Source organism: Myroides odoratimimus (assembly GCF_001485415.1).
Classification (GTDB): Bacteria; Bacteroidota; Bacteroidia; order Flavobacteriales; family Flavobacteriaceae; genus Flavobacterium; species Flavobacterium odoratimimum.
Map to the genome: position 1 here is coordinate 1 of NZ_BCMQ01000027.1, position 44,913 is coordinate 44,913.

Below are 44,913 nucleotides of genomic sequence, written 5' to 3' on the forward strand. Positions count from 1 at the left end.
TTTATTTCTTGATCTTTCTTTCTATTAAAAGGACTATACCTTCTTATCTCAGTAATAATCTCTTGTTTAAAAATCTCAAGGTCTTCTTTTGTTATAAATTCTACTTTCATAATTAATAGTATTTAGGGTTAGTTTTGATTTGTTTTAAGCTGCTATAAGCTTAGTTCTAACCCTAAATAACAATTTGTATGTCTTGGTTTAGTTCTGTTGTCTTTGGGAGGTTTAATTTGACTCTTCAAAGTTGTATTTGTGATTTTCCTGAATAAGTCTTCTTTCTCTTAGGTTGTCCATATCTTCACCCAGTTTATGTTCTAATACCTTCGCATATATCTGGGTTGTTCGAATAGCGGTATGTCCAAGCATCTTACTCACTGACTCAATTGGCACACCATTGTTTAGTGTAACGGTTGTGGCAAAGGTATGTCTGGCTAAGTGAAAAGATAGATTCTTATCTATTTCACATATGGTAGCAATTTCTTTTAAGTAACCATTCATTCGTTGGTTACTAATAACTGGAAACAGTTTACCTTTGGCAAAAGCAATAGGATGGTCTTTGTATTTTTCAATTAGTTCTAAAGCTTCAGGTAATAGCGGAACCCTTACAGGTATTTTAGTTTTCTCTCTGCTTGATATAATCCAATCTTTTCCATCGCTTCCTTTAGCTATATTTTGAGGTGCTAAGTGAAAGATGTCTATATAGGCTAAACCAGTATAACAACTAAACAAAAACATATCAAGAACGGATTGTAATCGTTCAATAGCGAAATTCTTGTTGACAAGGATTTCAAGTTCTGATTTAGTTAGGTGTCCTCTTTCTGTCTTCTCAAATTGAAGTTTATATTTGGTAAAGGGATCTTTCTCCATCCATTCCATTGTAATAGCTAAGTTGATTAACTTTTTAAATCTTTCAATGTGTTTCATAATACCATTGTTATTTAATGGTTGATGCTTGTGAATCGGTTTACAGTTTCTCAAGAAGTTTTCAAAGTCGAAGATAAATTTGTAGTTAATCTCACTTAAATAGATGTCAGTTCGATTGTGTACTTTACGCAAATAGCTTTTAAGGTACTTTTCCGTAGAGAAGTAGTTCTTTAGCGTACCATAAGCTAATTTACTTGTAGCAATCTCTCTGTGATAGTCTATAAGCTTTAAAAGTGATGATTCTGTATCATCATGTCCGAGAAAGATGTTTTTAACTGCTCCTATAGAGACAACTCTTTTTTGTTGAACTAATTGATGATAGGCATCTGTAATGAGGGAACGTACTCGCTCAATATGTGCGTTGATTCGAACCGTGTCCTCACTTTTTCCTTTTGCTTTTCCTTTAATACTATCCCAAGAAGTAGGGGATATTTTTAGTTTTAAAGAAATTTCTGTTCGTTGCCCGTTTACTGTAACCCTAGCGTATATAAGGGATGGGGCTGTTTTGTTTGAATTAGAAACACGTATAATGAAGTGTATTCCAAATGTGTTTTTTGTTTTCATATCAATCTATTTTAATGTTAACCGAACTGTTTTGATATGGTTTTAAAAAACTACTCACCTGAATAGTATTCAAACAAGACCAAAAAGCACTGAATTAAACTAAAATAAATTGTATTTAATTTGTTGAAATACAATTAGTTAAACTCGATTCGGTGAGCTAATTTACCTTTTAAAAATAGCTCACCTAATAGCTCACATTTAGATTGATTTACAATGGATTATTATGATATATTTAAAAATAAAAAAATCCGTAAGTAATTGATACTTACGGATTTAGGCACATTCTGATGCCGAAAAAGTCGGGGTGGCAGGATTCGAACCTGCGACCTCCTGCTCCCAAAGCAGGCGCGATGACCGGGCTACGCTACACCCCGCTAGACTTATTTTGTCATTGCGAGTGCAAAGGTAGTATAATTTTTTTTGTATGCAAGAAAAAAAAGGAATAAATAAAAATTATTTGACTATTTGTTTTTTCTCTTGTTTGTTGTTTTGAAACGAGGATAAAAAAACTATTTTTGTTACGCTAACAATAAAACAAATCATTATGTCTGATATAGAAAGAGTAAAGTGTTTAATTATAGGTTCTGGACCTGCTGGTTATACAGCAGCGATATATGCAGCGCGTGCTAATATGGCACCTGTACTTTATCAAGGTCTACAACCGGGAGGACAATTAACAACAACAAATGAAGTAGAGAACTTCCCTGGATATCCAGAAGGAGTTACAGGACCTGAAATGATGATGCAATTACAGGCACAAGCACAACGCTTCGGTGCTGATATCCGTGATGGATGGGTAACTAAGGCTGAACTAAAAGGAGATGTAAAGAAAGTATGGGTAAATGAAACAACGGAGATTCATGCTGATACTGTTATTATCTCTACTGGTGCTACAGCGATGTATTTAGGATTACCATCAGAGCAACACTATTTATCATTAGGAGGAGGAGTATCTGCATGTGCAGTTTGTGACGGATTCTTTTATAGAAACCAAGAAGTAGTAATCGTAGGAGCTGGAGATTCAGCTTGTGAGGAAGCTCATTACTTATCTAAATTATGTAAAAAAGTTACTATGCTAGTGCGTAGTGATAAGTTCCGTTCATCTCGTATTATGGAGGAACGTGTACGTAATACTGAAAACATCGAAATCCTAATGAATACGTCTACAGTAGATATATTAGGTGATGGTAATGTAGTAACAGGTGTTCGTGTGAAAAATAATATCACAGGTGAAGAGAAAGATATTGAAGCTACAGGTTTCTTCGTGGCTATAGGTCATAAACCTAATACGGATATCTTTAAAGAAGAATTAGAGATGGATGAAACAGGATACTTAATCACTCAAGGAAAGACTAGTAAAACGAATGTAGAAGGAGTTTTTGCTTGTGGAGATGTACAGGATAAAGATTATAGACAAGCTATTACAGCTGCAGGTTCAGGATGTATTGCAGCATTAGATGCTGAGCGTTATTTAGCTGCTAAGTAATTTGTATTGAATACAGTATATAAGGGAACCCAATAGTGGTTCCCTTTTTTATTATTAAAAGTTAATATTATATAGTGCTTAAAGGGATATTATTATATTTGTTTTTCAAAAAAAATAGAAATGCTTTTACTTAAAAATATATCATTTAGTTACTTAGAAGAAAAAACAGTTATTAATAACCTTAGCTTGGTTGTCGAAAAAGGACAGCATGTTGCTCTGTTGGGAGAAAGTGGATGTGGCAAGAGTACTTTGTTAAAATTGATTTATGGTTTACAAGATTTAGATCAAGGAGAGATTCACTGGAATAACAAGCAAGTTTTAGGGCCTGCATATCATTTGGTTCCTGGAATAGATGAAATGAGGTACCTAGCTCAAGATTTCGATTTAATGCCTTTTACTTCTGTAAAAGAAAATATAGGTAAGTATCTTTCTAACTTTTATATGGAAGAGAAAGAGCATCGTATAAAAGAGCTTTTGACATTAGTAGATTTAGATGAATATGCAGATGTAAAAGTAAAACACTTAAGTGGTGGACAACAACAACGTGTTGCTATAGCTCGTGTACTTGCATTAGAGCCAGAGATTCTATTATTAGATGAACCATTTAGTCATATTGATTATTCGAGAAGAAGTCTGCTTAGACGTAATCTATTTGCTTATTTAAAAGAAAAAGGAATTACGTGTATAGTAGCTACTCATGATAGTATAGATGCATTGAGTTTTGCTGACGAGACAATTGTATTAAAAGATGGTGAGTTAGTGGATATGGGAGAAACGAAGGATGTATATGAGTTCCCCTTGAATAAGTATGTAGCATCTTTATTCGGAGAGGTGAATGAATTATATATCTCGGACTTTACAACTTCTTTTGAAGAAGATGAATTATTGCTAATATATCCTCACCAGTTAATGCTTTCAAAACAAAAAGGACAAATAGAGGTAGAGGTACTTGATTCTTATTTTAAAGGAGATGGTTATATGATAAAAACTTTCTTTAATGAGGATAGAGTAGTATTCTTTGATCATCCTTTTAATATCGAAAAAAGGACTAAGATTAAACTAGCTTTAAAGAAATTTCAATAATAAAAAACGCCACTTTAATTAAGTGGCGTTTTTTGTATAAATCAAAAAAAGCTCAGCAATTGCTGAGCTTTTAAAATATACTATTTTTTGTTTTTTACATTTTTCTCTAAGAATTGATCTTGTTCCCATAATAGGTGGAAGATGTTTTCTTTAGCAGCATATCCATGACTTTCTTTAGGAAGGATAACCATTCTTACAGGTGCTCCTAGTCCTTTTAAAGCTTGGAAGTAACGCTCTGTTTGTAATGTAAATGTTCCAGGGTTATTATCTGCTTCACCGTGTACTAATAACATTGGAGTTTTCATTTTACTAGCATTCATGAATGGAGACATTGTATTGTATACTTCAGGAACTTCCCAATAGTTTCTTTGTTCTGTTTGGAAACCAAATGGAGTTAATGTTCTGTTGTAAGCTCCACTACGTGCAATACCAGCTGCAAATAAGTCTGAATGTGTAAGTAAGTTAGCAGTCATAAATGCTCCATAAGAGTGTCCTCCTACAGCTACTCTCTTTCTATCGATATATCCTAATGCATCTACAGCATCAATAGCTGCTTTACCATTTGCTACTAATTGTTCTACATAAGTATCATTAGGCTCTTCTTTACCTTCTCCTACGATAGGGAATGCAGCATCATCTAATACCGCGTATCCTTTCGTCACCCAGTAGATAAATGATCCATAAGAAGGGAATGTAAACTCATTAGGGTTATGTGTTACTTGTGCAGCACTATTTTTGTCTTTGTACTCAGCAGGGTAAGCCCAGATTAATAGAGGTAATTTCTCCTTCTTAGCTTTGATATCATATCCTGCAGGTAAATATAAAGTACCAGATAATTCTAAACCATCTTCTCTCTTATATTTAATCACCTCTTTGTGTACTCCGTTTAAAGAGCTGAAAGGATTTTTAAATGAAGTGATTGCTTTTAAGTCATTCTTCTTATTGATATTTCTGAAGTAGTAGTTAGGATATTCAGTAGCTGACTGAATAGCAACTAATACTAGTCCTTTCTTAACATCTTCTATAGATTGAATAGTCTCTTTTTTATCTGTGTAATTAGACTGGTACAATCTTTTTGTTTTTAATGTTTTTAAATCGAACTCATCAATGAAAGGGAATTGTCCTTTAGCAGTATAACCTTGTCCTATTAAGAAAAGTTTATTGTTTTCTTTTGCTAGTACATAACGATCAAACTCATTTCTTTTTAATTCGAATGTACCTGGATCACTGTATACGTCTTGTGAGTTTCTATCTTCTATTTTTACTGGCGCATCATTAAATTTAGAAGGATCGATAATGAACGTTCTAGTATTTCTAGTGTCATACCATTGGTCACCTACTAAAGCTAAGTTGTCGTCTCCCCAAGTGATACCACCATAACGTTGAGATAGCTTAACGATAGATTTAGGAGCATCAGTAAATGGAGCGTCCCAAGTGAATACTTCGTCTCTGAAAGGTACATCTTTAGCAGGATCACCACCATCTAGAGCTTCTACATAATAAATAGTAGCAGCTTTATCAGCTCTCCATCCCATACTTCTTTTTCCTTCACGTGTAGCCATAAAACCTTTAGGCATAATTTCATTTAAAGGAATATCATTTACTTCTTTTACTAAGTTACCCGCTTTGTCATAAACTACAGTTTTCATAGGAAAACGGTTTAGTGATACTAAGTAAGAGAATGGTTTCTGTAATGTAGTAACCATTAAATATTCTCCATCAGGAGAGAAACTAGAACCAACAAATAAATCTCCTTTTTTGAAAAGTGTTTTATTTCCTTTTAGGTCTATTTTATATAATTCAGACGTAACTAAAGTTTCGAAGTTAGCCTCGTCAGTTTTATTCTTTAATAAATCTTGGTATGTTCTGTTTTGAGAAACAACACCTTCACTTACAGATACGATAGGGCCTGTTGGTAGGTTTTTAGAAGTATCGATTAATGCAGGTCTATTAGCAGGGATTTGGTTAATCAATAAAGATTGGCTATCCTTAAACCAAGTAATAGGGTTACCGATGTTTGCATTTAAATTTGCCTCAGTAAGTTTAGTTGCTTGAGCAGTTTTTACGTCTAAGATCCAAAGTTCCACACCGTTTTCAGCAGTGTTAGTGAATGCTAATTTTGATTGATCAGGAGACCAAGTAATATTAGTAATTCTAGGATTAGCTGGTAATCCTTTTACTTGTATTTCTTGAGTATCTTTTATTTTTCTAACTTTTAGGTTAGTAATATAAGTTACTGTGCTTGAAATATTAGTGTTTACATCGATACGTAAACCAGCAAGTCTCATTTCATTTACATTCAAATCCATTAATGTTTTATATGTACTTCTATAGCTTAGAAGCATATATTCCATTTTGTTGTCCATAGATATAGCAGGTGCTCTTTCGAAGTCAGCTAATTCTAGAATTTCTTGAGATGGCTTTTGATATGTAACATTTTCTTGTGCGTACATAGAACTAATCAAAAATAGGGATAATAAGGTTGTTTTGATGATTCTCATTATGGTTAGTTTTAACGTTAGGTTGGCTAATATAAATGAAATTATTGAGTGTTCTGTTAGTGTATAGCCTTTTTGTGGCAAAAATGTTTAAGTTTTTAGTTATTAGTGTATTTTTGTAGCTCGTAAACCAATTTTTTTAAAAATGTTTAGATCAAAAATAAGCGGATTAGGATATTACGTTCCTGAGAATGTAGTGACCAATGACGACCTGGCAAAGATAATGGACACTAACCATGAATGGATTGTAGAGAGAACAGGTATACATGAAAGAAGACACAAAGCATTAGAAGAAGATACAACTTCTGGAATGGGAGTAAAGGCTGCTCGTATAGCGATGGAAAGAGCAGGAGTAGAGGCTGAGGATATTGACTTTGTCGTATTTGCTACTTTGAGCCCTGATTATTATTTCCCAGGACCAGGGGTAATGTTACAACGTGAATTAGGATTAAATACTGTTGCAGCATTAGATATTCGTGCGCAGTGTTCAGGTTTTATCTATGCTTTGTCTATAGCAGATCAGTATATTAAAACAGGGATGTATAAAAATGTACTTGTCGTAGGGTCAGAAGTACACTCTACAGGTTTAGATATGACCACTAGAGGTAGAGGTGTGTCTGTTATTTTTGGTGATGGAGCTGGAGCAGCAGTATTGACTCGCTCTGAGAATGAAGAACAAGGATTATTATCTACACATATCCACTCACAGGGAGAGCATGCAGAAGAATTAGCTTTATTAGCACCAGGAATGGGAGGTAGATGGGTAACAGATATCTTAAAAGATAATGACCCAGACGATGTTAGTTACACTCCGCATATGAATGGACAGTTTGTGTTTAAAAATGCAGTAGTTCGTTTTAGCGAGGTGATTAATGAAGGATTAGAAGCAAATGGTCTACAGATATCAGATATTAATATGTTAATCCCGCATCAAGCTAATTTAAGAATCTCTCAATTTATTCAACAGAAGTTTGGTTTATCAGATGACCAAGTATTTAATAATATCCAAAAATACGGAAACACAACCGCTGCTTCTGTGCCAATAGCTTTAACAGAAGCTTGGGAAGCGGGTAAGATTAAAGAAGGTGATTTAGTTGTATTAGCAGCTTTTGGAAGTGGATTTACTTGGGGAAGTGTTATTATTAAGTGGTAAAAAATAATTATATTAGCTTTAATTAAGTTAATGTAGTTATGAAATTTGATAAAATCCACAATAAGGGTCAGGCTAGATTATTTAAGAATCCTTATTTAGAAATGCTTACTAAGGGACATCCTGCAGTTATTTGGGGGATGTATATTCCTGTATTATCATATATAGTATATCTTGGGTATACAGATTACAACTTTTCAGTCCAGAATCTTGTTCTTCTATTCTTTGGAGGAATGATATTCTGGACTTTTTTTGAATATCTAGCACATCGTTATATTTTTCATTTAATAAGTGATAAACCGAATGCGCAGAGGTTTGCTTATATTATGCATGGCAATCATCACCATTATCCTCGAGATAGACAGCGATTGTTTATGCCTCCTGTGCCTAGTATTATATTAGCTTCTGTACTTTTTGGATTACATTATCTGATTATGGGTAGATATACATTTGGTTTTTATCCTGGTTTTATAATAGGGTATTTATTATATGCATCGATGCATTATGCTATTCATGCATTTGCACCACCCTTTAAGTTTATGAAGCCACTATGGCGTAACCATCATTTGCATCACTATAAAGATGAAGAAATGGGCTTCGGTGTAAGTAATACTTTTTGGGATCGAGTATTCGGAACAATGTTCGATTTAGATAAGGAGAAAGAAGATAAAGAGAAGGTAAAAGAACTTATGTTTGAAAAGAAAAATAAATAAAAAAACGACTATCAATCTGATAGTCGTTTTTTTTATAAAGAGTATTATTTTTTAGCCCATTTGTTTTCTGATAACTTAAGTTTACCATTATCATTTCCCCATATTAGATTTGCTAAATAAGGGTTGTCAATAAAAGGATTTCTATTCCCTTGAGAATATTGGTTATTTGGGTTACCGTGATATTCATTACGTTTTCTCTCTATTTCAGACACAGGATCTTCTTCATTCCATTTTAAGAATAAGTCAATCATGCCATCTCTTTCACCTCTATTAAAGAACAGAATAGATCCTTCTCCAATAGCTCCTGGATGACATTGCTGTTCATATCGCACAAACATATACATCATCATTCTAGCCACATCACCTTTCCACTCTTCACCAGGGTACCAGTAGTTTCCTCTTTTACCTGAATTACCTTTACCATCTACAAATTTTAGATTACTTCTAGTATTATTCCACTCACCATTAATAGGACGAAGGTTGTGGACATCGGTTCCTGCAATCAGACCTATTTCTGTATAACCAGAATACTTATCTGTAACTAGTTTTGGATTAGCAAGTGACTTTGCATATACGTGTTCACGTTCCCATAGTTTATCTCTCAGATTAGGATTGTTTGTTCCACTTGTATTTCTGCGTTCTTTATCTAAAGATCGTGAATGTACATCTTTATTACTTTCTCCATGAGGCCAACCATAGATTAATAAAACGTTGTTTGGGTTATCTGGATCTTCATCGGTTATTTTTGAAGCATTCCATACATCAGGTGTGTACTTTAAGTGTCGATGAGTCTGAGTAACTAGTTTGTTTAAAGAAGCTTTTAATTTTAATCCTCTTAAATTTAGATCAATATCTTTATAGTAAGCTATTTCTTCCTTTGTTACTGGAATATAATTATTTGAATCATATAGATTGTTGTCTATGATCGGAGGATTTGGATCTTCAGGGATAGGTTTGTCTATTATAGCATTATCTTCTTTTGAGCAAGAAAAAGATAATATAGCAAGACATAGTATTATACTAAATCTTTTAATCATTGGTAATTATGTTTTATTGTTTCTGTTATGACAAAATTACTTAATTAAAAATGATAATGACGGAAAGTGTCCAAAATAAACCAAATAAAAAAAGGACATCTTTATATAGATGTCCTTTTGCCTTGTAGCGAAGACGGGAGTTGAACCCGTGACCTCAGGGTTATGAATCCTGCGCTCTAACCGACTGAGCTACCTCGCCATTTTTGGTCTGCATTACTTCCGTATTGCGAGTGCAAATATAGTAGTATTTATGGGTTCTCCAAACTGTTTTTACGAGTTATTTTTAAAATAAATGACACGATTAGTTTAACCTATTTAGAATGAAAAGTTTACTGAGTAAATATTTTTTTATTTTTTTTGAAATATTTTTATTCTAATCTATTTTCTATAATAAAACACCGTTTTTACGAAGTAGAATAAGGATAGATGAAATTTCTTACACTATTTTTTGTATTTTAAATAAAGTATAGGGCTATGTTTTTACATAGATTCTCAAAAGGGTACACATTGTTATAATTTTGTGAAATTTCTTTTAGAAATTGTTTTGATATATATCTTTGAGGGCATGGAACTATTAGATTATCTTTTTCACATTGATAAGTATTTGCACATCTTTATAGAGCAATACGGAACGTGGTTATACGTTATTTTGTTTTTAATCATTTTTGTTGAGACAGGCTTAGTGGTTATGCCTTTTTTACCTGGTGACTCGCTTCTCTTCGCAACAGGAATGTTAGTAGCTCAGTCAGATGAACTGAATATAGTATTAACCATTGCGATTCTTCTAGTAGCAGCCATTACAGGAGACTCTTTAAACTACTATCTTGGGCGAAAAGTAGGGATGCGTCTTACGGAGTTTAAATTGTTTGGTAAACAAGTAGTGAAACAAGAGCACCTAGATAAGACACAGTCTTTTTATGAGAAGTATGGAGAGCGCACCATCGTTATTGCTCGATTTGTCCCTATAGTTCGTACGTTAGCTCCTTTTGTAGCAGGTATTGGAAAGATGAGATACGGAATATTTATGACTTATAATGTAGTAGGAGGGATAGTATGGGTATTAGGGCTTACTTTAGCGGGATATTTCTTAGGGAATATACCTTTTGTAAAAGATAATTTCTCTAAAATTGTGCTTCTGATTATAGTAGTGTCTGTATTGCCTATTGTATATGAGTTTATAAAGGCTAAAGTACAAAGCAAAAAAGCAATTGAATAGAATATTAATTTAAATAATAAACGATAGAACCAATGTGATAAGCATTGGTTTTTTTATGTCTTTATCCAAAAAATATGTGATAGTGATGTATAAAAGAAACAATACAATACAAGATAGTCCATATTAAGACTTAAGTGCACTCTAGTATAGTTTTAGAGCTAATGAAAGAATTGTGAAGTAGAGTTGTTTTGTAGTACTGAGTTAATGTGATAGTGTAGACACTAGATATAATAAAAAAAAGCTAGAAATCATGTACTGACTTCTAGCTTTTATTTATAATAGGGTTATGCTATTTACTCCATTTGTTTTCTGCCTTAGGACCACCCCAGATACGAGTAGCTAATTCAGGGTTGTCAATGAATGGGTTACGGTTACCTTGAGAATATTTATAGTTAGGATTATTCGGGTTACCGTGGTATTCATTACGTCTTCTCTCTATTTCATCTACAGGATCTTCTGCATTCCATTTTAAGAATAAGTCAATCATTTCATCGCTTAATACACCAGCTTTAGCATCTCTAGGTATTCCTACTTTAGTAGCTTTAGTATATCCTCCTCCATTTTCGTTTTCATAGCGGATATGCATATACATCATCATACGAGCTACATCTCCTTTCCATTCATCACCAGGGAAATAGTATTCTTTACCTACTTTTTTTGAATTTCCACTACCATCTACAAATTTGTTATTACTTCTAGATGAGTTCGTAGATCTATTGATTGCACGTAAGTGATGTGCATCATGTCCAGCGATATCTTCTATTGCAGTTGGTTTATCATCAGAATATGTAGTTGTTAAGGCTTTTTGATTTTTAGCTTTATCTACAGCTAATGCTTTAGCGAATACATGTTCTCTTTCCCATTTAGAAGTAACTGGCATTGAAGGATTAGTACCATTATTCTTATGTTCTTTAGGGACAGATCTCATTTTAGTGATATCACCCTTAGTATCTTTATCTGGCCAACCATAAATCTGAAGAACATTATCTTTATTCTCTGGATCTTGATCAGTGAATTCTGTAGCTTCCCAGATACCAGGTGTATAACTCTGTGGGATATGAGTATCTTTCACTAGTTTTGCTAACTGTTGTTTTAGCTGTGTTCCCTCTTTAGTGAAGTCTAGCTTGCTGTAATACTGTTGGTATTGAGCAGGGATGATGTAGTCTCCAGGATTAGGAGTGATACTTCCTCCTTCGTCAGGTTTTTCTTCGCCACCGTTACCTGGCTTTTCTGTCGATTCAGTAGGTTCGGTAATAATAGGGTCTTTCGTACAAGAAGTAGCGAAGACGGCTAATCCTGCTAATACAAGTAATGTTTTTTTCATGTTTGGTAAGTGATTTATTATTCTGTTTTTTACAATAGAATGAATAATTATTGCGCTATTCTATTAGCTTGCAAGTTACTTATTCTATTCTCTAAGTTTAGGTGATGAAGAGGGTTTGTGAATATTCTTGTATATACGCAAAAATTGGAAGTATGATATTGTTATTTATTGGCAGTACGAGAAGAAATTTATTTTTTTAGGTCTTTTAGTATTAATTACTGAGGCGTTTTTAGAGGAATAAGGAAGAGATAAGACTAAAAAAAAGGACAATCCGTCAGATTGTCCTTTTTGTGTATCTAAAATTGTACAGTTATTCTTTTGTCCAGTTGTTTTTTGCTTCTGGGCCGCCCCAGATTTGAGTAGCTAGATAAGGGTTGTCTATAAAGGGATTTCTGTTTCCTTGAGCATATTTATTCTTCGTGTTAGCATGATACTCATTTCTGTATCTCTCGATTTCAGAGACAGGATCTTCAGCATTCCATTCTAGCAATAGATTAATCATATTTGGATCTATCTTATTAGTAGTACCGACTACCACACCAGCATTTCTTCCATTATTTCCTTTAGGAGTATACTTAGGGATGCATCTATTCTCATAACGGATATACATATACATCATCATACGCGCCACATCTCCTTTCCACTCATCGCCAGGATACCAATAATCTCCTACTAGTTTAGAAGTACCACTACCTTGTACGAATGGTTTATTTCCTCTAATACTATTCCATTTGACATCTGCAGCTCTTAGATGATGTGCATCTGCCCCTGGACCAGCTTCATTTAGATTAGGTGTGCCTAGAGATTTAGCATAAGTGTGTTCTCTGTTCCATTGTCCTTGACCACCACCATTACTCTGCTTACCTCTGGTATACGCTGTGGTGCCTGTGCGTACTCCTTTATGACCATATAATAGATATACCTCATTACCTTCAGGTGTTAGGTCAGTTGCTTTGGTAGCTTCCCATATTTCTTTATAGCTTAATTCTCTTACGTGTTTACGAGTGCTTAGTTCTGTTAGCTCTTGTTTTAGCGCTAGACCTGTTTTAGTGAAATCTACTCCTTGGTAATAATCTTGTTCAGACGTAGGGATAGAGAAAAAACCAGTGGTAGTAGCCTTACTGTTTTCAGTGGCTTTTACATCAGTAGTAGGTACTTCTCCAGTGGAATAAATAGGAGTAAAGTTTGTATTACTCTTTTTATCACATGCACCTAGCGTAAGTACTAAAAGAGATATTGAGGCTATAAGGAAGTTGGTTTTCATACGTCAGAAATATCAAAAGGAGTATATAAGTAAAAAGCCTGTTTTAAGGTAAAACAGGCTTTTGTTATCGGTAGGTTTATTTTTTCTCTAATAAAGCCATATAGAATCCATCAAAACCAGACTCACTAGATAGAATTTTATGATCTTCGATCAGTTTAAAGTCTTTACCAGCATCTGATTTTAAGAACTTTTCTATCTGTAGTTCATTTTCAGAAGGAAGAATAGAGCAGGTAGCATATACCATCTTACCACCAGCTTTAAGTATCTTAGAATAATCTTGTAATACTTGCTCTTGTACTTGCTTAATTTCTTCTACGAACTCAGGTCTAAGCTTCCATTTGCTATCAGGGTTTCTTTTTAATACTCCTAATCCACTACATGGTGCATCTATTAATAGACGATCAGCCTTGTCATGTAGTTTTTTAATCGTTTTAGTACCTTCTATGATTCTGTACTCGATATTAAAAGCTCCGTTTCGCTTCGCTCTGATCTTTAATTGCTTTTGTTTGCTCTCATAGATATCCATTGCTATGATTTGCCCTTTATTCTCCATAAGAGAAGCTAAGTGTAGCGTCTTACCGCCCGCACCCGCACATGTATCTACTACACGCATTCCAGGTTTTACATCTAACAGTCTAGCTACTAACTGAGAAGAAGCATCTTGTACTTCGAATAATCCTTCTTTAAAAGCATCTGTCATAAATACATTCGCTCTTTCTTTAAGGATTAATGCATCAGGATATTCTTCAGGCATAATAGTCTCTATATCTAGATCCATCAGAATACCATATAGTTTTTGTCTAGTTGTTTTTAAAGTATTCACACGTAAGATCACGCTAGCTTGTTTATTCTGAGCAGCAAGTTCTTTCGTCCATTTTTCTTCACCTAATTCTTTCACACCTAATTCATCCATCCAGTCAGGAATAGACTCTCTGAATTTACGTGTTTTGTTTAATTCGTCGAATCTACCTTTAATACGTCTTGCAGGTGTGTTTTCGAAGTATTTCCAGTCCGGTAATGTATAACCTCTAAGTACAGCCCAAACAGCGAATATTCTCCAAGCGTCATCTCTGTTTATAGGGTCTTTTACTTCTGCTATTTCAGCATATAGTCTTCTCCATCTTACGATTTCATAGATAGTCTCAGCTACGAATTTTCTATCAGCGCTTCCCCAGCGTTTATCTTTTTTCAAGGCTCTAGCTACCATTTTATCTGCATACTCACCATCGTTGAATATAGCTAAAATAGAGTCTATAACTGTAAATACAAGGTTTCTGTGTAATCTCATTATTATATTATATATAAAATAGCCCACAAATATACGTTGATTTGTGGGCTTTATAGGTATGGATTAATATTATTTTAAGTTAAATAGAATTACTTCTTGTCTTTATACTTTTTTAGGAGTTGACGGTTAAAGTCGTCTTCTGCTTTCTTTAGAATAAGAATTTTCTTTTCACCTATGATTTTTTTAGCATCTTCTACAAACTTGATTCGAGCAGAAGAATAAGATTCTTCGAAGTCTATTAGTTCCTGTACTTTTTTATTCGCTTCTTTATCACTTAGCTTGTTTAAGTCTTGTATATCTGCGTTTTTGATGTATTTAAATACATTAGTGTGTCGTAGTTCTGACATCTTCTTATCATAAGCGATGTAAATCGGTAAGAACTTTTCGGCTTGTTCGCTACTCAAGTTTAATTCGGCTGTAATATGAGCAACTTTTAATGATCTAATCTGATCATGTTTGTCTTGTGCATAAGTAGTTACACTAAACATAAGCACCATTAAAATACTTAATAATTGTTTCATTGTATTATTCATTTAAGTAATACTCGATATCAATATGTGATAACACATAATGATCTATTTGGGATTGTTTTATTTCTATATTATCTTTTAAATCGTTGAAGTCCTGTTCATCTAATGCATTGATAATGTCATTGTTTAAAGAGAAGCTTTGATTGTATTCTAAGTAACTCTCTATACTATCTTTATTTAAAGTATTAGAATCTGGAGTAAAGAAGAACGTAATACCAAACAGCAATGCAATAGCCGCTGCTGCAGCGGTCCAAATATAACGGTTTTTATACAGAGGTACTACCTTAGGAGTAGGAGTGATAGAAGAGTCAATATTAGCTAATACTCTATGCTCTAGATTAGCAAAGTAGTCTTCAGGTACTTTAAAAGTGCCTTTAGGATCTTTCGTATTTAAATATTTATTGTCCATATTCTTCTCCTTTATTAGTTAGACGATTAAAAAGTACAAAGGTTTAATTTGACTCTATAAAAAGTTCTATTTTCTTTACTGCGTGGTGATAAGAAGCTTTTAGTGCTCCTACACTAGTCTCTAAAATTTCTGATATAGTCTGGTAGTCTAGATCTTCATAGTATTTCATCTTGAAGACGAGTTGTTGTTTTTGAGGTAATGACGCTATTGCCTTTTGTAATATGAGTTCTGCTTCATCCCCATCGAATAGACTGTCTGCTTCTAGTTGATTGACTAGATACTCATTTAGCTCATCATCTTCTAGTTGCATTTTTCTACTTTTTGACTTTAGAAAATCTAGTGCTTGATTAGTCGCTATTCTATACATCCATGAGAACAATTGACTATTCCCCTTGAAGGTATCTATGTTTTGGTAGATTTTTATAAATACTTCTTGTAGCACATCATCTGTATCATCGTGATTCAACACGATAGTACGGATATGCATATATAAGCGCTGCTGATAGAGGCTTAGTAATTCACGAAATGCTTCATGCTTTGTGTCGTTATTTTGTAATCGATGTAAGAGTGAAATTTCGTCAGACAAGAGTTTTGATATTTTATAGTTTGTTTTTGGATGAGAGAAGTAAATGTAGATAAATAAAGTCAGTATATTGATATAAAGGATTATTTTTGTCAGAAAAAAAATGATCAAGACGGTTATATTTGATATGGACGGGGTGATTGTAGATACTGAGCCGGTACACCGTTATGCATATCACAGTCACTTTAAAGAATTGGGAATAGAAGTTTCAGAGCACGTATATAATTCCTTTACAGGGCACTCTACTAAGAATACGTATGAGCGCATAAAAGAAATATATGGTGTAGAAGGTAATATTCCGGACATGGTATTGAGAAAAAGAGCGTTGTTCAACGAATCTTTTGATACCAAGCCTGATCTAGAACTAATAGATGGTGTACGAGACTTGATAGAAGGATTACATGCTAAAGGGATAGAGCTTATCGTAGGATCATCAGCATCTAAGAGTACGATAGACAGAGTGTTTACTCGTTTTGGGCTGTATCCGTTCTTTACACATATCGTAAGTGGAGAGGATCTTCCTAAGTCTAAGCCAGACCCAGCGATATTCTTAAAGGCAGCTTCACTAGCGAAGTATAGTGATAAAGAGGACTGCATCGTGATAGAAGATAGTACTAATGGTATCAAGGCAGCTAATGCAGCAGGTATTAAGGTGATAGGATATAAGAGCGCTAACTCTAAACAGCAAGACTATACAGGGGCTAACTATATCGTCCATGATTTTACGACGATAGATGCAGACTATGTCATCCAACTCTAAGGTAGAGTAGATAAAAAGTCGATAAGAGAAATATAATGATTTAGGAATGTAAAGGCGTTTAATTTGACTTTCTTTTATTTTTATAATGGATAGAAATTATTAACTTTGCGTTCTTTATAATAAAAGCTTATTAAGTAGATGTTTCATAGATATATTAAATTAGGTATCGCTGCGGTATTATTCGCAGTATCAGTTTGGCAATTTGTAGAAGGTAATATTGGTAACGGTATTTTCTTATTGTTCCTTATTTCATTAGTAATATTACTTTACTATAAAAATGAGTTTATCTTATTAGCTTTCTTAAAATTGAGAAAACAAGATTTTGACGGTGCCCAAAAATGGTTGAATAAAATCAAAAATCCAGAGACAGCATTAGTGCGTAAGCAGAATGGATATTATAACTACTTAATGGGAATCATGACTTCTCAGACTAACTTAAATGCTTCAGAGAAGTATATGAAGAAGGCTGTAGAACTTGGATTAAACATGGATCAAGATTTAGCAATGGCTAAACTTCAGTTAGCAGGTATTGCGATGACGAAGAGACGTAAGCTAGAAGCTACTAAACTTCTAGGGGAAGCGCAGAAGCTTGATAAACAAGGGATGTTAAAAGACCAAATTAAAATGATGAAAGAACAAATGAAGAGATTCTAATCTTAGACTTTGTTAAAGATATAGAAAGCTACACTTCGGTGTAGCTTTTTTTGTATCTACTAGTTAGGTTCGTTTAGTTTTAGTTGCCTTGAGTCCGTTATGAGTCCGTATTGACTCCGTTATTTTAGCTAAATAAACGGAGTGACTATAGACTTAGACTAGATTGAGTATGTATTTGTTTCGATAGAGAGTGATGTGAGTGTAATAGCAGGGTGCAGGGTAAGAGGATAACAATGTGTATGTATATCAATCTGAAGTTTTTAAAAGTTGAGGAGTTACTTGTATGAAGAATATGATGTAGTTGCCACTTGGTTGTGGTATTCTCTTACCTAAGAGAAGATTGAATCAAAAAAAAATCGCTTAAGATTATCTCTTAAGCGATTTTATATTTTATAGTATATTGACTATTTAATTTCTTCTGATGTGAATGCTAGCTTCACAGTAGGGAATTTACTTTGTGTCATTTGGATAGAGAATTCACTATCTGCTAAGAATACTAGTTGCCCTGATTTATCAAAAGCTAGGAACTTCTGTTTTATACGTTTGAATTCTTTGAACTCTTCGTTTTTAGGATCTTCTGGACGTACCCAACATGCTTTATAAGCAGGGAAGTTCTCATACGTACATTTAGCTCCGTATTCGTGCTCTAAACGGTATTGGATAACCTCGTACTGAAGTGCTCCTACAGTACCGATTACTTTACGACCATTCATCTCTAGGGTGAATAACTGTGCTACCCCTTCATCCATTAACTGATCGATACCTTTCTCTAATTGTTTAGATTTAAGTGGGTCAGCGTTGTTGATATAACGGAAGTGCTCAGGTGAGAAACTAGGAATACCTGTGAACTGCATGATTTCTCCTTCAGTCAATGTGTCTCCGATCTTAAAGTTACCAGTATCGTGTAACCCTACGATATCTCCAGCATAAGATACATCTACGATTTCTTTTTTCTCAGCGAAGAAAGCATTCGGGCTAGAGAACTTAAGCTTCTTACCTTGTCTTACGTGTAAGTAAGGAGTATTTCTCTCAAATGTACCAGATACAATTTTGATGAATGCTAGACGGTCTCTGTGTTTAGGGTCCATATTAGCATGTATCTTAAATACAAATCCTGAGAATGTATTTTCTTTAGGCTCTACTACTCTTGTACTAGATTCTTTAGCACGAGGAGAAGGAGCGATTTGGATAAAACAATCTAATAGTTCACGTACCCCAAAGTTGTTTAACGCAGAACCAAAGAATACTGGTTGTAAGTTACCACTGATATACTCTTCTCTGTCAAATTCTGGGTAGATACCTTCTATGATTTCTAATTCATCACGTAGGTTATTAGCAGATTTCTCACCTACTAATTTGTCTAGTTCAGGAGATGCTAGGTCAGATACATTGATTGTTTCTTCAATGTTCTTACGGCTATCTTCACTGAATAAGTTGATATTCTTTTCCCAGATATTATAGATACCTTTAAAGTCGTACCCCATTCCGATAGGGAAACTTAAAGGAGTTACTTTTAGTTGAAGTTTTTGTTCTACTTCATCCATTAGTTCAAAAGCATCACGTCCTTCACGGTCAAGTTTGTTGATGAATACGATCATTGGTATGTTACGCATTCTACATACTTCTACAAGCTTCTCAGTCTGTTCCTCGACCCCTTTCGCAACGTCAATTACTACGATAACACTGTCTACTGCAGTCAGTGTTCTGAACGTATCTTCAGCGAAATCCTTGTGACCAGGTGTATCTAGAATATTAATCTTTTTGTCTTTATAATTAAATGCAAGAACCGAAGTTGCAACAGAAATACCACGTTGGCGTTCAATCTCCATAAAATCGGAAGTAGCTCCTTTTTTAATCTTGTTGTTTTTTACTGCACCAGCTTCTTGAATAGCTCCACCAAAAAGTAGTAACTTTTCAGTTAATGTTGTCTTACCAGCATCAGGGTGAGCAATTACACCAAATGTACGTCTACGATCTATTTCCTTTAAAAAACTCATTATTAAAAAATTTAAGGTACAAAAGTACTTATATTTTGCGGAATTAAAAGTTGTTTTTTGGAGAATGATGTATACATTTAGTTGCTATTTCATACTCAGATAGACTGATGTAATGGGATAGCGATGGTTAGAGTAGATAGTAGAACTCACGTTGATAGTATAAAAAAGCAATATTTAGAAAGGAAAGGAGTTATCCTTTATGTAAAATAATTACATAATTATTATCAATACTTCGTTAACTAGTGTAGGTACTTTAGTAAAGATTTGTATTATTGTGTGTTGGAATTTAGAAGGAGTGGGGTAGAATTAGAAAGTAACTTATTTTTGGTTATAAAACTTTGTTTTAAAATAAGTATTTTTGGGAATTAGTTTCATAAATAGAAATAGTGTATGAATAAATATCGCTTAGTAGGAACCTTGTTTTTGAGTATGTTATGTGGTGCTATGGTGGTATCTTGTGATAAGCTTGGTAGCACTGGGTCTAAGGAGAATGCTGTAGCAAGGGTAAATGATACTTATCTAGACAGAGATGAGGTACATGGTATTGTTCCTTCTAGTGCTGATAAGCAGGATAGTCTAGCTATCGTGACTCGGTTTATAGATAAGTGGGCTACTAAAAAATTATTGATAGAAGCTGCGGAGTTTAATCTATCTAGTGATAAGAAAGAAGAAATAGATAAATTAGTCGATCAATTTAAAAGTGATTTGCTAATAAAGGATTATCTAGAAAAACTAGTACAGAAGAGTATAGATACAATTATTCAAGAGAAAGACTTGAGAGTGTATTATGATAAGTATAAGAGTAATTTTCTTGTAGAAGATATGCTAGTGAGAATGTCTTATGCTAATGTCTTAAAGGATAATAGTAATTATAGTACAATCAGAAAGTACTTTAGTTCGTCTCGAAAAGAAGATCATGAGAAGTTAGATGGAATGTCTCTGCACATGAAATCGTATGCTCTAAATGACTCTATATGGGTGGATGTGAAGCAGATATATGAGAAGCTTCCTTTCTTAAATAATAACAATAAAGATAATTACTTAAAAAACAATGCCTTTTTTGAGGTAGAAGAAGAAAATAGTACTTATTTTGTAAAAGTGAATACAGTATTACCTAGAGGAAGTGTAATTCCTTTTAGTTATTTAAAGAAATCACTAAAGATGATGGTCATTAATGATCGTAAAATGGAATTACTAAAACAATACGAAGAAGATATATTAAAGGATGCTAAAAAAAATAAAAGGTATGAAGTTTTTTAATAAGAAGGTAATGGTAGCTTTAGGGCTAGCTCTTTCTTTTGTAGGATTTGCGCAAGGGCAGACTAAACAGGGTAGAAAAATAGATGGAGTAGTAGGAGTAGTAGGAGATTACATTATCTTAGAATCAGAAATTGATAAAACGTTGATAGAGCTTAAGGCACAACGTATCCCTACAGGTGATTTATCAAGATGTGATTTGTTTGAAAAACTATTGGAGGATAAATTATTTGCTCACCAGGCTGTACAAGACAGTTTAGAGGTAACAGATGCTGAGGTGACAAGTTTTATGAACGAACAAATCAACCGTATGGTGGAGGATGTAGGTTCTATAGATAAGATCATCCAGTTCTATAATAAAAAGAATGAAGAGGAGCTACGTGAGGCATTATTTGAAATTGTAAAGCAAAATAAACTGACACAGAATATGCAACAGCATATCGTGGAGAAGGTAACTATTACTCCAGAAGAAGTACGTCAGTTCTTTAACGAGATTCCTAAAGATCAGTTGCCAACTGTAGGGGATGAGGTAGAGATAGCTGAGATTGTGATTAAACCAGAGATTTCTAAAGAGCAAAAGCAAAAAGTAATCGATCGTCTGAATGAGATGAAGAAAGACGTATTAGAGAATGGTGCTAGTTTCTTTAGTAAAGCGGTACTATTCACAGATGATAGAGGGTCTGCTAGTAATGGAGGATTCTATTCTATCACTAAAAAGTCTCCTTTCGTAAAAGAGTTTAAAGAGGTAGCATTCAACATGGCAGAGGGAGAGATCTCTGAACCATTCGAGTCAGAATACGGATATCATATCATATACTTAGAGAAGATACGTGGACAACACTTAGATCTAAGACATATCTTATTAAAACCAAAACCAACTGATGCTGCATTAGAAGAAGCTAAAAAAAGGGCAGAGAATATCCGTACAAAGATTGCTAATAAGGAGATTACATTCGCAGCTGCTGCAGCGAGTGAGTCAGATGATAAGGATACAAAACAAAATGGTGGTATTATGAAAGATCCTAGATCATTAGACCCACGTTTTGAATTGAATAATATGGAAGATAGAGAACTATATTTCTTAGTGTCTAATCTAAAAGAAGGTGAAGTATCTCAAGTGGCATTAAAGAACGATATGCAAAAACAAGAGAAATACTATCGTATAGTAACAATCAATAAGAAATATGCAGAGCATAAAATTGATTTTGCAGAGGATTATACGAAGGTTAGAAATATGGCTTTAAATAAAAAACAAGCTGAAGAAGTGAATAAATGGGTATCTCGTAAGGTAAATGACGCTTATATTAACATTCAGGGGGAATTTCGTAATTGTACATTCCGTAATAATTGGCTTAAAAAATAAGAATATAATAATCTGAAGGAATGAAAACGACATTTTAGCAATAGGCTAGAATGTCGTTTTTTTTATGTTTAGGGGATAAATATCGCAATATGATATATTAAGCATTAAAAATTAATTAATTTCAGAAAAAGAGGTTCTGTTTATTAAAACTATTGAATTTAATTCAGTAAAGAAGAATGTTTGTAAATAATATTTTTTGTATTTGTAGGATTCATTAAAAACTTTTGAAAATAAATTAGTTTGCTTAAATTTGTGCTGACAAAAATTCAAAGTGATAAACTAAACATAATTATCTAAACTAAGAAGGATGAGTATGTGAGGATTAAGCTTAGAAAAAGAACTAATACAAAATAACATGTATAGGTTGATACAGGGTTCTATCCTCAACCTTTTATTAAATAGACATAACTATGAGTCTTTACAAGGATTACATCAACGAGATCGAAGAAAGAAAAACTCAAGGGCTTAATCCTAAGCCAATTGACGGTGCTGAACTATTAAGTGAAGTTATAGCACAAGTAAAAGATGCTGAGAACGAATACCATGAGGATTCTCTTAAGCTTTTTATTTATAATGTTTTACCGGGTACTACTAGTGCTGCAGGTGTTAAAGCAAAGTTTTTAAAAGAAATTATCTTAGGTGAGGTTGTAGTAAAAGAAATTACTCCAGCTTTTGCATTCGAATTATTATCTCATATGAAGGGTGGACCTTCTATTGAGGTTCTTTTAGACTTAGCATTAGGTAATAATGAAGCTATCGCTTTAGAAGCTGCTAAAGTACTTAAGACACAAGTATTCTTATACGATGCAGATACATTACGTCTAAAAGAGGCTTTCTTAGCAGGTAACGCTATTGCTAAGGATATCTTAGAGAGCTATGCTAAAGCGGAGTTCTTTACAAAACTTCCTGAAGTAGCTGAGAAAATAGAAGTAGTAACTTTCATCGCTGGTGAAGGGGATATCTCTACTGACTTATTATCTCCAGGTAACCAAGCTCACTCTCGTTCTGACCGTGAGTTACACGGACAGTGTATGATCACTCCTGCTGCTCAACAAGAGATTAAAGCGCTACAAGCTGCACATCCTGGTAAGAGTGTAATGTTAATCGCTGAGAAAGGTACTATGGGAGTAGGATCTTCAAGAATGTCTGGAGTAAATAACGTGGCTTTATGGACAGGTAAACAAGCTAGTCCTTATGTACCATTCGTAAACATTGCTCCAATCGTAGGTGGTACTAACGGTATTTCACCTATTTTCTTAACTACAGTTGATGTAACTGGAGGTATCGGACTTGACCTTAAAAACTGGGTGAAGAAAACAGATGCTAATGGAGAAGTAGTTCGCAACGAAAAAGGTGAGCCTGTATTAGAACAAGTTTACTCTGTTGAGACTGGAACTGTATTGACTATTGATACAAAAGCTAAAAAATTATATAATGGAGACCAAGAGCTTATCGATATCGCTAAAGCACTTACTCCACAAAAAATGGAGTTTATCAAAGCTGGTGGTTCTTATGCTATCGTATTTGGTAAAAAGATCCAAACTTTTGCTGCGAAAGTATTAGGAATAGAAGCTCCTGTAGTATTCGCTCCTTCAAAAGAGATTTCTGTAGAAGGACAAGGGCTTACTGCTGTTGAGAAAATCTTCAATAGAAACGCAGTAGGAGTAACTCCTGGAAAAGTGTTACACGCAGGATCAGATGTACGTGTAGAAGTTAATATCGTTGGGTCTCAAGATACAACAGGATTAATGACTGCTCAAGAGTTAGAAGCGATGGCTGCTACAGTTATTTCTCCTATCGTAGATGGTGCATACCAATCTGGATGTCACACTGCTTCTGTATGGGATAAAAAAGCACAGACTAATATCCCTAAGTTAATGAAGTTTATGAATGACTTCGGGTTAATTACAGCACGTGACCCTAAAGGAGAGTATCACTCAATGACTGACGTTATTCACAAAGTATTGAATGATATTACAATCGACGATTGGGCTATCATCATCGGTGGTGACTCTCACACTAGAATGTCTAAAGGGGTTGCTTTCGGAGCGGATTCTGGAACAGTAGCTTTAGCATTAGCAACAGGAGAGGCTTCTATGCCAATTCCTGAGTCAGTGAAAGTAACTTTCAAAGGAGATATGAAGCCACATATGGACTTCCGTGATGTAGTGCATGCTACTCAATCTCAAATGTTACAACAATTCGGAGGAGAGAACGTATTCCAAGGTAGAATTATTGAGGTTCATATCGGGACTCTTCTTGCTGACCAAGCATTTACATTTACTGACTGGACTGCAGAGATGAAAGCAAAAGCTTCTATCTGTATTTCTCAGGATGATACTTTAATCGAGTCTTTAGAGATCGCTAAGAGCCGTATCCAAATTATGATAGAGAAAGGTATGGATAACAGCAATAAAGTTCTTCAAGGATTAATAGATAAAGCAAATAAGAGAATCGAAGAGATTAGATCTGGTGAAAAACCAGCATTAACTCCAGATGCTAATGCTAAATATTATGCTGAGGTTGTGATTGACTTAGACATCATTGATGAGCCTATGATCGCTGATCCAGACGTAAATAATGATGATGTATCTAAACGTTATACTCACGATACTATTAGAGAGCTTTCTTTCTACGGAAGTGATAAGAAAGTTGATTTAGGTTTCGTAGGATCATGTATGGTTCACAAAGATGACTTAAAGATTGTTTCTCAAATGCTTAAAAACCTTGAAAAACAAAATGGTGAGGTTAAGTTTAATGCTCCATTAGTAGTGGCTGCTCCGACTTATAATATCATTGATGAGTTAAAAGCTGAAGGAGATTGGGAATATTTACAAAAATACTCTGGATTTGAGTTTAGTGATTTATTACCAAAAACAACTAACCGTACAGAATACGAAAACATTATGTACTTAGAACGTCCTGGTTGTAACTTATGTATGGGTAACCAAGAGAAAGCTGCTAAAGGTGATACAGTAATGGCTACATCTACTCGTCTGTTCCAAGGACGTGTGGTAGAAGATTCTGAACGTAAAAAAGGAGAGTCTTTATTAGCTTCTACTCCAGTAGTAGTACTTTCTGCTATCTTAGGAAGAATCCCTACTATCGAAGAGTACAAATCTTCTGTAGAAGGAATTAACTTAACGAAGTTCAAACCAATTCCTACTAAATAATATACGCTAAATAGAAATATTTAAATGTAGTTAATATAGAACGAGCCTATCTAATATTAGATAGGCTCGTTTTTTTATGGGATCACGTTAATCAATGCATTGTGCATGATGTTCTATTTCAAAATTGCAAGAATTAGCAATAAAGCAAAGTTTGTTGGCTTGAACATGTAGTTGTAGCGCTAGTTCTTTTTGTGATTCATCTCTGATGCGTACTATCGGATTTAAAACCACCTTGGTTATACGTCCACTACCATCATCATTTAGTACTAACGTAGCCTCCGAATTATCTTCATAAGCAAGCACTTCTATATCGTGTTGCTGGCATACGTATAAATACGACATCATATGACATGATGTAAGAGCGCTTAGCAATAAATCTTCTGGATTTAGCAACGTAGGGTCTCCTTTAAAGGCTTTGGCTGCTGAAATAGGTAAAATATCTTTTCCTTCTATTTTGATGGTATGGCTTTTAGCATACACCTTTTTGTTCGACTCTTTTTGCTTGTCGATAGCAATCCAATTTAGCGCAGCTTTAAAAAGATGTTTGTACATGGTGTTTGTTTTAAATAAGACGATGAATTCATAAGTAGCATTTGCTTACCTATATATCATAGTTGGCGAGTTTAGGTAAGGGCAATAATTCCTCTTATTAGTTTGATTCAAATTTAAACAAAATACTCAACTAATCATTTGTTGTGATATTATACTTAGACATAGTATTATAGTCTATTTTGTAAACTTATTTCAATTAAATAGAATCATTTTAAATATATTGTTTTAACATTTATATAGAATTTATTAGAGGTAAAAAACTGTAAATTGTCTTAATAATTTAAATTGTAAAAAAAAGAACTTTATTATGGCTTTTGATATTGAAATGATTAAAAAAGTGTATGATAAGATGCCTGACCGCGTAGCGAAAGCTCGTGAACTAGTAGGTCGTCCATTAACACTTTCAGAAAAGATTTTATATACTCACTTATGGGATGGGACACCATCACAATCATTTGAGAGAGGTAAAGACTATGTAGACTTTGCACCAGACCGTGTAGCGTGTCAAGATGCAACAGCTCAGATGGCTTTATTACAATTTATGCACGCTGGAAAAGAAAAGGTAGCCGTGCCAACTACAGTACACTGTGACCACTTAATCCAAGCAAAAGTAGGTGCTGCTACAGATCTTCAAACAGCACAAAACCAATCATCAGAGGTGTTTAACTTTTTATCTTCTGTATCTAATAAATATGGTATTGGTTTCTGGAAACCAGGAGCAGGTATTATTCATCAAATTGTACTAGAGAACTATGCTTTCCCAGGAGGATTAATGATTGGTACAGATTCACATACAGTTAATGCTGGTGGTCTAGGTATGTTAGCTATAGGTGTAGGTGGGGCTGATGCAGTAGATGTAATGTCTGGTATGGCTTGGGAATTAAAGTTTCCTAAATTAATAGGTGTGAAATTAACTGGTAAGTTAAACGGTTGGACTGCCCCTAAAGACGTTATTCTTAAAGTAGCAGATATTCTTACTGTAAAAGGAGGAACAGGAGCTATCGTAGAGTATTTCGGTGAAGGAGCTACTTCTATGTCATGTACTGGTAAAGGTACTATCTGTAATATGGGAGCAGAGATAGGAGCGACTACTTCTACATTTGGATATGATGATTCAATGAGAAGATATTTAGCAGCTACAGGTCGTCAAGATGTAGTGGATGCTGCTGATAAGGTAGCTGAACACTTAACAGCAGATGCTGAAGTGTACGCTAACCCAGAAAAATACTTTGACGAGTTAATAGAAATAAACTTATCAGAATTAGAACCACATATTAATGGGCCTTTTACACCAGATAGAGGAACTCCTGTGTCAAAAATGAGAGCAGAGGCAGAAGCTAACGGATGGCCATTAAAAGTAGAGTGGGGATTAATAGGTTCTTGTACGAACTCTTCTTATGAAGATATGTCTAGAGCGGCTTCTATTGTAGAACAAGCAGTAGCTCAAGGAATCACTCCTAAGGCAGAATTTGGTATTAACCCAGGTTCTGAACAAATTCGTTATACAATTGAAAGAGATGGTATCATTGAGACTTTTGAGAAGATGGGAACTAAAGTATTTACCAATGCTTGTGGGCCATGTATCGGTCAATGGGATCGTGAAGGAGCTGATAAACAAGAGAAAAACACTATTGTTCACTCGTTTAACCGTAACTTCTCTAAGCGTGCGGATGGTAACCCAAATACCCATGCTTTTGTAACATCTCCTGAGATGGTAGCTGCTTTAGCTATCGCTGGTGACTTAGGTTTTAACCCTATCACAGATACACTTATTAACGATAATGGAGAAGAAGTAAAATTAGTACCTCCTACAGGTGATGAATTGCCGACTAAAGGTTTTGCAGTAGAGGATCCTGGATATCAAGCACCAGCTGCTGATGGTTCAAATGTAGTAGTAGATGTAAACCCTACTTCTAGTCGTTTACAATTGTTAGAGCCATTTACTCCATGGGATGGCAAAAATATTACTGGAGCTAAATTGTTGATTAAAGCTTTTGGTAAATGTACTACAGACCATATTTCTATGGCTGGTCCTTGGTTGCGTTTCCGTGGGCACTTAGATAATATTTCTGACAATATGTTGATAGGAGCAGAGAATGCTTTTAATCACGAGACAAATAAAGTGAAGAACCAACTGACAGGTGCTTACGGAGCAGTACCTGCAGTTCAAAGAGCTTATAAAGCAGCAGGTGTACCAACTATTGTAGTAGGGGACCAAAACTATGGGGAAGGATCATCACGTGAGCACGCAGCTATGGAGCCTCGTCACTTAGGGGTAAAAGCTGTATTAGTGAAGTCTTTTGCACGTATTCATGAAACAAACCTAAAGAAACAAGGAATGTTAGCTTTAACGTTTGCTAATGAAGCTGATTATGATAAGATAAAAGAAGATGATACAATCAACTTCTTAGATTTAACTGAGTTTGCACCAGGTAAACAGTTATCATTAGAGTTTGTACATGCTGATGGATCTAAGGACATCATCATGGCTAACCATACGTATAACGCTAGTCAAATAGAATGGTTTAAAGCGGGTTCTGCATTAAACTTAATTGCAGCAGGTAAGTAATTAACTCTACAATTCTATATTATAAAGGGTATCTCAATTGAGGTACCCTTTTTTTATCTGTTTGAATAGAGATGTTATTAACTTTGAATTAACTAATTTTGCGCTCTAGTTATAACTAGTAAACAAGACAACAAATGAGTGAAATAGAGGATAAGAAAATAGTATTAGCAGTAGATGAGAAGCCTAAATTAGGGCAGTGGATTCTATTGAGTGTCCAACATTTATTTGCGATGTTTGGAGCGACAGTCTTAGTTCCTACGTTGACAGGAATGAATCCTGCTATAGCTTTAATATCGAGTGGTATTGGTACATTGGTTTTTATCTTTATAACTAGAGGGAAAGTTCCTTCATACTTAGGTTCTTCTTTTGCTTTTATAAACCCTATTATAGCAATGAAAGCTTTAGAAGCAGATCCTTCTTCAGGAATGCCCGTAGGTAGTTTTTTAGTAGGTAGTTTTCTTGTAGGAGTTGTTTATTCTTTAGTAGCATTATTAATTGCTAAGGCAGGAACTAATTGGTTAATGAGGCTATTGCCACCTATTGTAGTTGGGCCTGTTATTATGGTTATAGGATTAGGATTAGCTAGTACAGCCATCGGTATGGTGACTAATAATCCTCAAGGAGAATATGACCTAACTTATGTCATGATTGGCCTAGTAACGTTAGCCATAACGATTATTACAGCAATTTTCACACGTGGTTTTCTTAGCGTTATACCTGTACTAATAGGTATTGTAGGAGGGTATTGCTTTTCTGCAATCATGGGAGTAGTCCACTTCGAAAAAGTGATTGAAGCTAATTGGTTTGAAGTGCCTAGTTTTATGGTGCCTTTTGTACATTACGAGCCTACTGTGTCATGGTATGTTATTTTATTGATGTTACCTGTAGCTATCGTACCTATTGCAGAACATATAGGGCATCAGTTGGTATTGAGCAAAGTCATTGATAAAGATTTAATAAAAGATCCTGGATTGCATAAGAGTATGTTAGGAGATGGAGTAGCTACTATGTTAGCCTCATTGATAGGAGGACCACCTAATACTACTTATGGTGAGAATATTGGAGTATTAGCTATTACAAGAGCCTTTAGTATATATATATTTATGGGAGCAGCATGTTTTGCTATTCTGTTTGGTTTTTGTGGTAAGATATCAGCTTTGTTAAGTACGATACCTGCACCTGTGATGGGAGGTGTTTCTATTCTCTTATTTGGTATTATTGCTTCGAGTGGATTGAGAATGTTAGTTGAGAATGATGTAGACTTTAAGGTAAAGAGAAACCTGATTATTTCATCAGTTATATTGATTATCGGTATCGGAGGAGCAGCTATTCATATAGGAGAATTATTCTCATTAGAAGGAATGGCATTGGCATCTATTATAGGGATAGTATTAAATATCGTATTACCAGGAAGAGTAGATGTGGACTTTGACGATATGTTTAGAAAATCTTAGTGCAGTTTTAGATAAGTACATTTTTTGTTGTGGCGACTTCTTTATATATTTAACTCAGAATACATTATAAAAAGATAAACGAAAAGTGGTTGTACAATAATTATAACGTAGAATAGGTTTGTAGTATTTGTATAATGAGTATTCTACATTAAAATATTGAATAAAGTAAGAGTATGAGTGAGAAGAATACCAAGAAGAAAGGATGGATATCTAATGCTATATTTATTTTAGTATTAGGAGTTTTTTTATTTACTCCTTTAGGAGATAGTGCGAAGGTGTGGTTGAATAGGCTTGTGGCTATGAGTCCTAGCTTAGAGAAAGTCGAAAATCAACAAACAGTGAATTACGAGTCATGGCATTTAATAGATGAGCACGGACAAACTTTTGATTTAGATAAGACTAGGGGAAAAGTGGTTATCATTAACTTTTGGGCTACGTGGTGCCCTCCATGTTTAGCTGAGAAACCTAGCTTTCAAGAGCTTTATAACGATTATAAAGATAAAGTAGTATTTCTTTTCGTTACCTCAGAGTCTCCTGATAAGGTAAAGGCTTTTAAAGAGAAGCATCAGTATACTTTACCTATTTATTTTGAGCAGAATGCAGCTCCTGCTGTTTTATTTTCTGAATCTATACCAGCATCTTATGTAATAGATAAAAAAGGAAATATAGTAGTGCGTAAGTTCAGGGCAGCTGACTGGAATAGCTCTAAGTTTAGAGTAACACTAGACGAATTATTGAAATAAAAATGTAATACATAGAAGTATAAAAAAAGTCCAGCATTAGCTGGACTTTTTTATATATTAAGCTTACTATCTACTAATAGTAAGTATAACGTCTAACTTGAGCGATGTACTTAGCTAAGCGGATAACTTGGTGGCTATAACCATACTCGTTATCATACCATACGTACATAACTACGTTTTTACCATCTGCAGAAACGATAGTAGCTTTACTATCGAAGATAGATGGAGCAGATGTTCCTACGATATCAGATGATACTAATTCGTTATTGATAGAATATTTAATTTGCTCTACTAAGTCTCCATTAAGAGCAGCTTTGCGCATTACTTCATTTAAATCTTCTACAGAAGTTTCTTTACCAACTTCTAAGTTTAATACTACAAGTGATCCATTAGGTACTGGTACACGGATAGCGTTAGAAGTAAGTTTACCAGCTAATGATGGTAACGCTTTAGCTACAGCACTTCCTGCACCTGTCTCAGTGATAACCATGTTTAATGCAGCAGCTCTACCACGACGGTATTTCTTGTGCATATTATCTACTAAGTTTTGGTCATTTGTATATGCGTGGATAGTCTCTAAGTGTCCTTTTACTACACCGAAGTTATCTTCCATTACTTTTAAGATAGGAGTAATAGCATTCGTAGTACAAGAAGCAGCAGACCAGATATCTACTTGGTTTGGATCATACTCAGTGTGGTTAACACCGTGAACGATGTTTGGTACACCTTTTCCAGGAGCTGTCAATAATACTTTAGAAGCACCTTTAGAAGTTAAGTGACGTTTTAAATCTTCATCAGTTTTAAAAGCACCTGTATTATCGATGATTAAAGCATTCTCAATGTCGTATTGAGTATAGTCGATTTCTTCTGGAGCATTAGCAGAAATCATGTGTACTGTAGTACCGTTGATGATTAAAGCATTGTTTTCAGGATCAGCGATTACTGAACCTTCGAAGTCTCCGTGTACTGAATCATATTTAAGTAAAGAAGCACGTTTTTCTAAAAGAACTGCATCGTTTTTATCACGAGTTACAATTGCTCTTAAACGCATTTGTTGTCCTTTACCGATTTTATTCATTAACTCTCTAGCTAATAAACGTCCGATACGTCCGAATCCGTAAAGTACTACGTCTTTAGGTACTAATTCTTCTGTTTCTTTAGCATCTTTTAATTTAGAAATAACAAAGTCTAAAGCATTGCTGTGCTTGTTGTCTTCTAAGTGATATTCATAAGTTAAACGACCGATATCGATTCTAGAAGGTGGTAAGTCAGCTCGTTGAATCGCTTCAGCTATTTCTACAGAATCAAAAATATTGATTGGTTTCCCAACAAATTTTGCAGCATACTCATGTAAGTTAATGATATCGCTAACGCTACGGTCGATAAGTTGGTTACGGAACATTAATAGTTCAATAGACTTGTCATACCATAGGTCACTAATAATCTTAATAAACTCTACGCATGCTTTTCTACGATCTGCTTGAAAAGCTAATTCTTTCTCGTAAAGACTAGTATTTTTCATATATTAAATTGTGTTGTGATAAATTACTGCAAAAGTCTGTTTTTTTAATGAATTAATCAAGTTGTAAAGTTTAAAATACTCTTTTTAGTGTATTTATTGGGTGAACCTTACGATTATATTAGTAAACGAAGGTATTCTCCGTTTTTATTCATTAAAGTGAGCTTTATTTTTTGATTTTGATTAATCTGAGAGTCGATATTTTTAATTTGATTGATGTTAGAAACTTTGAGATCATTGATAGAAAGGAGAATACTACCGATCAAATCGTCTTCATATTTCGCAAAATCCTTGTCTAATATCTTCGTTATTTTAAATCCGTAGTTGATGTTTAATTCTTCTTTTTCGGCTGTATCTAGTTCTTGTAATTCTAATCCTCTAAACTCTATTTTGCGAGGTTCATTCTTACCAAGTGTTATAGAGGTACTATGTGTATCGTTACCCCTTAGATATTCTATTGCTACTATATCTTTAGGGCGTTTAGTATTAATGATTGAGCGGAGGTCTACAAAGGTCTTAATCTCTTTATTATTAATCTTAGTGATAATATCTCCATTTTTTAATCCAGCCTGAGCCGCACCGGAGTTCGTTATTATATCTTGAATATAAAAACCAAAAGAAGTATTGCTAATGTTGAGCTCTTTGACGATTTGAGGAGTTAATTCATATCCAGATACCCCTAGAGTAGCATTCTGTACATTTCCATATTCTAATAAATCCTCAACTATCTTACGCGTTACATTAGAAGGCACAGCAAAGGCGTACCCTACATAAGCACCTGTGTTAGACGAGATCATGGTGTTAATACCGATTAATTCTCCTTTAGTATTGACTAAGGCACCACCACTATTACCAGGGTTGATAGCGGCATCTGTTTGTATAAAAGATTGAATACTTGTCTTAGATAGATTACGAGCTTTAGCAGATACGATACCTGCTGTCACTGTAGAGGTTAAGTTATAAGGATTACCTACAGCGATAACCCATTCTCCTAGTTGAATGTCGTCAGAATCTCCAAATACGATATAAGATAATTTCTCTTTTGGTTCTATTTTTAATAGTGCGATATCCATTTCTTTGTCCGTACCGATTAGTCTCGCTTTATACGTTTCATTATTCGAGAGTGTCACTTCTAGTTCAGAAGCATTAGCGATCACATGGTTATTCGTAACGATATAACCATCTTCAGTAATGATAACACCTGACCCTGTTCCTATCTGAGGTTTTGGCGAAGGCTTATACCCATAGAATAGTTCCATGATAGGGTTAGAACGAGAAGATACATAGCTTAGATTTTTGACGTGAACTACTGTATTTACAGTATTTTCAGCAGCTTCAACGAAATCAATAGACGAATTTGGGATAATAGAAGATTTGGTAGTAGAAATTGCAGAGGGTACATCCTCTAGTTTACTTAGTTCAGTATTGTTTTGATTTTCAAAAAAATACTTATAACCAGCTAGTGTCATACTACCACTTAATAAACAAATTAAAAAAACACCTAAGATCTTTTTCATATATAAATCTATTAATTAAATAAGACTAAAATTACTAAATAAAAATTTGAACAAAATGATGTTTAACCATCACTTAACACCGTGTTTTAACATACATTATTTGTATTTTTACCACTTTAAGTAAGATTAGCTATATGTTGAGATTTTATAAGTATCAGGGAACTGGTAACGATTTCGTAATGATAGATAACCGCACTAGTTTTTTTCCTAAAGAAGACAAGGAATTAGTAGCACATTTATGTCATAGACGCTTTGGAATAGGTGGAGACGGTTTGATTTTGTTAGAAGAAGCAGAAGGATATGATTTTAGAATGGTCTATTATAATGCAGATGGAAGTGAGAGTACCATGTGTGGTAATGGAGGTAGATGTCTAGTAGCCTTTGCGAAACAGTTAAAAATAATTAATGACAATTGCCGTTTTATAGCTATAGATGGAGAACATACTGCTACCATTAGTAGTGAGGGTATAGTATCGCTACAGATGATCAATGTGTCAGGGATAGAGATAGAGAAGTCATACAGCTTTTTAAATACAGGATCACCTCATCATGTACAGGTAGTGAGAGATTTAGGAAGTTATGATGTATTCGGTATAGGACAAGAGATAAGAGAGAGTGAATTATACGCACCAGGAGGAACTAATGTAAACTTCGTAGAGCAGGAAGGACCTAATCATTTTAGAATACGCACATTCGAGAGAGGGGTAGAAGACGAGACGTTATCTTGTGGTACAGGAGCTACTGCAGTAGCTATCTCGATGTATGCTCAGGGGAAGTGTGATCACAATGAAGTGAAGATAGATGTAGAGGGAGGAAGTCTGATGATTAGTTTTGAGACAGAGGATCGTATTAGTTATAGAAATGTAGTATTAAGCGGACCAGCCAAACTAGCGTTTGAAGGGACAATACAAATATAAAAAAGATGTTACATATTCGTGGGAATGCTATATTTTTACGTGCTTTAGAGCCAGAAGATTTAGAATTTATCTATCAGATAGAGAATGATGTTGATCTATGGGAAGTTAGTAATACGGTGACACCTTATAGTCGCTTTTTGATTCGACAGTATTTAGAGAATGCTCATCTCGATATCTATGAAGTAAAGCAGTTGCGATTAGTAATCTGTGATATAGATACAGAGCAGACATTAGGACTGATTGATCTATTTGAGTTTGATCCTAAGAACAATAGAGCAGGTGTAGGAATTGTGATCCAACACCAAGAGGATAGAGGGAAAGGAGCAGGAGCAGAAGCATTAGAATTAGTTATTAATTATGGTAAAGAAGTATTAGGTTTGCACCAGCTGTATGCTAATATTTCGGTAGATAATTATCCTAGTCAACAACTGTTTTTAAAATACGGTTTTAAACTAGTAGGTATAAAGAAAGATTGGGAAAGAGTTGGCGGAGTTTATAAAGACGAAGCGTTGTATCAATTATTATTTTAAATAAAATTATGAAGTTAAAAAACATCTTAGTTATTCTAGTTGTTCTAGGGGGATTTGGACTATTAGGATACTTGTATATATGGTATGGTAAGGCGTTTTCGCCTAATTTAAAAGGTTGGGATGAAGAACAGTTTATCTACATTAAGCAAGAAGATAACTTTCATTCTGTATTAAAGGTATTAGAACCTTATCTAAATGATAAAGAAGGTTTCGTAGAAATAGCAGAACAACGCAGTTATCCGTCTAATGTATTCAGTGGTCGTTTTAAACTTAGAAACGGAATGAATACCTATGACATCATCGAGGCACTTAGAAAGAATGTACCTGTGCGTTTAACGTATAATAACCTTGAGCGAATAGAAGATTTCGCAGGGAGATTAGGTTCTATGTTTGAGACGGATAGTATAGGTTTCTTAGAGACGTTCTATGAACCTAGTTTCTTAGAAGAAAACGGATTTACTAAAGAAAGTGTATTAGTCTCTTTCTTACCTGAGACATATGAATTCTATTGGAATGTAAGCCCTTTGAAAATCCGTAATAAGATGCATAAGGAGTACATCCGATTCTGGAACGCTGAGCGTCAAGAGAAAGCAAAAGCTCTAGGGCTAACACCTGTAGAGGTATCTATCTTAGCTTCTATTGTTCAGAAAGAAACGAGTAAAGCAGACGAGAAAGAAAAAGTAGCAGGAGTGTACCTAAATAGAATTAAGTTAGGAATGCCATTACAAGCAGACCCTACTGTAGTATATGCTAAGAAACTACATACTAACGATTTTAAACAAGTGATCAAAAGAGTGTATCTAAAGGATACTCAGATACCATCACCTTATAATACGTATCAGAATACAGGACTACCTCCAGGACCTATCTTTATGTCAGATCAGTCTAGTATAGATGCAGTGTTAAATGCAGAGAAACACGATTATGTGTACTTCTGTGCAAGTGTAGATAGATTAGGATATCACGAGTTTGCGGTGACACTAGCTCAGCATAATGCTAACAGTAGAAAGTATAGTGCATGGCTAAACCAAGCAGGTATCAATTAAAAAAATAATAGAAGTAAGCTGTCTAATTTTGGACAGCTTTTTTTATATTTATACTTCTGAAGTGGAATATAAATATAGTTTATAGGGATTTAATGTTGTATGACTTTACTATAAGTACTCATGCTGTTTTGTTTCGAATGAGTCCGTAGTGAGTCCGTTATGAGTCCGTAGCAAGTCCGTTAATGTGTATAAAATAACGGAGTGAGTATGGACATACGATATAAGTACTAATGAGGTATTCGCAATCTAGGTACAATCTAGCTAAAATAAGAGTAATAGAAAAGGCTGTCCACGGACAGCCTTTTCTGGTATAGATTATAAGAGTATAAATGTGGAGTACTATTTCCATCCACCACCAAGAGCTTGGTATAGTTTTACTCTTGAAATTAGTTTGTTCTGTTTTAATTTGTTTAGGTTCAGCTCACTATCTAGCATATTCTTTTGTGCATTGATAATCTCTATATAGTTGGCATATCCACTGTTAAATAGTAAGTTAGATTGCTTTACACCTAATCTAGAAGTTGCTACTTGCTCTTCAGCGATCTCTATCTGCTCTTTCACTGTCTCTAATGTGATTAAGGCATCAGATACTTCTGTGATAGCTGTATAGACAGACTTCTGAAGGTCTATTTCTGCTTTTTCTCTTTCTATTTTAGCTACTTCATAATCTGTTTTTAGTTTTCGCTTATTAAATAGAGGAGCGGCTACATCACCTATTAGCCCACCGAATAAAGAACCAGGTATATTAAACCAATTCTTACCTAACATACTATTTAATCCTCCCGTTACATCTATTGTAAGAGAAGGGTATCTGCTAGTCTGTGCTACACCTACTCTTGCATTACTCGCTTTTAGAGCTAGCTCTGCTTGTTGTACATCAGGACGCTGACTCACTAAGTATAGTGGTACTCCTGTTGTCAGTGTTTCTTGGTAGTTGACCTCTGCTAACTTAGTATCTCGCTCGATAGCATCTGGTAGCTGTCCTGTAAGCAGTGATAGCGCATTCTCCTGAACTGCTATTTGCTGTTTTAGAGAAGGAATTAACGCCTTTGCTACTAGCATTTGGTTACGCGTCTGTTGAATAGCAAGAGAGGTGGTCTGACCTGCATCTCGTTGTAGTTCAACTATCTTTAGGGTATTCTTCGTCAATTCATAGTTAGACTGAGCTACTTCCATCTGAGCATCTAGCAGTAGTAAGTTATAATATCCTTCTGCTATATTAGCGATTAGAGTAGTCTGTACTGCTTTGCGAGCTTCGTGAGTCTGTAGATAGTTCGCTAGAGCTTCAGCACTCATGCTCTTCATCTTTCCCCAGACGTCTAATTCCCAGCTTATACCTAGAGAAGAGACGTATTGAGCAGAGTTTACATACATATTCTCAGGAGCGTCTTTCCCTTTATTTTCGTAGTATTTACTTGCTGCTGATCCATAGTAATTAGAAGAGCGATACTGATAAGCTACATTGCCAAGTGTCATATCTACTGATGGCAGCCATTCTAGCTTAGCTTGTCTAGCCTTTTGGTCAGCTATTTCGATATTCTTTATAGCATTAGCCATATCGAAGTTGTGTTCTAATCCACTGTTGATTAATTCAATCAACTTCTCATCTTCAAAGAACGTCTTCCAATCAATATCAGCTATTCCTACTGAATCTCTAGTATTGTTGATAGAGTCTAGTTGACCTCTATACTGTTCTGGCAATTCGAATTCAGGTGCTTTATAGTTAGACTGTGGAGCACAAGAATGTAAGGCTAAAGCTGCGGAAACCACCGATACATATAAAGTGCTTGTTATAATTCTTTTTGTGTTCATGGTTTCTATCTTTTATTCATTAGTAAGTTTAGATTTAAGTTTTTCGTCCCAAGTCTGGAAGATATAGAATAATACTGGGATAATAAATATACCTGCAATTACTCCAAATATCATACCACCAGCAGCACTGAAGCTGATCGAGTGGTTTCCTTGAGCTGATGGTCCTACTGTAAACATCAACGGTATTAAACCTGCTACGAAAGCAAATGATGTCATTAGGATAGGTCTTAGACGCATTTTAGCTCCTTCTACGGCAGCATCGAATATCGACAATCCGTTTTTGCGCTGTTGTAGAGCGAACTCTACGATAAGGATGGCATTCTTCGCTAATAACCCGATCAACATAATCAATCCTACTTGTACATAGATATTGTTTTGTAATCCAGCAAGGTTAACGAATAGGGCTACCCCTAATAATCCTGTCGGTACTGTCAATAGAATCGCTACTGGTAACAAGTAACTCTCATACTGAGCACATAATAAGAAGTACACAAAGATGATACTCAGCCCAAAGATGATAATCGCTTGGTTACCCGAATCTTTTTCTTCTAATGACATACCTGTGTACTCATAAGAGTAGTTACCAGGTAGTTGTTCTGTTACTTCTTCTATCGCTTTCATCGCATCTCCTGTACTATATCCTGGTGCAGGATTAGCTTTGATAGAGATAGAGTTATATAAGTTATATCTAGTTACGGTCTCTGGACCTAATACTTTCTTCAGTTTAATCAAGGTATTAGCAGGTAGCATTTCTCCATCTTTGTTTTTTACATAGATAGAAGAGAAGGACTGTGGACTCTCTCTAAATGGGATGTCTGCCTGCATATATACACGGTACGTTCTACCGAATCTATTAAAGTCTCCTGCTTTTACACGACCATAGTAGTTCTTGATAGTAGTCATTAGGTCTTTTACACTTACACCTAACGATTTTGCTTTTACATAGTCGATCTCAAGTAAATACTGAGGGTAGTTTGCTTTAAATGAAGTAAAGGCATTAGATATTTCTTCTCTTTCATTTAATTGTTTAATTACCTCATCACTCACTTGGTTGAACTCTGTAAATCCACCTCCCATACGGTCTTGTAACACGAACTCAATTCCTCCGAAATCACCAAAACCAGAAATAGTAGGTCTAGGGAATACGTTAAAAGAAGCCTCGTGTATCTGTGATAAATCGCTTTGTATCTCTGCGATAATCTTGTCTATATTCTTTACTTTACCTCTTTCTTTATACGGTTTAAGGTTAATATACCCTACCGCAAATGATGGGCTGGCATTACCATCTATCGTATTATATCCTGAGATAGCTGTCATCCCTTCGATATCCGTACGCTGTTTTAAGATACTATCTGCTTTTGCTAATACTACCTTAGTACGTGCTAATGAAGCCCCAGGAGGCATGGCTAGAGAGTAAGTGATATAACTATCATCTTCTCTAGGGATAAATGAAGAAGGGGTCTTGTATAGATAAAGAACTCCAACTCCTATGATTAGAGCTAATCCTGCGATAGCTACCTTCTTGTTCGTAATTAACTTTTTGATCGTTACGACATACTTCTCTGTAAAACTGTCAAATGCAGTATTAAATGCAAAGAAGAACTTATTGCGTATTCTCTTAAAGCCTGCTTGAGGTTTCTGAGCAGCATATTCTTCTCCTGATGGTTGCTTTAAGAATAATGCACATAGTGCAGGACTCAGCGTCAAGGCATTCACAGCAGAAATCAAAATAGCGAAGGCTAGGGTATAAGCGAACTGCTTATAGAATATCCCTGCAGGCCCTTGCATAAATCCTACTGGTAAGAATACTGCTGACATGACTAACGTAATAGAGATAATAGCTCTCGTAATTTCGTTCATCGTCGTGATTGTCGCTTCTTTTGCCTTCATTCCTGTATGATGCATCTTCTCGTGGATGGCTTCCACTACTACGATGGCATCATCCACCACAATACCAATGGCTAGTACTAAGGCAAACATGGTCAATATATTAATAGAGAATCCCATTAAATAAATAAAGAACAAAGTACCTACTAGCGAGATAGGAATAGCAATAACTGGAATAATCGTAGAACGGAAATCCTGTAAGAACAAGTAAACAATAATAAACACTAAGAAGAATGCCTCGAATAGTGTACTTCTTACTTGACTAATAGATTCGTCTATCTGCGCTTTTACAGAGTAGCTAATTTCATAATGCACTCCTTGTGGGAATGATTTAGACAGTCTTTCTAATGTTTTGCGCACTGCGATATCGATATCACGTGCGTTAGAACCGTTGGTCTGTGTAATATTCATCGTTAGACCAGGGTACCCGTTCACACTGTTATCACTACCTACGTTAGAGGCTCCGAACTCTACTCTAGCTACATCTTTTAGCAGTAGAACAGAACCGTCTTTATTCGTTTTAATAACGATGTTCTCGTATTGTTCAGGTAAGTTAAATCTCCCTTTGTGCTTTAAAGCAGTCTCAAAGGCTTCATCAGATGTCTCCCCAAAGCTACCTGGTGCAATCTCAAAGTTTTGATCTTTGATCGCACTGATGACATCTTGTGGAGTTAAACTATATAAGGCAAGCTTATCAGGGTTTAACCATGTTCTCATAGAGTAGTCACGAGCACCAATACGGCTCACAGAAGCTACTCCTGGTACACGAAGTAATTCACGGTTAATATTAATCTGTGTATAAGCTTGTAAGAAAGTTTCGTCATATACTTCTTCTGGGTGATCACTGTAGAAGTTGATCGTCATAATGTTACCACTAAGACGAGGAGTCACAGATATACCGTTCTCATTCACTTCTGATGGTAGATCACCAGCAGCTTTACTTACTCTGTTCTGTACGTTTACCGCAGCTTGATCAGGGTCAGTACCTGCTTTAAAGAATACGTTGATTGTTCCTGATCCACTGTTACTCGCTTTAGAGCTAATGTAGGTCATATTGTCTACCCCGTTAATAGATTCTTCTATCGGAAGTAAAACACTCTGAGCAACAGTCTCTGCATTGGCACCAGGGTAAGAAGTTGATACACTTACACTAGGAGGTGCAATCTCTGGGAACCTTGTAATTGGCAGTAAGGTAAGCCCTACTAGTCCTAGTAACACAAACATAATTGAGATTACAGTGGCTAATATGGGGCGTTCTATAATGGCTTTTAACATATTAAATTGTTTTGTAAGGCGAGTACAAATACTCTAAATTCTGTTTTTGTCTTTTGAATAGTACTTTGTCTAGTTTAAAGGTTTTACATACATCCCTTCAGTAAGTTTATCAAAACCTGTTTTGATAATTCTATCTCCGATTTGTAATCCTTCAGATACGATAAAGTTATTTCCTGACACTCCATTTAATTCGATAGACTGTAATTTTACTTTGTCTTCTTTATCTAAGATATAAACAAAAGTCTTGTCTTGTATAGAAGTAGTTACTTCTTGTGGAATAAGAATAACACGAGGATTTGTTTCTTTTAGTTTGATCGTTCCTGTATTACCTGATCTCATCACGTCTTTAGAGTTTGGGAATGATGCTCTTAAAGAAATAGAACCTGTTGTTCTGTTTACTTGTCCATTGATCATATCTACTTTACCTTTCTCAGGGTATTCGTGTCCATCTGCTAAGATTAGAGAAACGTCTGGTAAGTAATGACCGTTGCTGATACTAGCTGTATCTGTTTTCTTATTGTCTTTGCTGAAGTATAAGAAGTCAGACTCACTCATTCCGAAGTACACATATACCTCACTCACGTCTGATAGTACAGTTAGCGGTTCTTTATCCCCTTTAGACACTAAGTTACCGATACGCTTAGGCATACGTCCGATGTATCCACTTACAGGTGCTTTTATAATAGTGTAGTCAAGACTAATCTTAGCACTATTAACAGCAGCAGTAGCTTTAGCCAAAGAAGCTTTCGCGATATCGTAGTTAGACTTTGCTGTTTCTAATTGTACCTGAGCGATAACCTCATTATCGATAAGAGGCTTTAGGCGGTCTATTTCTAGTTTTGCGTTTTTAAGTTTTGCTTTCTCTACATTTTCAGTAGCGATCATATTGTTTAAAACTTCTTGGTAAGGTAGTGGGTCTATTTGGAATAAAGGTTGCCCTTCTTTTACGAAAGCACCTTCATCTACGAAAATCTTTTCAAGTATACCTTCTACTTGAGGTCTGATTTCTACGTTTACTTTTCCCTCTATATTTCCTATATAATCTTTGATTGTAATTGCAGTTGTTGTATCTACTTTTATGATAGGTAAGGCTAAAGCATTTTCTTTAGGATCTAGTGTTTTAGATGAACCTATATTGCAGCTGTTAATTCCTATCAATGTACCAAACATAATCAACGCTGAAAATGCTACTAAAACTGTTTTTCTACTTGTAATCATAATTCTTTAAATACTATTTGTTGTTGTAGGTGAGAGTCTATCTCCACAGTAACCTTACTCAATACTAATGCCAAAACGACTTTATTTGTAATCAAAAACTAATTTAATAAATATAAATGTTTGATTTGTAGGTTTTTGTATTTGTTTTGTGTTATTGAGTAATAGTCATTATTGTTTAAATTTAACTAATCTTATTTATAAAAGTTGTTGCTTTTTGTGGTATCGCTCCACATATTGGCAAAGATAATGTTTTTAGAATAGTAAGAAATGATTGAATTTATTAGGTAAATATTAATTAATACTCATAAATTATGTTAACAAAGGTGTTTGGGAGCGCTGTATTTGGGATTGAAGCTACAACTATCACAGTAGAGGTACACATAGATGGAGGAGTAGGATATCACTTAGTAGGGCTACCTGATAATGCGATAAAAGAGAGCAGCTATAGGATAGCCGCAGCATTGAAGAATAACAGTTATAAGTTTCCAGGGAGGAAGATAACAATCAACTTAGCACCTGCTAATTTGCGTAAGGAAGGTTCTGCTTATGACCTAGTGATTGCTATTGGTATTTTGGCAGCTTCTAACCAGATGTCATTACAAGAAGAGTTGTCGGATTATATTATTATGGGAGAGCTATCCTTAGATGGTACTGTACAGTGTATTAATGGAGCACTCCCTATCGCTATAAAGGCAAAAGAAGAAGGGTATAAAGGAATTATAATTCCAAAAGAGAATGAGAAGGAAGCCGCTATAGTAGAAGGATTAGAGGTATATGGTGTCAGTAATATAAAAGAAGTGATAGACTTCTTAGAGGGAAAGGGGGAGTTAGTACCAGTGGAGTTAGACTTCACTAAGATGTTTAGTGAAGAGTCTGAGCATCACCTAGAGATAGACTTTAAGGATGTGAAGGGACAAGAGAGTATCAAGAGAGCGATGGAGATAGCTGCAGCTGGTGGGCATAATATCATCTTAATAGGTCCTCCAGGTTCTGGAAAGACAATGCTCGCCAAAAGACTACCAAGTATACTGCCTCCGATGACACTAGAAGAAGCATTAGAGACAACTAAAATTCACAGTGTAGTAGGAAAGGCAAAAGACTGTGGGCTGATGAGGTCTAGGCCCTTTAGAAGTCCTCACCACACTGCGTCATCTGTTTCTCTAGTAGGAGGGGGAAGTTATCCACAACCTGGTGAGATATCTCTGGCGCATAATGGGGTACTGTTTTTAGATGAGTTGCCTGAGTTTAAAAGAGAGGTATTAGAAGTGATGAGACAACCACTAGAAGATAGGGAGGTGACTATCTCACGGGCAAAGTTTACAATAACGTATCCTTCCTCATTTATGCTAGTGGCAAGTATGAATCCGAGTCCGAGTGGCTATTTTAATGATCCTAGTGCACCTGTCAAGTCTACACCACTAGAGATGCAACGGTACTTAAGCAAGGTGTCTGGTCCTCTGCTAGACCGAATAGATATACATATAGAAGGGTGGATTCAAGTATTAAATGCAACAGTAACCATTAGGTTTAATTTTTCTGTAAAAATTTCGTTAGGCGATTTAAAACCAAATCTCTTTCTTGGTCTGTTGTTTAAAATATTTACAGCCTTGTCAATTGCTGCTTGTGTAATTAAATCGAAATTAGTCATTTTAGGGAAATATTGTCTTACTAATCCATTTAAATTTTCATTAGCTCCTCTTTCCCAACTGTGATAAGGCTTTGCGAAGTAGTAATCAAGCTCTAGAGTGTTAGCTATATTTTGATGGTTTGCAAACTCTTTTCCGTTATCAGAAGTCATAGTATGAAGTAACGGTTTGAAGTCTTTTAAGAGTTCTATAATTTTAGCTTCTACAACGTGAGCTTCCTTTGATTCTATCTTTCCCATCCATAAAACCCCTGTAGCTCTATCGTTTATAGTAAGCAGTGCTCCACGATGATTTTTCCCTATTACTAAATCTATTTCAAGATCACCTATTCTATATTTATCATCAACTATACTAGGTCTTTTTTCAATATCTACTCTATTACTTATCAAGCCTCTACTGTCTTTGCATGCACCTCTTTTTCTATATTTTTTACCTTTAGTTCTAAGATGCTTATAAAGCTTTCCTCCTTGTTTTTTGTTCTGCCAAATGAATTGATAAATACATTCAACAGAGACCATTTCTTTTGCTTCAAGTTTACTTCTACCTACTATTTGTTCTGGACTATAATCTTGATTAAGATAGTCTATAATAGTTGTTTTTACGTTTTCAGTTAAGCGTATTCTCTTGCGTTTTTCTTTGTGTCGTTGAGCTGTCTTTCTTTGTCCAAGATTAGCTTTATAAACACCATTTCTTTCGTCTGAATTGCGCTTAAGCTCTCTGCTAACAACAGACTTGTCTTTGCCTATATAACAAGCAATTTCAGTAAGTGATTTACCTGCCTTTTTATATGCTTCTATTTTATATCTTTGTTCTAACGTTAAATGTGACATCTTTTTGGGTGTGTAGGAACCTCAAAAGTAGATGTTTTTTTTCGCCAACGGCGGAGAACATTTGCTCCATGGAGCAAATGTTCTCCGCCGTTTTTTAAATGCTGTTGCATTTATTAGTTGAATCTAAG

The 44,913-nt window shown here is 35.0% G+C and carries 33 protein-coding genes, 2 tRNA genes and 2 pseudogenes; 17 read left to right on the forward strand and 20 right to left on the reverse strand.

The annotated features are described in order from the left end of the window. The 3 genes and pseudogenes from MODO_RS19725 to MODO_RS16275 all read right to left on the reverse strand — a co-directional run. Positions 1–110, reverse strand: a pseudogene (locus MODO_RS19725) (helix-turn-helix domain-containing protein); the annotation flags it as partial. A gap of 112 nt (positions 111–222) precedes the next feature. Next, the gene (locus MODO_RS16270) at positions 223–1,485 is read right to left on the reverse strand and encodes a site-specific integrase (protein WP_059051426.1); all 1,263 of its coding nucleotides are present in this window, start codon (positions 1,483–1,485) and stop codon (positions 223–225) included. A gap of 299 nt (positions 1,486–1,784) precedes the next feature. After that, positions 1,785–1,859: transfer RNA gene (locus tag MODO_RS16275), tRNA-Pro, on the reverse strand. A 170-nt stretch (positions 1,860–2,029) separates the two neighbouring features. Here MODO_RS16275 and trxB point away from each other — a divergent pair. Together trxB and MODO_RS16285 are read left to right on the forward strand one after the other, a co-directional pair. Next, positions 2,030–2,971, forward strand: coding sequence for a thioredoxin-disulfide reductase (trxB, locus tag MODO_RS16280; protein ID WP_006256814.1), 942 nt, complete (start codon positions 2,030–2,032; stop codon positions 2,969–2,971). A 120-nt stretch (positions 2,972–3,091) separates the two neighbouring features. After that, positions 3,092–4,054: an ABC transporter ATP-binding protein gene (locus MODO_RS16285; RefSeq protein ID WP_006256813.1), complete on the forward strand. Its 963-nt coding sequence runs from the start codon at positions 3,092–3,094 to the stop codon at positions 4,052–4,054. A gap of 80 nt (positions 4,055–4,134) precedes the next feature. On the opposite strand, the gene MODO_RS16290 is transcribed toward MODO_RS16285, so the two are convergent. Then, complete coding sequence (locus MODO_RS16290; RefSeq protein WP_006256812.1) at positions 4,135–6,636, reverse strand: alpha/beta hydrolase family protein; 2,502 nt, start codon at positions 6,634–6,636, stop codon at positions 4,135–4,137. Positions 6,637–6,697: 61 nt separating this feature from the next. Between MODO_RS16290 and MODO_RS16295 the strand changes: the two genes are divergently transcribed. Then, positions 6,698–7,705, forward strand: a complete 1,008-nt coding sequence (locus MODO_RS16295; RefSeq protein ID WP_006256811.1) for a 3-oxoacyl-ACP synthase III family protein — start codon at positions 6,698–6,700, stop codon at positions 7,703–7,705. 38 nt (positions 7,706–7,743) lie between these two features. Then, positions 7,744–8,415 carry a sterol desaturase family protein gene (locus MODO_RS16300; RefSeq protein WP_006256810.1) on the forward strand — a complete coding sequence of 224 codons (672 nt, stop codon included), beginning with the start codon at positions 7,744–7,746 and terminating at the stop codon, positions 8,413–8,415. A gap of 44 nt (positions 8,416–8,459) precedes the next feature. On the opposite strand, the gene MODO_RS16305 is transcribed toward MODO_RS16300, so the two are convergent. Then, the gene (locus MODO_RS16305; RefSeq protein ID WP_006256808.1) at positions 8,460–9,452 is read right to left on the reverse strand and encodes an endonuclease I family protein; all 993 of its coding nucleotides are present in this window, start codon (positions 9,450–9,452) and stop codon (positions 8,460–8,462) included. A gap of 125 nt (positions 9,453–9,577) precedes the next feature. Then, positions 9,578–9,651, reverse strand: a tRNA-Met gene (locus MODO_RS16310). A 366-nt stretch (positions 9,652–10,017) separates the two neighbouring features. On the opposite strand from MODO_RS16310, the gene MODO_RS16315 reads away from it, so the two are divergent. Further along, positions 10,018–10,668 carry a DedA family protein gene (locus tag MODO_RS16315; protein ID WP_039851641.1) on the forward strand — a complete coding sequence of 217 codons (651 nt, stop codon included), beginning with the start codon at positions 10,018–10,020 and terminating at the stop codon, positions 10,666–10,668. 289 nt (positions 10,669–10,957) lie between these two features. Here MODO_RS16315 and MODO_RS16320 read toward each other — a convergent pair whose 3' ends face one another. From MODO_RS16320 to MODO_RS16345, 6 genes are all read right to left on the reverse strand, one after another. Beyond that, positions 10,958–11,992, reverse strand: coding sequence for an endonuclease I family protein (locus tag MODO_RS16320; protein ID WP_006256806.1), 1,035 nt, complete (start codon positions 11,990–11,992; stop codon positions 10,958–10,960). A gap of 310 nt (positions 11,993–12,302) precedes the next feature. After that, positions 12,303–13,256, reverse strand: coding sequence for an endonuclease I family protein (locus tag MODO_RS16325; protein ID WP_006256805.1), 954 nt, complete (start codon positions 13,254–13,256; stop codon positions 12,303–12,305). A gap of 76 nt (positions 13,257–13,332) precedes the next feature. Further along, the gene (locus MODO_RS16330; RefSeq protein WP_006256804.1) at positions 13,333–14,544 is read right to left on the reverse strand and encodes an RsmB/NOP family class I SAM-dependent RNA methyltransferase; all 1,212 of its coding nucleotides are present in this window, start codon (positions 14,542–14,544) and stop codon (positions 13,333–13,335) included. Positions 14,545–14,633: 89 nt separating this feature from the next. Next, the gene (locus tag MODO_RS16335; RefSeq protein WP_006256803.1) at positions 14,634–15,065 is read right to left on the reverse strand and encodes a hypothetical protein; all 432 of its coding nucleotides are present in this window, start codon (positions 15,063–15,065) and stop codon (positions 14,634–14,636) included. Positions 15,066–15,069: 4 nt separating this feature from the next. After that, the gene (locus MODO_RS16340) at positions 15,070–15,483 is read right to left on the reverse strand and encodes a hypothetical protein (protein WP_006256802.1); all 414 of its coding nucleotides are present in this window, start codon (positions 15,481–15,483) and stop codon (positions 15,070–15,072) included. Positions 15,484–15,526: 43 nt separating this feature from the next. Next, entirely contained in the window at positions 15,527–16,069 is a 543-nt protein-coding gene (locus MODO_RS16345) for an RNA polymerase sigma factor (RefSeq protein WP_006256801.1), read from the reverse strand. A 100-nt stretch (positions 16,070–16,169) separates the two neighbouring features. On the opposite strand from MODO_RS16345, the gene MODO_RS16350 reads away from it, so the two are divergent. Together MODO_RS16350 and MODO_RS16355 are read left to right on the forward strand one after the other, a co-directional pair. After that, the gene (locus MODO_RS16350; RefSeq protein WP_006256800.1) at positions 16,170–16,826 is read left to right on the forward strand and encodes an HAD family hydrolase; all 657 of its coding nucleotides are present in this window, start codon (positions 16,170–16,172) and stop codon (positions 16,824–16,826) included. A 138-nt stretch (positions 16,827–16,964) separates the two neighbouring features. Continuing rightward, positions 16,965–17,480, forward strand: coding sequence for a hypothetical protein (locus tag MODO_RS16355; RefSeq protein WP_006256799.1), 516 nt, complete (start codon positions 16,965–16,967; stop codon positions 17,478–17,480). A gap of 404 nt (positions 17,481–17,884) precedes the next feature. Here MODO_RS16355 and MODO_RS16360 read toward each other — a convergent pair whose 3' ends face one another. Then, the gene (locus tag MODO_RS16360; RefSeq protein ID WP_006256798.1) at positions 17,885–19,477 is read right to left on the reverse strand and encodes a peptide chain release factor 3; all 1,593 of its coding nucleotides are present in this window, start codon (positions 19,475–19,477) and stop codon (positions 17,885–17,887) included. 390 nt (positions 19,478–19,867) lie between these two features. On the opposite strand from MODO_RS16360, the gene MODO_RS16365 reads away from it, so the two are divergent. The 3 genes from MODO_RS16365 (at position 19,868) to MODO_RS16375 (ending at position 25,270) form a co-directional block, all read left to right on the forward strand. Continuing rightward, the gene (locus tag MODO_RS16365) at positions 19,868–20,737 is read left to right on the forward strand and encodes a hypothetical protein (RefSeq protein WP_006256797.1); all 870 of its coding nucleotides are present in this window, start codon (positions 19,868–19,870) and stop codon (positions 20,735–20,737) included. Then, complete coding sequence (locus MODO_RS16370) at positions 20,724–22,097, forward strand: peptidylprolyl isomerase (protein WP_006256796.1); 1,374 nt, start codon at positions 20,724–20,726, stop codon at positions 22,095–22,097. The genes MODO_RS16365 and MODO_RS16370 overlap by 14 nt, the downstream gene beginning before the upstream one ends. A gap of 410 nt (positions 22,098–22,507) precedes the next feature. After that, positions 22,508–25,270, forward strand: a complete 2,763-nt coding sequence (locus MODO_RS16375; protein ID WP_006256795.1) for a bifunctional aconitate hydratase 2/2-methylisocitrate dehydratase — start codon at positions 22,508–22,510, stop codon at positions 25,268–25,270. Positions 25,271–25,357: 87 nt separating this feature from the next. Here the strand turns inward: MODO_RS16375 and MODO_RS16380 are convergent, their stop codons facing one another. Then, on the reverse strand, positions 25,358–25,822 hold the full coding sequence (locus MODO_RS16380) for an OsmC family protein (protein WP_006256794.1): 465 nt from the start codon (positions 25,820–25,822) through the stop codon (positions 25,358–25,360). A 307-nt stretch (positions 25,823–26,129) separates the two neighbouring features. On the opposite strand from MODO_RS16380, the gene MODO_RS16385 reads away from it, so the two are divergent. The 3 genes from MODO_RS16385 to MODO_RS16395 all read left to right on the forward strand — a co-directional run bounded on the left by MODO_RS16385 (position 26,130) and on the right by MODO_RS16395 (position 30,588). Next, positions 26,130–28,391 carry an aconitate hydratase gene (locus MODO_RS16385; protein WP_006256793.1) on the forward strand — a complete coding sequence of 754 codons (2,262 nt, stop codon included), beginning with the start codon at positions 26,130–26,132 and terminating at the stop codon, positions 28,389–28,391. Between the two features lie 134 nt (positions 28,392–28,525). Then, entirely contained in the window at positions 28,526–29,845 is a 1,320-nt protein-coding gene (locus MODO_RS16390; RefSeq protein WP_006256792.1) for a solute carrier family 23 protein, read from the forward strand. 173 nt (positions 29,846–30,018) lie between these two features. Further along, positions 30,019–30,588 carry a TlpA family protein disulfide reductase gene (locus MODO_RS16395; protein ID WP_006256791.1) on the forward strand — a complete coding sequence of 190 codons (570 nt, stop codon included), beginning with the start codon at positions 30,019–30,021 and terminating at the stop codon, positions 30,586–30,588. Between the two features lie 73 nt (positions 30,589–30,661). On the opposite strand, the gene MODO_RS16400 is transcribed toward MODO_RS16395, so the two are convergent. Both MODO_RS16400 and MODO_RS16405 read right to left on the reverse strand, forming a co-directional pair. Continuing rightward, positions 30,662–32,110 carry a glyceraldehyde-3-phosphate dehydrogenase gene (locus MODO_RS16400; RefSeq protein WP_006256790.1) on the reverse strand — a complete coding sequence of 483 codons (1,449 nt, stop codon included), beginning with the start codon at positions 32,108–32,110 and terminating at the stop codon, positions 30,662–30,664. Between the two features lie 113 nt (positions 32,111–32,223). Beyond that, positions 32,224–33,624 (reverse strand): trypsin-like peptidase domain-containing protein, encoded by a 1,401-nt coding sequence (locus MODO_RS16405; RefSeq protein WP_006256789.1) that lies wholly within the window; start codon positions 33,622–33,624, stop codon positions 32,224–32,226. A gap of 134 nt (positions 33,625–33,758) precedes the next feature. On the opposite strand from MODO_RS16405, the gene dapF reads away from it, so the two are divergent. The 3 genes from dapF to mltG are packed head-to-tail and all read left to right on the forward strand — an operon-like array spanning position 33,759 to position 36,117. Continuing rightward, entirely contained in the window at positions 33,759–34,541 is a 783-nt protein-coding gene (dapF, locus tag MODO_RS16410; protein WP_006256788.1) for a diaminopimelate epimerase, read from the forward strand. A gap of 5 nt (positions 34,542–34,546) precedes the next feature. Beyond that, positions 34,547–35,071: a GNAT family N-acetyltransferase gene (locus MODO_RS16415; RefSeq protein ID WP_006256787.1), complete on the forward strand. Its 525-nt coding sequence runs from the start codon at positions 34,547–34,549 to the stop codon at positions 35,069–35,071. Positions 35,072–35,079: 8 nt separating this feature from the next. Beyond that, complete coding sequence (mltG, locus tag MODO_RS16420) at positions 35,080–36,117, forward strand: endolytic transglycosylase MltG (RefSeq protein ID WP_006256786.1); 1,038 nt, start codon at positions 35,080–35,082, stop codon at positions 36,115–36,117. Positions 36,118–36,456: 339 nt separating this feature from the next. On the opposite strand, the gene MODO_RS16425 is transcribed toward mltG, so the two are convergent. From MODO_RS16425 to MODO_RS16435, 3 genes are all read right to left on the reverse strand, one after another. After that, positions 36,457–37,929 (reverse strand): efflux transporter outer membrane subunit, encoded by a 1,473-nt coding sequence (locus MODO_RS16425; RefSeq protein WP_006256785.1) that lies wholly within the window; start codon positions 37,927–37,929, stop codon positions 36,457–36,459. Between the two features lie 12 nt (positions 37,930–37,941). Further along, entirely contained in the window at positions 37,942–41,091 is a 3,150-nt protein-coding gene (locus MODO_RS16430) for an efflux RND transporter permease subunit (RefSeq protein WP_006256784.1), read from the reverse strand. Between the two features lie 69 nt (positions 41,092–41,160). After that, entirely contained in the window at positions 41,161–42,309 is a 1,149-nt protein-coding gene (locus MODO_RS16435) for an efflux RND transporter periplasmic adaptor subunit (RefSeq protein ID WP_006256783.1), read from the reverse strand. Positions 42,310–42,620: 311 nt separating this feature from the next. Here MODO_RS16435 and MODO_RS16440 point away from each other — a divergent pair. Further along, a pseudogene (locus tag MODO_RS16440) lies at positions 42,621–43,796 on the forward strand (YifB family Mg chelatase-like AAA ATPase); the annotation flags it as partial. Positions 43,797–43,804: 8 nt separating this feature from the next. On the opposite strand, the gene MODO_RS19115 reads toward MODO_RS16440, so the two are convergent. Further along, the gene (locus MODO_RS19115) at positions 43,805–44,785 is read right to left on the reverse strand and encodes an IS30 family transposase (protein WP_006265742.1); all 981 of its coding nucleotides are present in this window, start codon (positions 44,783–44,785) and stop codon (positions 43,805–43,807) included. Positions 44,786–44,913 lie beyond the last annotated feature (128 nt).

Coding starts and splice junctions, on each gene's coding strand:
- MODO_RS16270 (WP_059051426.1), bottom strand. CDS start 1,485: ATGAAAACAAAAAACACATTTGGAATACACTTCATTATACGTGTTTCT.
- trxB (WP_006256814.1), top strand. CDS start 2,030: ATGTCTGATATAGAAAGAGTAAAGTGTTTAATTATAGGTTCTGGACCT.
- MODO_RS16285 (WP_006256813.1), top strand. CDS start 3,092: ATGCTTTTACTTAAAAATATATCATTTAGTTACTTAGAAGAAAAAACA.
- MODO_RS16295 (WP_006256811.1), top strand. CDS start 6,698: ATGTTTAGATCAAAAATAAGCGGATTAGGATATTACGTTCCTGAGAAT.
- MODO_RS16300 (WP_006256810.1), top strand. CDS start 7,744: ATGAAATTTGATAAAATCCACAATAAGGGTCAGGCTAGATTATTTAAG.
- MODO_RS16305 (WP_006256808.1), bottom strand. CDS start 9,452: ATGATTAAAAGATTTAGTATAATACTATGTCTTGCTATATTATCTTTT.
- MODO_RS16315 (WP_039851641.1), top strand. CDS start 10,018: ATGGAACTATTAGATTATCTTTTTCACATTGATAAGTATTTGCACATC.
- MODO_RS16320 (WP_006256806.1), bottom strand. CDS start 11,992: ATGAAAAAAACATTACTTGTATTAGCAGGATTAGCCGTCTTCGCTACT.
- MODO_RS16325 (WP_006256805.1), bottom strand. CDS start 13,256: ATGAAAACCAACTTCCTTATAGCCTCAATATCTCTTTTAGTACTTACG.
- MODO_RS16330 (WP_006256804.1), bottom strand. CDS start 14,544: ATGAGATTACACAGAAACCTTGTATTTACAGTTATAGACTCTATTTTA.
- MODO_RS16335 (WP_006256803.1), bottom strand. CDS start 15,065: ATGAAACAATTATTAAGTATTTTAATGGTGCTTATGTTTAGTGTAACT.
- MODO_RS16340 (WP_006256802.1), bottom strand. CDS start 15,483: ATGGACAATAAATATTTAAATACGAAAGATCCTAAAGGCACTTTTAAA.
- MODO_RS16350 (WP_006256800.1), top strand. CDS start 16,170: ATGATCAAGACGGTTATATTTGATATGGACGGGGTGATTGTAGATACT.
- MODO_RS16355 (WP_006256799.1), top strand. CDS start 16,965: ATGTTTCATAGATATATTAAATTAGGTATCGCTGCGGTATTATTCGCA.
- MODO_RS16360 (WP_006256798.1), bottom strand. CDS start 19,477: ATGAGTTTTTTAAAGGAAATAGATCGTAGACGTACATTTGGTGTAATT.
- MODO_RS16365 (WP_006256797.1), top strand. CDS start 19,868: ATGAATAAATATCGCTTAGTAGGAACCTTGTTTTTGAGTATGTTATGT.
- MODO_RS16370 (WP_006256796.1), top strand. CDS start 20,724: ATGAAGTTTTTTAATAAGAAGGTAATGGTAGCTTTAGGGCTAGCTCTT.
- MODO_RS16375 (WP_006256795.1), top strand. CDS start 22,508: ATGAGTCTTTACAAGGATTACATCAACGAGATCGAAGAAAGAAAAACT.
- MODO_RS16380 (WP_006256794.1), bottom strand. CDS start 25,822: ATGTACAAACATCTTTTTAAAGCTGCGCTAAATTGGATTGCTATCGAC.
- MODO_RS16385 (WP_006256793.1), top strand. CDS start 26,130: ATGGCTTTTGATATTGAAATGATTAAAAAAGTGTATGATAAGATGCCT.
- MODO_RS16390 (WP_006256792.1), top strand. CDS start 28,526: ATGAGTGAAATAGAGGATAAGAAAATAGTATTAGCAGTAGATGAGAAG.
- MODO_RS16395 (WP_006256791.1), top strand. CDS start 30,019: ATGAGTGAGAAGAATACCAAGAAGAAAGGATGGATATCTAATGCTATA.
- MODO_RS16400 (WP_006256790.1), bottom strand. CDS start 32,110: ATGAAAAATACTAGTCTTTACGAGAAAGAATTAGCTTTTCAAGCAGAT.
- MODO_RS16405 (WP_006256789.1), bottom strand. CDS start 33,624: ATGAAAAAGATCTTAGGTGTTTTTTTAATTTGTTTATTAAGTGGTAGT.
- dapF (WP_006256788.1), top strand. CDS start 33,759: ATGTTGAGATTTTATAAGTATCAGGGAACTGGTAACGATTTCGTAATG.
- MODO_RS16415 (WP_006256787.1), top strand. CDS start 34,547: ATGTTACATATTCGTGGGAATGCTATATTTTTACGTGCTTTAGAGCCA.
- mltG (WP_006256786.1), top strand. CDS start 35,080: ATGAAGTTAAAAAACATCTTAGTTATTCTAGTTGTTCTAGGGGGATTT.
- MODO_RS16425 (WP_006256785.1), bottom strand. CDS start 37,929: ATGAACACAAAAAGAATTATAACAAGCACTTTATATGTATCGGTGGTT.
- MODO_RS16430 (WP_006256784.1), bottom strand. CDS start 41,091: ATGTTAAAAGCCATTATAGAACGCCCCATATTAGCCACTGTAATCTCA.
- MODO_RS16435 (WP_006256783.1), bottom strand. CDS start 42,309: ATGATTACAAGTAGAAAAACAGTTTTAGTAGCATTTTCAGCGTTGATT.
- MODO_RS19115 (WP_006265742.1), bottom strand. CDS start 44,785: ATGTCACATTTAACGTTAGAACAAAGATATAAAATAGAAGCATATAAA.